A 57,671-nucleotide genomic window follows, 5' to 3' on the forward strand; every position below is an offset into this window, starting at 1 on the left:
GAAAAGTTATGTTCAGGGGCAAGTTTTAGCTGCACTCATCTTAGCAATATTGTTATTTATTGGCTACACCGTTATCGGACTTGAATATGCTCTATTGCTTGCTTTATTAGCATTCTTATTAAATATGATTCCATTCCTTGGTCCTTGGTTAGCTTTTTTACCAGCCCTAACCATCGCTTTAATCCAAAGCCCCATCCTGATGATTTGGGTATCCGTTATCACGCTAGCCGTACAACAAGCAGAAAGTAATCTTATCACACCAAATATTATGGGTAAAAAGCTTAGTGTTCACCCATTAACGGTTATTACCCTTGTCTTGGCAGCAGGTAATCTGGCTGGATTTATCGGGATGATTATCGCCATTCCTGGTTATGCCGTACTAAAAGTCATTGTCATTAACATTTACCAAATGCGTAACCCTATTAAAGACGGGCTCTTTAAAAACGTCTAGTTACTAACTAAAAAAGACCGAATAAGTGATACATTCACTTATTCCGGTCTTTTTGTATTTTAACGCTTATTCATTTCCTCTAATAAAAGTTTATTGACCATTGGTGGATTTGCTTTCCCTCTAGAAGCCTTCATAATTTGACCGACTAAAAATCCTAAAGCACGATCTTTTCCGTTCTTAAAGTCTTCAATGGATTGTTGGTTCTGATCGAGAACATCTGTCACCATTTTCAAAAGCTCACCCTCATCAGAAATTTGGACAAGTCCTTTTTCCTTCACAATCTCATCTGGGTCTCCGCCTTTTTCAATTAAATCCTTAAAGACCTTTTTCGCTATCTTAGATGAAATCGTCCCTTTCTGGATAAGGTCAATCATTTTCGCTAAGCCTTCAGGTGTTAAAGCGACATCCTTTAACTCTTTTTGCTCAGCATTTAAGTATGCAGAAACTTCACCCATTAACCAGTTAGAAGATAACTTAGCGTCACCGCCTTTAGCAACTGTTTCCTCAAAGAAATCAGACATTTCTTTTGTTAACGTTAAAACCATTGCATCATAAGGTGGTAATCCCAACTCTTCCACATAACGAGCTTTTCTTGCATCTGGTAGCTCAGGAATAGAAGCACGAACACGCTCTTTCCATTCATCGTCAATATGCAGAGCTACTAAGTCTGGCTCTGGGAAGTAACGGTAATCATCAGAACCTTCTTTAACTCGCATTAAGATCGTTTTACCTGTTGATTCATCAAAACGACGTGTTTCTTGCTCAATAATTCCACCAGATAAAAGCACTTGCTCTTGACGCTTCTCCTCATACTCTAAGCCTTTTCGAACAAAGTTAAAGGAGTTTAGGTTTTTGAGCTCAGCTTTTGTACCAAATTTCTCTTGCCCAACCGGACGTAAAGAAATATTTGCATCACAACGTAAGGAACCTTCCTCCATTTTACAATCAGATACTCCAGCAAATTGAATAATCGCTTTTAACTTCTCAAGATACGCGTAGGCTTCTTCAGGTGTACGAATGTCTGGCTCAGAAACGATTTCTACTAGTGGTGTACCTTGACGGTTAAAGTCCACTAATGAGTAACCATTTCCAGAGTGGGTTAATTTACCGGCATCTTCTTCTAAATGAAGGCGAGTAATTCCTATTTTTTTCTTTTTACCACCAACTTCAATTTCAATCCAACCGTTCTCACCAATCGGTTTATCAAATTGAGAAATTTGGTAGGCTTTCGGGTTATCCGGATAAAAATAGTTTTTACGGTCAAATTTCGTATCCGTAGCAATTTCACAATTTAATGCCATTGCTGCTTTCATTCCAAATTCAACCGCTGCTTTATTTAGCACAGGTAAAACACCAGGATATCCTAAATCAATCACACTCGTATTCGCATTCGGCTCAGCTCCAAAGTGATTTGGGCTCGCTGAAAATATTTTTGATTCTGTTTTTAATTCGACGTGAACCTCAAGTCCAATAATCGTTTCGAAATTCATAGTTAACTCCCCTCCTTACAGTTCCGGCTTTTGTTTATGGTGATCCGTTGCTTTTTCATAAGCGTTGGCAACACGGTAAATCGTTGCTTCATCAAAGTGTTTGCCGATGATTTGTAGACCTAAAGGAAGACCATCCTTAAAGCCACATGGTACAGATATTCCTGGTACACCAGCAAGGTTAACTGGGATGGTCAAAATATCATTGGCATACATCGTCATCGGATCCTTCGTTTTTTCACCGACTTTAAATGAAGTAGTTGGTGTCGTTGGCCCTAAAATAACATCATAATCTTTGAAGATATTCTCAAAGTCTTGCTTAATTAAGGTACGAACCTTTTGAGCTTTTTTATAATAAGCATCATAGTAACCAGAACTTAAAGCAAACGTTCCTAACATAATACGACGCTTGACCTCATCGCCGAATCCTTCTGCGCGTGTCTTCTTATACATATCAAGCAGGTTCTCTGCATCCTCAGAACGATAGCCGTAACGAACACCATCAAATCGAGATAAGTTCGCAGAAGCCTCAGATGAAGAAATTAGATAATACGTTGCCAGAGCGTATTTAGAATGTGGCAAGGAAACCTCTTCCCATGTTGCCCCTTCACGCTCTAAGATTTTAAGCGCCTCTCGTACTGAGTCAGCCACTTCAGGATCAACACCATCACCTAAATACTCTCTAGGTACAGCCACCTTAAGACCTTTTACTCCTTGCTCCAGCTTTTCCGTAAAGTTTGGCACATCTACATGAGCTGATGTAGAATCCATAGGATCAAGACCTGAAATCGCTTGTAATAGATAAGCATTATCAGCAACATTTGTTGTAATAGGGCCGATTTGATCTAAAGATGAGGCAAAAGCAACTAATCCATAACGAGAAACACGACCGTATGTTGGTTTTAAACCAACAACACCACAATAAGCAGCTGGCTGACGAATTGAGCCTCCTGTATCAGAACCAAGCGAGAATGGGACTTCACCAGCGGCTACAGCTGCAGCTGAACCACCACTTGATCCACCTGGAACATAATCTAAATTCCACGGGTTTTTTGTAATATGTATGGCTGAGTTTTCATTTGAAGAACCCATCGCAAATTCATCCATATTAAGTTTACCAATTGTTACCGCTTCTGCTTCTTGCAGTTTTTGTACAACGGTTGCATCATAAATCGGATTAAAGTTCTCAAGGATTTTACTTGAGCACGTTGTCCGCAAATTTTTCGTGACGATATTATCCTTCACTCCGATTGGCATTCCAAAAAGTGTTCCAAATGAACGATCCGTTCCTAATGCTTCATCTAATTCGGCTGCATAGGTACGAGCCTTCTCTTCATCTAAAGTAACAAAAGCCTTGACTCTATCTTCTACCTCAGCAATTCGTTTATATGATTGGTCAATGAGGTCAGAAACCTTCAGCTCTTTTTTCTGAAGCTTACTGTGAAGCTCTGACATCGGTAAATCAAATAATGACATGTGGGCCTACCCTCCTATTAATCTAAAATTGATGGTACTTTAACTTGTCCATCTTCATGATCTGGTGCATTCTTTAAGACATCTTCAACCGGTAAGCCTTCGTTTGGCTTGTCTTCACGTAACACATTGGTCATATTTAATACATGTGTAGTTGGTTCGATATTCTCTGTGTCAAGCTCATTTAACTGTTCCGCAAAAGAGATAATATTACCCAACTGTTCGGCAAACATTTCTGCTTCATCTTCTGTAATCGCAAGGCGTGCTAAATGGGCTACATGCTTAACTTGATCCTTCGAAATTTGAGACATTTTCTCCACTCACCCCTTCATTTTCGTTCATCTTGACAATATTATTAATGATACCAAATTACCGTTCGATAGGCAACAAAACCCCTGAGTGGAGTAGGATTTCAGTTTCGACCACACGGGCGTTTGTTTTGACTCTTTTAGTGCTGCGTATTTTGTTTTGCTCCGCATTGAAGCCAAACTTTCTTCTCCCATTGCGGTGTATTTTGTTTTGCTTCGCATTGAAGCCAAACTTTCTTCTCTCATTGCTGCGTATTTTGTTTTACTCGGCATTGAAGCCAAACTTTCTTCTCTCATTGCTGCGTATTTTGTTTTACTCGGCATCGGGCTCCGTTTTTCTACCTTGTGTTGTATCCCATTATCTATACACCTAATAACAAAGGTACTAACTTTATCCGACTTAATTTCAGCCTAAGCATTGTTTCCTCTTTCTATTGAAAAAAGCCTGTCACATGCTAAGTTCTTTCCAAACAGCATGTAACAGGCATATTAGACATTTTTATCTTAATTCATCTGATAATTTTTTTACAGCATCGTATTCTTCTTGTATTTCTTGAGAAGGCTCTTTCCCTAATAAACTAACAAGAATAGCCGACAGTCCCGCTAAAATGAAGCCTGGGATAATTTCATAAAGTCCAAAAATTGATATCGAAGCAAAGGTCGCTTCCGTCATCCCGAACCACCCAAGAATTACTTCAAGTTCTGCCCAAATGATTACAGTTAAACCACCAACAATCATACCAGTAAGGGCACCATTTCGCGTCATGCCCTTCCAGAATAACGCTAACAACAATACAGGGCCAAATGCAGAACCAAAACCAGCCCAAGCATAACTTACAAGTTCTAGTACCGAACTATCTGGGTTATAAGCGAGTAACACAGCGATAACGGCAATTAACAAGACACCGATACGACCTACCCACATTAATTCCTTTTGTGAAGCATTTTTTCTTATAAATGGCTTATAAAAGTCTTCTGCCAAAGCACTTGACGAAACAAGGAGCTGAGAGTCAATCGTACTCATAATAGCGGAAAGAATTGCTGCGATCAAGAAGCCTGCTACCCATTCATTCATTAATAACTGAGTAAATAAAATAAACACGGTTTCGTGTTGATTTTCAGGTAATGGCTGGCCTGCAGGTCCAAATTCTGAGAAGTAAGCTAAGCCGGTTAAACCAGTAAACACCGCACCAAATAGTGAAAGAATCATCCAAGTCATTCCGATAGCTTGTGCTTTTGGAATTTCTTTCGTCGATTTAACAGCCATAAAACGTGTGATAATGTGCGGTTGTCCAAAGTAACCTAATCCCCACGCAAGTAAAGATATAATAGCAATAAATCCAACTCCTTGGAACGCATCTAAATAGGCAGTGTCTAATGAACCGATCGCTTGAACCGTTTCATTCCAGCCACCAATTTCCGTAATCGCTACAACAGGTACGATAACAAGCGCTAAAAACATTAATGTTCCTTGGAATAAATCAGACCAGCTAACTGCTAAAAACCCGCCGATAAATGTATAGGAAACAATAACGAGTGCCCCAATCCATAATGCCTGTGTATATGACATGCCGAAAGATGATTGGAATAATAACGCACCACCAACTAGCCCTGATGAAGAATAAAACGTAAAAAAGACTAAGATAATAATCGCTGAAATCACTCGTAACGCCTTTGAGTCATCTCGGAAGCGATTCTCAAAAAAGTCAGGTAAAGTAATTGAGTCATTCGCTTTTTCCGTATAAAGTCTTAATCTTTTTGCAAGAAACTGCCAATTTAAATACGCACCAATGGCTAACCCGACAGCGAGCCAAATTTCATTCATCCCGCCAAGGTATATAGCTCCAGGTAATCCTAGTAGTAACCAGCTACTCATGTCAGAAGCCCCAGCACTTAATGCCGCTGTCCCGCCTCCAAGCTTTCTACCACCTAATACATAATCAGATAAGTCCTTCGTTTTAAAATAAGCATATAAACCAAATGCTAATAGCACTATCATGTAAAAAATAAAAGTTATAAATGTTGCTGTACTAATGGTCCCCATGTTATTCTCCCCTCTTCATAATCCATCTAACAATTGATAAAACAATAATGAGTGGCATTGGAATTAATAATAGTAGCCACGTTGCTGTTGTAAATGTGTACTCCATTCAAGCACCTCCTCATACAATCTTTATACAACGTCTATGCATACCCATTTTCTTAGCTATTGAAACTTTTATTTCAAACAGCTAAAAATACAAGAATTATCATAACACACATATATTATTTGAACATTCTTTTTATTTTAAAAATATAACAAGCATGAATAATTATGCATGAAATAAGCCTTATATCATCTCCTGAGTAATATATCGCATATATATTCATTAAAAAAAATGAAAATAAATTATTAGAATAGTGTGTCTTTAAGGTAGTTTTGAATGAAGGTTGATGATGCTGATTAGAGTGGTGCTCTACTTGTCACCCCAGTTCTTTGCTCGGGCTTTCTTCCTCTTTTTCCGATCGCAACCCCGCGATTCCGCGTTTGCTCGGGCTTTCTCCTCTTTTTTTCGCCTGCAACCCCGCGATTCCGCGTTTGCTCGGGCTTTCTTCCTTTTTTTCCGCCCGCAACCCCGCGATTCCTCGTTTACTCGGGCCTTCTCCTCTTTTTTTCGCATGCAACCCCGCGGTTCCGCGTTTGCTCGGGCTTTCTTCCTCTTTTTCCGATCGCAACCCCGCGATTCCACGTTTACTCGGGCTTTCTCCTCTTTTTTTCGCATGCAACCCCGCGATTCCTCGTTTGCTCGGGCTTTCTTCCTTTTTTTCCCCCCGCAACCCCGCGATTCCGCGTTTGCTCGGGCTTTCTCCTCTTTTTCTGCTTTTTCATCATTTCCCATTCCTTTAAGCATCATTCAATAACAAAAAAGCTCTTGCTTTTAGATTTCCTAAAAACAAGAACTCTTATGTTTATCTTGAGCCTTTTATATATGGTTTTCCGTTTGCTTTTGGAGCTGCATTTTTACCAACAAAACCTGTTAAGGCAATAATGGTTAGTACATAAGGAGCTATCAGAAGAAAAACTGGGTGAATCTCTGAGAAAAACGGTAGTTGAGCACCTGTCGTACTTAATGCTTGCGCTAAACCGAAGAATAACCCAGCACCGAGTACTCCTAATGGATTCCAACGACCAAAGATTAGCACAGCTAACGCCATAAAACCTTGTCCTACAATGGTTGCTCCTGAAAAGTTGCCCGATACGGTCACCGCATAAACGGCGCCACCAAGCGCACCGAATGCTCCACTTAACATCACAGCAACATAACGCATTTTATTTACATTAATCCCCATTGTATCTGCAGCCATAGGATGCTCCCCAACTGAACGGAGACGTAATCCGAATGGCGTATAAAATATAATGTAATAAACGATCAGTACTAATGCAAAAGCCAAAAATGATGTTGTATACACATTTGAGAAGAACAATGGACCAATAATCGGTATTTCACTTAGACCTGGTACATTTGTTCTAAAAATACGATTTTGAATATAATCTGTTTGCCCTCTTCCGTATAGGAGTCTCGTAAAGAAAACAGCTAACCCGAGTGCTAAAAAGTTAATCGCCACACCACTCACAATTTGATCAGCTCTGAAAGAAATCGACGCTACCGCGTGAAACAAAGCAAAAACAGCTCCAATAACAGCGGCTATTAGTAATGAAAGCCAAGGAGAGGCTGCACCTAGTCCAGCACCTTCTAGCATTAATGTTGAAACGATACCAATAAAAGCACCGGAAATCATTAGTCCTTCAAGACCAATATTAACAACACCAGCTCGTTCACTAAATAATCCACCTAATGCCGTTAGAATAAGGGGAACACCCGCATAAATTGCAGCTGGAATGACAAGTGCAAGAATTTGCATCAAATCCATATTAATTTCCCCCTTTCTTTCTATCTTTGATACGATTCATAGCCCAACGAATAATATAGCTTGAAGCAACAAAGAAAATAATTAGAGCAATGACAATATCAACTAGTTCACTAGGAACACCAGCTTGTTGCTGCATTCTTAAAGAGCCTACTTGAAGTCCACCGAATAAGAAGGAAGATAAAAACACACCGATACCCGTATTGGCTCCTAATAATGCAACGGCGATCCCATCAAAACCAACTCCCGTAAAACCACTCATAATTGACATATAGCCATAGGTTCCTAGTCCTTCCATCGCACCAGCTACACCTGCAAATCCACCAGAAATAACCATAGATAATACGATGTTTCCTTTAACGTTCATACCTGCATATTGTGAAGCATGTTGGTTAAATCCAACCGCTCTTAATTCATAACCTTTTTTCGTTTTCCATAAAATGAACCACATAATCAAACAAGCTAATATGGCTACAATAAAACCCCAGTGTAATCTCGAATGGTCTGTCAATGCTTGTAGCATAGGTGACTCCAGAGAAGCAGAAGCTTGAATATTCTCCGTACGCTCACCTGGTACTAATAAATAAGATCTTATGATAGCATTTGCTGTATATAAAGCGATATAGTTCATCATAATCGTGACAATTACTTCATGAACTTCAAACCTTGCTTTCAACAAACCTGGTAGGAAACCCCATATACCACCAGCTATGGCACCTGCAATAATAGCTAAAGGAAGATGAATAATCGTAGGAAGACCTACAAATATGATCCCTACCCAAACAGATGCTAACCAGCCAACAATCAATTGACCTTCCACACCAATATTTAGTAAACCGGTACGATAGGCGAAAGCGACAGCCAAACCAGCAAGAATGAGCGGTGTCATAGACCTAATTGTTTCACCGATATAATACGTATCGCTAAAAATACCATTTAATAATGCTGTATAGGCAGCAATCGGGTTATAACCTGTAATTAACATAATGATGGCCCCGATAAACACCCCTAAAAAGATTGAAATGACAGGGATGAGTAATCCGCTAAATTTGTTCATTTTATTTGCCTGCTTCACGGTTCTCCTCACCCTCCTTTTGCCTTTGACCACCAGCCATCAATAAACCTAGCTCTTTTTCGTTAGTTTTGTCCGCGTCAACAATATCTACAATTTCACCATCATAAATAACGGCAATCCGATCACTCACATTTAAAATCTCATCGAGCTCGAGTGACATTAACAAAATGGCACGTCCTTTATCTCGCTCTTTGATTAGCCTTGAGTGAATCGATTCAATCGCCCCTACGTCAAGCCCACGAGTTGGCTGAGCTGCTATAAGGAAATCGGGAGAACGATCAACTTCTCGTGCAATTATCGCCTTTTGCTGATTACCTCCAGATAAGGCCCTTGCTGCTGTATACTCACTCGGCGTTCGAACATCAAAATCATCGATTAACTCTCGTGCTTTTTCATATATTTTTGGAAACTGTAAGATTCCATTTTTAGAATAAGGCTTTTGATAGTAGGTTTGTAAAACCATATTTTCACCTATATTAAAATCTAAAATAAGTCCATGTTTATGGCGGTCCTCAGGGATATGACCAATACCTGCCTCTGTTACTTTTCGCGGAGTGTGGTTCGTAATCTCTTGGTTGTTTAAGAAGATATGTCCTCCATCTACCTTACGCAAACCAGTAATGGCCTCAATTAACTCCGATTGACCATTTCCTTCCACCCCTGCTAGTCCTAAGATTTCCCCTGAACGAATTTCCAAGGATAGCCCTTTTAAAGCCTCCACCTTGCGTGAATTCTTCATTCGAATATTATCTACTTTTAATACTGTATCCTTAGGTGATGAAGGTGTTTTCTCAACGGTGAAGTTCACCTCTCTACCGACCATCATTTCAGCCAATTTCGCTTCACTTGAGGTTTTTACATCAGCTGTGCCAATACCCTTACCACGACGAATGACTGTGCATCTATCACAAATCGCCATAATCTCTTTTAATTTATGTGTAATTAAAATAATCGATTTGCCTTCTGCGACAAGCTTTTTCATAATTCCTGTAAGCTCTTGAATTTCTTGAGGGGTTAACACGGCTGTAGGTTCATCAAAGATTAAAATGTCAGCTCCGCGATAAAGTGTCTTTAAAATTTCAACCCGCTGTTGCATCCCTACAGAAATGTCTTCGATTTTAGCATTAGGATCTACACGGAGACCGTACTGTTCAGAAATCGCAGCGACTTCCTTTGCAGCCTTCTTAAGATTAAGTCGTCCAGCTTTAGTCGGTTCATTCCCTAGTATAATATTTTCTGTGACGGTAAAATTTTCAACAAGCATAAAGTGCTGATGAACCATTCCAATCCCAAGGCGATTTGCGATATTTGGGTCTGTTATTTTCACATCTTGACCACGCACCTTAATATTACCCTGTTCAGGTTGATATAAGCCAAATAGGACATTCATTAACGTTGACTTTCCAGCGCCATTTTCTCCTAAAAGTGCATGTATTTCGCCCTCTTTTAATTGCAAAGTGATGTTATCATTTGCGACAATTCCAGGGAATTCTTTACGGATATTATTCATTTCAATGACATAACTCACCTGGTTCACTCCTAACCCTAGTATCCAGTATTTAGTATTCTTATAGAGCTCCTGATGAATTGGGATGCGATTCAATTCATCATGAGCCCTAGTATAGTTAATACAAAGTCAAAGGCTAGCACAAACACTAGCCTTTGAATCATAAAATTTATTTAACAAAAATTATTAAAGTCCACTTACAAATTCATCATACTCTTCATCTGTTTGTGGAACTTCAATCTCACCTGAAAGAATTTGCTCACGGTAGTTATCCACTTCATCTTCAGTACCATCAGATAGATTTTGAGTAGATTCAGAAATTCCAACACCATTATCATCTAATCCGTACTCTAATACTTGTCCACCAGGGAAGTTTCCATTCATTGTATCTTCAGAAACAAGGGCAACTGCAACATCAACACGTTTAACCATTGATGTTAAAGTAACAGACTCATCACCATAAACACCTTGCTCATATTGGTCGGCATCTACACCGATAACCCATACGTTTTCACCATTACGTGCTCTGTTAATCGCTTCTGTAAATAAACCATTTCCTGAATCTCCAGCAGCATGATAAATGATATCTGCTCCTTGGCTATACATCGTGTTAGCAATTTGTTGAGCAGTCGTTTGGTCATTAAAACTTTCAACATACTGAACAGCAATTTCAGCATCTGGGTTTACAGCTTTAACTCCTGCTTTAAATCCAACTTCAAACTTCTTGATTAAGCCACTCTCTACTCCACCAATAAAGCCAATTTGGTCTGTTTCAGATTCTAATGCAGCAACTACTCCAGCAAGGAAAGAACCTTCATGCTCTTTAAACGTGATGTTAGCAATATTATCATACGGCTCTTTTGTATCTGGATTTAACACAACTGTATCAACAATCGCTAATTGAGCATCTTCATTTTGCTCAGCAATGGTACGAATAGCATCTTCCATCAAGAAACCAATACCCCAAACTAAATCAGTATCTTCACGAACTAAATTACGTAGATTAGGCTCGAATTCATTCTCGTTTGCAGATTGTACATAGGAATAATTCGTATTTTCTACTAAGTTTAGGTCCTCACCAAAGGCTTGTAACCCTTCCCATGCTGATTGGTTAAATGACTTATCGTCAATTCCACCAACATCAGTAACCATACCAACAGTGAAATCACTTGCATCAGTCGTTCCATCACCAGTTGCATTATCACCGTTGTCATCATTACCTGCTCCACAAGCAGATAAAGCTACGACAGCAGCAAAACCTAATGTTGCATTACGTAACCACTTCTTCATCATTAAATCCCCCTTAAAATAATAACTCTCTTACACATGTGCCTACTAAGCAGTTGTAATAAGTACACATTTTTTAGTGTGCAACGATTACTAGAATTTATTCTAGCCGCTTCACCAAAAAACGACTAGAGCTTATGTCATATTTCATAGCATAAGTTCTATTAAACCGCTATCATTATGAGCGATGTATAAGTCCCACCGAGTTCAAAATCAAGAGATCAGACTTCTGATGTCTAGACTCTGAAACGACATAAATATATCATGTTTGCAGTAAATAATAAACTGTTTTCTCGGTATTCATACATTTTTGTCATACTTTATTCTTAAAACGTACATCTTATCGAATAATCTGATTTTACGGTAAATTCTAATAAAACGCGTAGGTCTTTTTCATATACAAAAAGAACCACGAGTTTTCGTGGTGTTTTGTATGAAAGTTTGATGCTGGTACTCATGTGCGGAGCTTTGCTCGCCGCTACCGAAAATCATGCTCCGCGTCCTGCGGGGTGGCGCTGAACTAACTGGCTTCGCCAGTGGATTTCAGCCCGCCACTATGTCCCGCGGGAGTCTCCGTATGTTTTCGTCCGCTAGGTTACTGTTGATTCATAAGTTCAAAAAAGAAATCCAACACTATCCTTTTAAAATGAAAAAGAACAAAGGCAAAGTGAACGGAAATACACCAGTTAAAGAGTCAAACAGCACTTTTACTCTTTATGTTGTTACTTCCCGGCTTTCCCTACAACACTCGGCACCAATTGAATGAAGTTCCACCAGTCAAAAAGCCAAACACCGCTTTCATCTTTGCTGGTGGAGAAGCAACTATGCTCCGCCATCGTTGTGTGATGCTTGTCCTATTGGTTGATGTGTAGTTCTGGTTCTGAGTTAGGACTTCTAATGATCATTGCTTCTTGTTTTCCACTTGCTGATTCTAGATAAACATTCACTTTTAAAGATTCCGGAAAACGTTGGGTAATACGACTGGCAATGAATTGAGATATCGCAATAATTTCTGTTTTTCCTTGATACTGTAATGACACATCAATCGTCAACTCTTGAAGATTTTCATTATTATAAAAGGCCCTTCCAACTACCCCAACGTAGGTTGAGAAGAAATCTTGAATATCTTCCCTTAATAAGTTAAACGCGTCGGCATCGCCACGGACATCTCGGTTTGCTTCTGTGGAAGGGAATAAGTAATACTGTTCATTAATTGTTTGCCAACCCGATAAGCCTCCATTTGGTTCAGCTTTGGCGTGTGCCACAAAATTTCCCGGAATTGCCGATTGTGGTGGCTGCTCTTGGAACAATGCAAAGACTATAGGAATTTGGTTAAAAGCTCCGTCTTCACGTCCGTCAGAACGTAAACGTTGTAGAACCTTTTCAGCCGCTTCTTTCCCTTGCTCTAGCACTTCCTCATGATTAAGTTCGTGACTGAATACATGAAATCGTCCATCTGGAAAAGTAACTCGATATCTAAAGGTATCTTTTAAAGATAAACCAATGACAATACCACCTACCTCGTATTTCCCCTCAGAACTTTCTACAAGATAGTTATGCTCCAACAAATGAGATAAATAGGAAGGATCTTCTTCTTCACGCCCTCTTGATACTTGGACTATCTCATCCTCAGACATTCCTTCCATCTCATTATTAGATAAACGGTCAATCGAAGGGTTCAATCCGTTTGGATTATTTTCCGTTTCTCTACTAATCCAACTTTCCACTTCGGCTTGTCTTAAAAATTGACCCTCACGAAAAAAGTAGCGTTCACTCGGAAAGAACTCTTGAGCAATTCTTGTTAAACCGAGCTCAAATTGATCAAGATCAATACGATTCGCTAATTGGCCTGTTCCAACCCCTCTTGCCTCACCATGTGGATAAGTACCATCGTATAAAATACTACGATAATAATCCTCAGGTGATGATATCGATGGAATAACACCTACATCAACATCCTCCACAGTCGGGTCGTCTTCAATACTATTATTATCATTAGGCGGTTGTAGGATCGGTAAACAACCACTCAGCACTAATAGGATTGTTAACATAAGTAAACCTAGTTTTTTCAACGCCATTCCTCCTCTCCTAATTAGTTATTAATAATCTCCGCGAATGCAGCGATGAGTTGATTCTCATCCCATATTTGTACGCCTAGCTCTTCTGCTTTTGTTCTCTTCGAACCTGCGTCCTCACCAGCAATGACTAAGTCCGTTTTTTTACTAACGCTGCCTGTCACTTTTCCACCTAATTCCTCAATCCTCACCTTGGCTTCGTTTCTCGTTAGCTGTTCAAGTTTTCCTGTTAATACAACCGTTTTATTAAGAAATGGACTACTCTCTAATGTTGAAAGATCCTGACTGCCTGTAGCTCCCTTATAAGCCAAATTAACACCCAACTCACGCAGCTGTCCTATTAATTCTGTGACCTCTGCTTGCTCAAAATAAGAGAAAATAGAGCTAGCCATCTTTTCCCCGATTTCATCTATCGCTATCAGCTCCTCCTCGCTTGCTTCTTGAAGAGCCTCTATTTTTCCAAAGTGAACAGCCAACGTTTTCGCTGCTTTTGCCCCTACAAATCGAATGCCTAACCCAAAAAGCAGGCGCTCCAATGAGTTTTCTTTGGATGCCTCGATAGCCGCCAATAAATTGTCTACTGATTTCTCTCCCATTCGTTCAAGTTTCAACAACTCATCTCGCTCTAAACGATACAGATCCGCAACCGTTTGAATGAATTGATGAGCAAAAAGCTGAGCAATCACCTTCTCACCAAGCCCATCAATATTCATCGCATTTCTCGAAACAAAATGAATGAGACCTTCACGTATTTGAGCAGGGCATAACGGATTCAAACACCTTAAAGCAACTTCCCCTTCTAAACGAACAAGACCACCATCACATTCAGGGCAATGAGTTGGCATTGCGAAGTCTCGTTCAGAACCATCTCGTTTATCTACAAGAACATTCACAACTTCAGGGATGATATCACCGGCTTTTTTAATAACAACGGTATCTCCTAATTTGATATCTTTCTCACGAATCAGATCTTCATTGTGAAGGGAAGCACGCTTAACGGTTGTTCCAGCGACAACTACCGGATCTAAAATCGCTGTGGGTGTAATTACCCCTGTCCGCCCGATACTAAGTTCGATTTCTCTTAATGTCGTCACCACTTCTTCTGCCGGAAATTTATAAGCAATCGCCCATCGAGGACTTTTTGCTGTAAAACCAAGCTGTTCCTGCTGCTCAATGGAGTCCAGCTTAATGACAATTCCATCAATGTCGTAAGGAAGATCCTGTCTCTTTTCAACCCACTTATTTACATACTCAATGACCTCATCAATATGATTACAACGAGCTGTCTCTTGATTCGTTTTGAAGCCTAGCTTCTTAATAAGCTGTAGTGCTTCATAATGTGAATCGAGATCATCATTTTCTAAATATCCAATCGAATAAGAGAACATCGATAAGTTTCGTTTAGCTGCAATTTGTGGATTTAATTGACGGAGAGATCCCGCAGCTGCATTACGAGGGTTGGCAAATTTCTCCTCCCCCGCTACTTCTCTTTGTTCATTTAGTTTTAAAAAGGATTGCTTTGGCATATAAGCCTCACCACGAACTTCAATGGTCACGTCTTGATTTAATTTTAAGGGAATCGCTTGAATTGTCTTAAGATTTTGGGTGATATCTTCACCTGTCGTTCCATCCCCTCTTGTCGCACCACGAACAAACCGCCCGTTTTCATAAGTTAATGCGACAGCAAGCCCATCTATTTTGAGTTCACATGTATAAGCAAGATCATCACCAATTTGATTACGGATTCGCTTGTCAAAATCACGTAAATCTTGATCCGAAAAAGCATTACCAAGACTAAGCATTGGCGTTCGGTGCTCTACTTTTTCAAAATAAGGCAACGGCTCCCCTCCAACACGAACCGTAGGTGAATCGTCGGTAATTAGCTCCGGAAAAGCTGTTTCAAGCTTTATTAATTCTTGCAATTCAAGATCATATTCAGCATCAGATACAACTGGGTTGTCTAATACATAATACTGATGCCCATACTCATTTAATCGCTCTTTAAGTGCGGCAATTTTTAACTCAGCGTCATGTCTATCCATTCACTTCTTCCTTTCTACTGCTTCGAAATCGGAGCAAATTTGGCAAATAAGCGTTTAATTCCCGTTGGCTGTGGAAAGGCTATATCCAATTCTAAGGAATCATCCTCGCCTCTTGTACTGACAACCGTACCTACGCCCCACTTTTTATGATTAGCTTTATCGCCGACTTTCCAACCAAAGGATTCTCCACCTGTTTCAGTCATCTGTGGACGATTCAAAGTCTGTGTGGATTGTGAAGTTGGTTGTTTTCGTTGCATCGGTCGTGATGTTGACATCCAACTTGGTTGTGTTGGTGCCTCCTTTTGAAGAGGTTCTAGACAATTCTCTGGGACTTCTGCAATAAATCGCGACGGCGGATTCGTATTAGTACGGCCAAACATCGTTCGCATTCTTGCATTCGTCATATATAATCGTTTCTCAGCACGAGTAATCCCTACATAGGCTAAGCGACGCTCTTCCTCCATTTCGTCCTCTTCAAATAAAGAGCGACTATGTGGAAATACACCTTCTTCCATACCAATTAAAAAGACAACAGGAAACTCCAAACCTTTAGCTGAGTGTAAGGTCATTAAGGTGATCGCATCTTTTGGCTTTTCTTCTTCTGCTTCATCATCTAATCGGTCAATATCTGCGACCAACGCTAAATCTGTTAAAAAAGCAACCAGCGATTTATCTTCATTATTTTTTTCGAATTCCTGCGTAACCGTAATGAATTCATCAATATTCTCTAGTCGACTTTGAGCCTCAATGGATTGTTCATTTTTCAGCACATCTCGATAACCTGTTTTTCCCAATAAGTCTTCAACAAGCTCTGTTATCGATAAGTAATCCTGCATTTGAATCCAATGACCTAATTGCTCACTAAATTCCCTTAATTTCGTTACCGCTCGTGCTGACAATCCCGTTTGTTCCACTTCTTGTAAAGCAGAGAAAATCGATAAACCATTTTGAATTGCATAAGTAGCGAGCTTATCAACTGTCGTTGCACCAATACCACGCTTAGGGACATTTATAATTCTTCTTAAACTAATATCATCATCTGGGTTAGAAATTAAACGTAAATAAGCTAATACGTCTTTGATTTCTTTCCGATCATAGAACTTCGTCCCGCCAACAATGTTGTAGTCCAGGTTCGATTTCACAAAAAATTCCTCAATTACACGAGATTGAGCATTCGTTCGATATAAAATAGCTACATCCGAGTAGGAATATCCTTCCTCTCGCGTTGCCTCTTGAATCCTTTCAACGACAAATTGAGCTTCTGCTTGCTCAGTATCTGCCGCAAAATACAAGATTTTTTGTCCTTCATCATTTTCAGTCCATAAATTCTTAGGCTTTCTATTACGGTTGTTGGCAATGACTTCATTTGCCGCTTGAAGAATCGTTTTTGTTGAACGATAATTTTGCTCAAGTAAAATGACTGCTGCATTCGCATAATCCTTTTCAAACGATAGAATATTCGCGATATCAGCACCACGCCAACGATAGATTGATTGGTCGGAATCCCCGACGACACATAAATTTTCATATTTATCACTTATCATTTTGACGAGCATATACTGGGCTCGGTTTGTATCCTGATACTCATCAACAAGGATATATTGAAATTTACGTTGATAAAACTCCAGCACTTCAGGTACAAGCTTAAACAAGTCGATCGTTTTCATGATTAAATCATCAAAGTCCATCGCATTGTTACTCTTTAACCGCTTTTGATACTCAGTATATACATCAGCAGCGACTTGCTCATACATTTGCGTTGCACTTGCTTCAAATTCCTTAGGTTTTGTTAATTCATTTTTGGCACTGCTAATTGTTCCAAGAATACTTCTTGCATCAAACTTCTTAGAATCAATATTTTTTTCTTTTAAAATTTGTTTAATTAATGAAAGCTGATCCGTCGAATCTAGAATCGTAAAGTTTCGACTATAACCGATACGATCTACATCTCTTCGTAAAATCCGTACACACATCGAGTGGAACGTTGAAATCCAAATATCTTCCGCGACAGGTCCTACTAATTGTGCGACTCGATCCTTCATTTCTCTTGCTGCCTTATTTGTAAAGGTAATCGCTAAAACATTCCAAGGTGCAATTCCTTTCTCACGTAAAAGGTAGGCCACTCGGTGAGTAAGCACACGAGTCTTTCCACTACCCGCACCCGCCATTAGAAGTAGGGGACCTTCTGTATGTTTTACCGCTTTTCTTTGCTCTGGATTTAAACCCGACAACATTTTCTCAATGATTTTCTCTTGCATATCCGCCACCACCAAACATATGTTCTTATTTATATCATAATGTGTTTACGTATTTATTGCAATGCACCTTTCACAGCTGCAACCGTACTTAAAGCCTTGTCAAAGTCATCGTAAATTAAATTGCCAACAACGATCGTATCTGCATAGGCAGCCATTTGTTTGGCTTGCTCTTCCGATTGAATACCACCACCATAAAATAGCTTCGTCTGATCAAGGACAGCCGACACTTGCTTAACCGTATCAACGTCACCATACATACCACTGTACTCTAAATAAAAGACTGGAAAATGATACAGGTGCTCTGCCATACGTGCATAAGCTAAAACATCATCTTGATCCATTTCAGTATCTGCTTCGGTTAACTCAGCAACTTTCGAATCAGAATTAAGAACACAATATCCTTCCATAACGACTTCTTCCCAATTCATAATCGCTCCATATTCTTTAATGGCCTGATGATGTTGACCTAATATCCATTCACGCTTTTGACTATTCATCACAGACGGAATAAAAAAGTAATCACATCCTGGAGTAATCGCCTCAACGTTAGATACCTCTAATGCACAGGAAATGGCGTACCTTCTAACCTTCGCCATTAATTGTAACGTATTATCTAGTGTTACACCGTCTGTTCCACCGATAATAATTCCATCTGTCCCTGATTCGCAAATTGCTTCTATTTGTTCATCCGTTAACTCTTTATTAGGATCTAACTTAAACACATGACGCCACTCGTGAAATTCTAGCATCTAATCTCCTACTTCCCCTACAATCTTCTTATCCATTCTCACCAATAAAATAAGACTTATTCTGTTCGTCATTATACCAAAGATAGTAGGAAATGTCGTCGCTCTCCTTCAGTTAAATGTTGACCAAATTGTAGAAAACAATGGGATTTTAGTGCCGAATAATTGGACGATGCACATATTCGGTTTTTATTACGTACGGAAGTTAGCACTGATGCTCAATAAAAGTTGACTTCTTGTTTTTGTTAATGCACGTGCAGAGGTAAACAGCCTTGCGCTTCCGCCGTATTGTATTCCTCATACTTATTGCTTCATCGCTGCGTATTTTCGTTTGCATCGCATTAAAATCCCTTTGCTTCATTGCTGTGTATTTTTCTTTTGCCCGCATTGAATATTCTTTTTTCTGCTTCTTTGCTACGTATTATCATTTGCTCCGCATTGAATATTCTTTTCTCTGCTTCATTGCTGAGTATTTTTTTATCAACTGTCCTTTACTTTTTCCCGTTTCATTGAATTCAATCTTTCACTCTATTTAGACATAAAAAAAGCCCTGCCATTTGAGTAGCAGGGGTATCTTATTCTTTTCTTATACTCAGTACTATTTATTAATAACGACCAATTTATCTTCAACCATTGTTCTTTTTTTGGCTTTTGGAACAATATCATAATAGCCAATATGAAGAGTGGCAACAATCTTCTCCCCTGGTTTGACACCTACAGCTTCTCGAAAACTAGGATCTAGATTATATGCATTGGTTTTCCAACAAACGCCCATTCCTTTTTCCCATGCCAATAGTTGAAAGTTTTGTACCATCGCTGAAGTCGCACACATATCTTCTTCCCACTTTTTTTGTCGAGGGTCCTCAGGCATTACGACTAATAAATGAAGAGGAATATCTTGATAATATTTCATCATATTATCGGCTTTTTTCTCTTTTTGCTCAGTGGTATACGTTTGAATAACAGCATCAGCAAACGTCTTCTTTCCCTCACCTTCAAAGATAATAAACCGCCAAGGCTCACGTTTTCCATGATTAGGAGCATAGACTGCATCATTTAAAAGGCTGATAACCTCTTCAGTAGGAATCGGGTCTGATTTAAAATCACGAATACTTCTACGCTCCCTAATTAATGTCGAAAGCGAACTTACTTTATCATTCACTAATACACTCATCTTAAGCACCACCTGTTAGCTTTTAATCAAATTTATCTCATCAATATTGATAATCATTTTCACTACCTCCAGTATAAAGTGTTCAAGAACGAAGAGCAAGTTATCCAATTTTTAATAGGATCGATGGTTTTACATCCAATCATCTTATATTCACTTACTCATACAACATATTCCCTGTACCCACAAAAAAAGAGAATAGTTATTAACCAAAATTAGCACCTAACCGTAGTTGGTTAGGTGCTGTGTGCTCACATCGAAAATCCTGCTATTGAATTGACATATGTTTAAATTCAACGACATTAAACAAGCCAGTATCGGTTAGTTTTATCGCCGGAATTACAGGCAGTGCTAAAAAAGATAATGTAATAAAAGGATTCCACTTTTCTTTAAATCCTATTTCCACTAACGCTTTGTCAATTTCTTTGAGCTGTTGATAGACTTCCTGATGCGATTTCAAGCTCATAAGTCCAGCTAATTCTAGTGATAAATCTGCTAGAATTCTCTCTCCATCAACGACGGCAATTCCACCGTTGATTTTTTTCATATGCGTAATCGCCGTGTATAGGCTTTGATCGTCTACACCACAAGCAACGATATTATGTGAATCATGTGCAACGGTCGAGACGATCGCACCTCGTTGGAGCGGTATCCCTTTTACAACACCAAGTCCTATATGCCCCGTCGCGTGATGACGTTCAACAACGACTTGTTTTAATTGGCCTCGTTGATTAGAGCTTAGAAAATATCCATTATTTGTATCGACTTCTTCTTGTAAATGTTCCGTTATAATGGAACCTGGTTTTGTAGAAATTACATGAACGGGCTTTCCATTTTCTATTGGTAAAGCGAGGTCATTCATGGAAAAGTCGGCAAAACGAATACTATCTGTTAAAGAAGCTGGTGGCTGGATAGGTGACCTTAGCTGCTCTATCAGCTTTCCGTCGCTTGCGACTTTTCGTCCACCAACATAAACATCATCAATGACTAATTGAGTTAAATCACTTATGATCACAAAATTCGCTTCATAACCCGGTGCAATGGCTCCTTTTTCCTTTAAACCAAAACATTCTGCCGCATTCAAACTTGCCATTTGAATCGCCTGGATAGCGTCGACACCGTGTTTAATCGCTAATCGTATATTGGCGTCAATACTGCCAAATTCAATGATGTCATCCAAATGTTTATCGTCAGTCGAGAATACACATCGTCTTGCATTTGCCGGAGTTAATATCGGTAATAATGCTTCTACATCTTTAGCTGCTGTTCCTTCACGCATGAGCAAATACATACCGCGCTGAAGTCTTGCCTTGCCCTCCTCGGCTGTTACAGCTTCATGGTCATTACGTATGCCAGCTGTCATATACGTATTTAATCCTATTTCATCTAAACCTGCCGCATGACCATCTATTCCTGCTCCTTCTTTTTTAGCGATCATAAGCTTCTTAAGCATCTCGTTATCACCTGAAAAAACGGCTGGATAATCCATGACCTCCCCCAATCCATAAACAGCCTGCTCATCAAATAATTGTTCGATTTCATCTGAGCTTAAAGTCGAGCCGCTGTTTTCAAAAGAGGTTGCTGGAACGCAAGATGGTGCCATCATTTTTACATCTAGGGGAAGATTTTTTGAGGCAGCTACCATATATTGAACAGCCTTTAATCCTCCAACATTTGCGATTTCATGTGGGTCAGCCATCACTGTTGTTATACCTTTTGGCACCACTATTTTTGAGAACTCTTCTGGTGTTACCATCGCCGATTCAATATGTACATGCCCATCGATAAAAGAAGGTGAAATATACTTTCCCTTTAGATCAAGCAACGTATCTCCATCTTCATAGGCACCGATTCCGACAATTTGACCATTCTTTATCGCTACATCTGCTTCATATATTTCTAGATTAAAAACATCGATGATTTTTCCATTTTTTAAAATGAGATCCGCTGGCTCTTTTTTTGCTGAAGCGAAAATTTGTTGTTTATAATTCTCTTCAAAATTCATCCAAACACCTACCCGTTTACCTATATTTTTATTATTGTAGTATGATTTCGCAAAAAAAGCAGTAATCACGTGAGAAAATCAATCTAATTTTATTTGAAAGTTGACTAAAGGCGATATGCAGAGGTTTACTCGCCGCTAGGTTACTGCTAGTTCTTAAGTTCAAAAAGCTCAGGCTTTCTCCTGCTTTTTCAGCCCGCAACCCCGAGATTCCGCTTTTGCTCGGGCTTTCTCCCTCTTTTTCAGCTCGCAACCCCGAGATTCCACGTTTGCTCGGGCTTTCTCCTGCTTTTTCAGCCCGCAACCCCGAGATTCCGCTTTTGCTCGGGGTTTCTCCTACTTTTTTCGCCCGCACCCCCGCGATTCCGCTTTTGCTCGGGCTTTCTCCTACTTTTTCAGCCCGCAACCCCGAGATTCCGCTTTTGCTCGGGCTTTCTCCTACTTTTTCAGCCCGCAACCCCGAGATTCCACGTTTGCTCGGGCTTTCTCTCTCTTTTTTCGCCCGCAACCCCGAGATTCCGCTTTTGCTCGGGCTTTCTCTCTCTTTTTCGGCTCGCAACCCCGAGATTCCGCTTTTGCTCGGGCTTTCTCCTGCTATATTCAGAGAAACGGTATGAGAGGACCCTTTGATTATACTTATTTTTTATTTCGGCATATTCGACACTTTTTATGCACATTTGAATCATTTTAAAGAACTTATTTTTTTGCCGATGTCTTTTGTTCTATTACCTTTCAGCTATTTTACAGTTTAGTAATGTTTACCATGAATTCATTGAATCTACTCGCATTATTCTGTGATAAGATGGGAGAGTCAGAGTTTGTTAGAAACAGCTTAGGGGTTTTGAATGATGAGTTTAAAAATGAAATCATACGTACTATTAAGTTTATTTGGTATTTTAACTTTATTAATTGCTATCCATCAATTTTCTCCATCTATAGGTGTCGCAACCAATAGTGTACAAACAGATATTAATTATGAAAGTAGATACGCTGGGTTGGATATAGAATTTGTATCCAAACACAGTGAAGATTACACAACCTCTATAAGTAAACCAGTTACGAGTAGCCAGAAGGTAAATGAAAAGATTGAAGCGTGGTTAACAGAGCAAGAAGAGCAGTTTTTAGAAGACGTACATAAGCTTAAATCGAGTGGTACACTTGATGTTCAAGCCAATCTAAATATCCAATTGGAGACGAATCCATTAGCCGAACAACAGTATCATTTATTATTTCATGTTTATCAATTTATGGGCGGTGCCAATGGACAGGAGTCACTACATAGTTTGACAGTTGATGTTGCTTCTGGGAAATTGATTACAATTGAGCAAATTTTGGACACAAACCATGTACAATTTACCGACATACATACTTTGCTAGTTAATGCTCTCATTGAAGAAGGTATTGACGACATCTACCAAGAGGAGTTGTCTACGACTATGAACAACCCTTCCTTATGGACATGGACAACAAACGAAGAAGGGCTCACTCTTCATTTTGACGAATACGAGATCGCCGCTGGTTCAAATGGACCCATTCACGTAACGCTTCCTTTTGATGAAATCAGTGATTATATTAAAGACGACTGGAAAAGAGTCTGGGAGCTTGTAGAAGAAACTCCGACTGAGAGTGAGGAACAAGCTGAAGACGAACATCATTCAACCGATGTTCATGAGCCTGATCAAATAATTAAAGAAAAGGAAGAACAAGATCCACCTCAAGAAGATATCTTGTTTGAGCCTAACCAACTAGAAAAAGACGGTAAGTATATTGCTCTAACTTTTGATGATGGACCTCACCCTAGAATTACGCCTCAGATACTCGAAACGTTAGAAAGCTTTGATGCAAGAGCGACTTTCTATATGTTAGGCACACAAGTTGATTTCTATCCTGAGCTCGCTATAGAGGTTGCTTTATCAGGGCATGAAATTGGTAATCATACGATGAATCATATGAATATGACCACACTCAATCGGGAGCAATTAGTTAGAGAACTAGCTGATACGACGAGTATGATTGAGGAGGTTATTGGCATCACACCAACGACAATGAGGCCTCCTTATGGCATCTATAATCAACAAGTCGTTGATGTTTCAACCGAATTAAATTTAGCGATAGTGAATTGGTCTGTCGACTCTGAAGATTGGAGAAGTCGTGAAGTTGGGGCCATTAAAGAGATGGTATTTAAAGACGCTGCCAATGGGCGTATTGTCCTTTTTCATGATATTCACCAAGCAACAGCCGATGCATTACCTGCTGTTATGGAGCAATTACAAGCAGAAGGTTATCAATTTGTGACAGTCTCTGAGCTTTTAGAACTAGAGCAGAGTAACCTCGATATCGGACCACACAGCAGAAGAGTAATTGAATAAAAGTGAGATGATTGGTAAAATATTTCCTTAAATTATATTTTTGGCAAGCCATCTAGTTTGATAGGAAACTAGATGGCTTGCCTTTTTCGGTTTCCATTTCTATTCCTCATTCTTGACCGTTTTGAAAATAACTCACTTTTTTCAGTGAATCTCCAGCGAGATGTTGCTTGTTTTTCTCTTAATACCCACTACTTTTTAACACGATCAAAAAAGTCTACTGATTAACCTTTTGAAAGGTGTTCAGTAGACTTACCTATTATTCTTCGATCGTTTGTTGTTCCTTCACACGATCCAACGTCATTTTATAACCGTCATTGCCATAATTTAAACAACGCTTTACTCTTGAAATTGTTGCTGTACTTGCACCTGTTTCTGTTTCAATTTTATGGTATGTATAGCCTTCTTGAAGCATGCGGGCAACCTCTAAGCGCTGAGCTAATGATTGAATCTCATTAATTGTACATAAATCATCAAAAAATTCATAACACTCCTCTAGGTCTTTTAGAGAGAGAATTGCATGAAACAATTGGTCAAGCTCTTTTCCTCTTAATTTATTTATTTGCACTAAAAAGCACCCTTTCTCTTTTTAATCTTTAAAGCAGCCTACACTAATCCCTTAATACGCGACACTCCCTGAAATTCCAGGAGAATGGGGAATGATATTAATCCAAGTTTGACCTTTAGCAAATGGGATGATTTCACCATTTTTAATTGGAAGGATACGCCCACCTTCATTTACCCACTCAAGCTCTTGCATTTTACCTCGATGAATGAGTAAAGCCTTACCACCTGATTCGAGATCAACTGCTCTTCTTCCTGCCTGATCTAAAATTTCGTGCTCTGCTTCAATAATAAATAGATTCGATACCTCTATGGCTTCACCTGTTTCATAATCAACCGTTTGTTGGTTATTATGCCTTGTATAGGAAGCCTGAGATTCATCGTAGCGATAGTGGACATCATATAAATTTAAATAGTTAATCGTTATATCTTGTGCTTCTATGCCCTCTACCGTTTCATTATCCTCTAAAAACGTCAGAGGTTCAACCTCTGCTTCTAAAGAGAGCTGCTCTAACTCCACTCCCTCTAAAAACTGTTGCCAGTTTAAATACGAATTATGAGGGGCTTTCCGTCCGGCATAACGTTCAAATAACGTACCGTCATAAGAGATCCCGTTGAGATATTCAGTCGTACCAGTGGTTAATACCGTCTCAGCTGCTGGGCTCCAACCGTGGATGACCATTAGTGCCTCATAGCCATCAGCCAAATCTACAAAATACGGTCTCGCACTACGAATAGGCCCTATCCTCTCTGGCTGCTGACTTTGATATAAAGCAACAAATCGAGTTACTTCAAATTCAGCTAATACTTCATAAACCATATCCGCTTCTAATAACCCCGATTGAGGTCTAGCAGCAGGAGAATTGTTAATAACTGCTGCTATTACTCGTTGATTGACATCACCTTCTGCTTCTAGACCCGTTAACGGATACGTTTTAGCTTCTTCCACTTTGTCTTTCTCACCTGATTGCTCGTTATCATCAGAAGGTGATTCATGTTCGTCTGGCGCTGTTTGCTCGGATGAATGATTACGATCATTACATCCACCTAATAGGATACATACAATAACAAGGAACCCTAACCATTTCTTCATATCAATCTCCACAACCTTTTGTAAGTTCTTAAAGTAACTTAACGCATAATTGCTGGAAAGAGGACGGCTTTCTTTTTCACATCATAAATACCATTTTGCGTTAAGCGAATATACGGTAAATGTGTGGAAGAAAAGAAGAGTAGACTATAAATCGGATCCTCATGTTGATAGCCACGATCCTTTAATAGCTGAACGAGATGTTTTTCTTCTTCCATGATTCTTTCCATGGGTTTATTAGACATCATCCCTAGTAACGGCAGTTCAATATTACCAATAATCTCGCCTTTCTCCGCTAAGACAATGCCGCCACCCTGCTGCTTCATCTGCCTAAACGCACAAACCATATCAGGAATGCTTTTACCAATTAACATAACATCACCAGCGTTATTATAAGAGCTGGCTAATCCTGAAACTTGATTAGCAAATCCTTTAATCATCGTATTTACTTGCCACTTACCGTTACGATCAATCAGAGCACAGAAGCTTTCGTCATGTTCCGTACTTAAATGCTTGGTCGCAGAATCAATTGAGATATGATACGGTTTCAAAATAACCGCATTAGCCATTTCAATACCCATTGGCATCGAGAAATGAAGCTCATCTTCATGTAAATCCCAATTGTATTTGACCTCGCTTACCCCGTAATTTTCCCACGGGAAATCAAGGTCTGCTTGGATAAGTTGCTCGTCCTTCACAATCCACTGTCCTTTGGCTAATACAGAGGTTGGCGTCGGCTGATCCTCCGCCTTTAAAAAGTTGAGGTTTGCCATTCTTCCTGGAGCAATCAGACCATGCTTATTTTCAAAATTATAGTAACGTGCCACATTATAAGAAGCCATATTATAGGCCTCTATCGGTGGAACTCCATGATCAATAGCAATCTGTATCAGATGATTCATCACGCCAGCTTCATAGAAAGAAGGCGGAGAACCATCGGTTGTCATAAAACAACGATCAAAATTCTCTAATCCAAGGCCTTGAAGCTCTTGAATCATTTTCTCCAAATCAGGTCGAATCGATGAATGGCGCAACGATGTGTAATAACCCATATTAATTCTCATAAGTGCATCCTTACCACTCATCGATTCATGATCAGCTGTTACACCAACTAAAGCCATTTGTGTTAGCGTCTTTTCAGAGGCTCCAGGAAAATGCCCTTCAATCGGCTTTCGTAAACGTTGTGTTTCTTGAATCCAATGCAGAATCGAATCATCGCCATTTAATACTTTTGGCCATGAAGTCAGCTCCCCGCCTTGGACAACAAGGTGATGTTCAAGCCATTCCTTCATTTTTGAATTAGATATAACATCTTCACTGGATAATTCCGTTTGAGCGTCATAACGAGACCACCAGTACATCGAGGTTGGTGCCGTATCTAATTCACTTATCAAAGAAAGCGCTTTCTTTTTTTCGAGACTTAATAAAAAGATTAAGTTATCACTTACTAATGTTGTTGTACCTGTTTGTGATGCATACTTTGCAAAGCTCAGGGGATTATATAATTGATACGGATGAACGTGATGCTCGATATATCCAGGGACAATAAATTGATTTGTACAATCAACAATTTCTGTATCATTTAATAAAGTCGGCATCTTTTCACCAACATAAACAATCGTATCTTCCAAAATCCATATATTTGCTTTAAGCCAAGCTTGACGTGCTTGATTCAAATAAGTTGCATTCTTTAAAACAAGTGATGGAGCTTTCTCACCTTTAACAACAGCAAGCTGATGGCGAAGCTTTTTTTTGGTTGATCGGTTAATTCTCTCAGCCATAGGTTTATCACTCATTTCTCCAATCGGTTTTTTCTATAGTACCATAGAATGGGAAAAAAATTAGCAGTTATGTTATATGTTTTTACACAAAATTTAAAAAGTCAAGACTTTGTCACATTAATTAACGAAAGGTTCTACAGTTACTACCATTTCTCTACTCGATCATACCTAATTTTATGAAGGAGGTACAAGAACATGAGACCAAATATCGGGACTGTTGATGCATTAATACGTATTACAATCGGGTTTGTTTTACTAGCATGGACTGCGTCAAAAAGCCAACAAAGAATGTGTCATCGCTTTCCTTTTTTCACAGGGCTAATGGGAGCATTAAAAGTCGCTGAAGGGATAACGAGGTTTTGCCCCGTTTATTATGTATGTAAGAAGAATCAAAAGCAAAGGCACCAACCATTCTCTCACTAATCCTACGAGCACATGAATAAACAGTATGGGTTCATGTATATGTGCTCCCATACTGTACTATTCGCAAGTGCTCTAGGAATTTCCTTTATTATTTTAAAGATGTTGCTGATTGGATTGCTTTTTCGCCAATATCATTTCGATAAAATAAACCATCAGATTGTATCTGGCTTGCTGCTACGTAAGCCTGCTCTTTCGCCTCTGCAATCGTTGGACCTCTTCCAGCTACTAATAAAACTCGTCCACCATTTGTTAACCATTTGTTATGTTTCAATTCTGTTCCTGCATGAAATAGAAGATGTGGCTCTTTCATTTGTTCAATCCCTTTAATCTCTATCCCTTTTTCATACTGCTTAGGATAGCCTTTACTTGCGAGCACAACCCCTAAGACAGCATCTTCAGACCAAACTAATGGAGGAATCTCACCCGCTAATAAAGTTTGTAAAACCTCAAATAGATCAGACTCAAGCCGCGGTAAAACTACTTGAGTTTCCGGATCGCCAAAGCGCACGTTAAACTCAATCACCTTTGGACCTGTTGCCGTCATCATTAACCCCGCATATAAAATGCCTGTAAAGGCACGTCCTTCACTAATCATGGCCTCAGCCATCGGTTGTAAAATCTCAGCCACAGCCCTTTGTACATCTTCATCTGTAAATTGTGGAACTGGTGAATAGGCACCCATGCCACCTGTGTTTGGACCTTGATCATGATCATAGGCACGCTTATGGTCCTGTGCACCTACCATTGGCACGACTAAATCACCATGGACAAAAGCCATTAATGAGAGCTCTTCACCATCTAGGTACTCCTCAATCACTACCGAAGCACCCGCTGCTCCAAATTGATTATCTAATAACATAGACTTCAGTGCTTCAATGGCTTCTTCTTCTGTTAAAGCAACAACCACACCTTTACCTGCCGCTAATCCATCGGCTTTAATGACAATTGGTGCTCCTCGTTCTTTGACATATGCCGCTGCTTGCTCATAATTTGAAAAGCAGCGGTAGGAACCTGTTGGAATTTGATATTTTTCCATGATTTCTTTGGCAAAGCCTTTACTGCCTTCAAGTAAGGCAGCCTCTTTACTTGGACCAAAGGTAGGGATTCCCTCCAATTGAAACCTATCAACTAGTCCTGCTAATAAAGGGGCTTCCGGTCCAACAAAGACAAGCTCCACTTCATTTTTTAATGCAAAATGAACAAGCTCCTCGTGGTTATCTTCACTGATTGGTACTCTCTTCGCTACATCCGTCATCCCTGAATTGCCAGGAGCAACAAACACGTTAGTCACATGTTCACTTTTTGAAAATTTCCAAGCAATCGTATGCTCACGCCCGCCACTACCAATTACGAGTACATTCATCGTTTTGCCCCCTTTGGTCTTACATTTTTCTCATTAATGTTTAAAATGCCTTACACCGGTAAATACCATCGCCATACCATACTCGTTCGCTTTATCAATCGAAACTTGATCTTTGATGGAGCCACCTGGTTGAATGATTGCTGTCACACCTGCCTTGGCTGCTGCTTCAACCGTATCACCCATTGGGAAAAAGGCATCTGAACCAAGAACGGAACCAACAGACCGCTCGCCAGCTTGCTCAATCGCTATTTTGGCAGCACCGACACGATTCATTTGACCAGCACCAATACCGACTGTCATTTCATCATTGGTTAAGACAATTGCATTGGATTTCACATGTTTGACTACATTCCAAGCTAATTGTAATGCCTTCCATTCAAGGTCCGTTGGCTCTCTTTTTGTCACAACTTCTACCTGTGCATCTGCTAAGCCAAAACGGTCTTCATCTTGAATAAGTAAACCACCATGTATAGAAGTAATCACTCGTTCTTTCTTTATTTCTGCTTGTGTATCAATGGTTAAGAGACGGAGATTTTTCTTTTTTGTTAAAATCGTTAGAGCAGCCTCACTAAACGAAGGAGCAATAATAATCTCTAGGAATATCTCATTTAATTGTATCGCGGTCACCTCATCAACTTCACGGTTTAACGCAATGATGCCTCCAAAAATGGAGACAGAATCTGCTTCATAAGCAGAGGAGAACGCCTCGAGAATCGTCGCCCCGGTTCCAACACCACAAGGGTTCATATGCTTTACAGCAACGGCGGCCGGCACATCGAACTCTTTCACGATCGCCAAAACTGCATCTGCATCTTTTATATTATTATAGGAAAGCTCTTTCCCATGAAGTTGGTTCGCTTTAGCAATTGAATGGTGATCAGCTAATGGCTTCTCGTAAAATACAGCTTTTTGGTGAGGATTTTCACCATATCGAAGGTCTTGTTTTTTCGTATATGTAACGGTTAATGATTCGGGTGATTCCTCTCCTACAACATTGGTTAAATATTCGGCAATTAGCGCATCATAACTGGCTGTATGACGGAAAACTTTCGCAGCTAACCGTTGGCGTGTAGAAAAAGTCATTTCTCCAGTAGAAAGCTCTTCAAGCACAGTGCCATAATCTTTTGGGTCGACTACAACCGTGACAAAGCGGTGGTTTTTAGCAGCTGAACGTAACATACTTGGTCCACCAATATCAATATTTTCAATAGCCATATCTAAGGTTGCCTCTGGCTTTTCAATGGTTTGTTGAAAAGGATATAAATTAACACAGACGAGGTCAATAGGAGCAATCTCATGTTGCTGCAGTGCTTCTACATGTTCTTCTTTATCACGAATGGCTAAAAGCCCTCCATGAATATTCGGGTGAAGTGTTTTTACACGACCATCCATAATCTCTGGAAAACCTGTCACTTCCGAAATACCTGTCACTGATATACCCGCGTTTTGAATCGCTGCTTTTGTTCCACCCGTAGAGACGATTTCAAATCCAAGATCAACAAGACCTTGAACGAATTCAAGCACTCCCTCTTTATTGGACACACTTACTAACGCTCGTTTATTAGCCATGATACTCTCCCTCCATACGCTTCTGCTCACATATCATTTGTAATGTTTGTGGATATAGTTGATGTTCTACAGCTTGTATTTTTCTTGTTAACGATTGTCTCGTTTCTCCATTTTCAATCCTTATAGCCTTTTGAGCGATAATAGGACCCGTGTCCATTCCTTCGTCAACATAATGGATGGTTACACCGGTCACTTTAACACCTGCATCCAAAGCTTGACCTATTGCATCAAGACCTGGGAATGATGGTAGAAGTGATGGGTGAATATTGACGATCTTCCCCTCAAATGCCTTCAATAAGGTCGGTCCTACTAAGCGCATATAACCAGCCAAAACGATAAAATCGATTTCAGCCTCTCTTAAGTGCCTGATGATTTGCTCTTCGTACTGTTGCTTGGAATCAAAGTTACGAGGCACACATTCATAAACAGGTATCTCTTTTTTTAACGCCCGTTCATTCACTTTTGCCCCCGGTTTATCACAAATAATAAAGGAGACTTCAGCCTCTAACAGCCCTGCTTTACTCGCCTCAATAATTGCTTCCGCGTTTGAACCGCGTCCTGAGGCAAAGATCGCCATCTTCATCGGTCCAAGCCTCCAATAGTAATACTCGCTTCTTTATTCACTCGTCCAATTACAGTCGCCTTTTCCCCCTGTGCTTCTAGTACTTCCACCGTACGATCCGCTTCTGAAGCCGATACAACAACAGCCATACCTATGCCCATATTAAATGTTGAGAAAAGCTCTTTGTCAGACAGATTACCTTTTTCTTTTATGAGATCAAAAATCGATGGAATCGTCCATGTTATTTCCGGTATATCAATACCTAAGCCACCCGGCAGCATTCTTGGTAAATTTTCATAAAAGCCACCACCTGTAATATGAGCGATACCCTTTACATCTACTTCATCTAATAACGATAAAATCGGTTTCACATAGATTCTCGTTGGTGTTAACAGCTCTTCGCCTAGACTTTTTGTAAAACCCGCTAAGCTTTCGTATAAAGATAAACCAGCATCCTGAAGTAATACTTTACGAACTAAGGAAAAGCCATTACTATGTAGACCACTGGAAGCTAAGCCAATTACCACATCGCCAACTTCTATTTCCTCACCTGTAATGAGTTTCGACTTTTCAACGGCACCTACAGCAAAACCAGCAATATCATACTCATCAGGACTGTACATCCCTGGCATTTCTGCCGTTTCACCGCCAATTAACGCACACCCAGCCTGCTCTGCTCCATCTGCAACCCCCTGTACGATCGCTTCAATTTTATTAGGATCAGCTTTTCCTAAGGCAAGATAGTCTAATAGATAAAGAGGCTCTGCCCCTTGAACCACGATATCATTCACACACATTGCAACGGCATCAATCCCAATCGTATCATGTTTATCCATCATAAAAGCAAGCAAAAGCTTCGTTCCAACTCCGTCTGTTCCTGAAACGAGCACGGGTTCTTTTAGCTGTAGGGCTGATAGATCAAATAAGCCGCCAAACCCACCTAAGCCTCCCATGACTCCTTGTCTTGTTGTCCGTTCTACGTGTTGCTTCATTCGATTTACGGCTTCATAGCCCGCTTCTATATCAACACCAGCCTGTTTATACGCTTCAGACATAACTAATTGCCTCCTAAAAATCCGTTCTTTCAATCTATGACTTCACCGCGAAGAATAACCTTTATACTTTTGCATGTGGATGTAATGTATCTGAGTAAATCTCTGTTGGATATTGCCCTGTAAAACAAGCTAAACATTGCCCGCAATTCGACTCTTGTTCAGAACGACCAATACCTTTCATCAACCCTTCTGTTGATAAAAAGGCGAGCGTGTCAGCCCCCATCATCTCTCTCATTTCTTCGATTGAATACTGGGAGGCAATTAACTCCTCGGTTGTTGACGTATCGATCCCATAAAAGCAAGGATTTTTAATGGGGGGTGAACTAATGCGAACATGAACCTCTAATGCCCCTGCATCTCTTAACATTTTGACAATTCTTCGGCTCGTTGTACCTCGGACAATTGAATCATCGATCATCACAACACGTTTCCCTTCAACAACACCGCGAACAGCAGAAAGTTTCATTTTCACCCCTTGCTCACGTAATTCCTGTGAGGGCTGAATAAAAGTACGACCAACATAACGATTTTTAATCATTCCGAGCTCATAAGGAATCCCTGTTTGTTCCGCATAACCAATCGCAGCTGAAATACTTGAATCTGGCACACCTGTAACAACGTCAGCTTCAACCGGCGCCTCTAAAGCAAGCTGCTTCCCTAAGCTTTTCCTTGCTGTATGCACATTAATCTCATCAACATTGCTGTCAGGTCTCGCAAAATATACATATTCCATCGAACAAATAGCTCGTGCTGATTTATTAACAAAACGTGTGGAACGTAAGCCAAACTCATCGATAATGACAAGCTCGCCTGGTTCAACCTCACGTTCAAAAGTCGCTCCAATCACATCAAACGCACATGTTTCAGAAGCAACAACATAGGCATCCCCCAAGCGACCAAGTGATAAGGGGCGTAATCCATTTGGATCAAGAGCAACCATCATTTGCCTTTCATTCATCACAACAAAGGCATAAGCTCCTTTTAACATGGCTAACGCATTCCTCATTTGGTCCTCTAAATTGTAAAAGCCACTTCTTTTAATTAAATGCGCTAACACTTCTGTATCGGAGGTTGATTGAAAAATGCTTCCTTGAGCCTCGAGCTGACGTTTCATATAATTGGCATTCACTAGATTACCGTTATGAGCAATCGCCAAGCTTCCCGTTTGTGAACGAAAGAGGAGAGGCTGCACATTAGCCAAGCCTCCACCACCTGCTGTTGCATATCGAACATGTCCGACAGCGTGATTGCCTTGAAGTTTCGTGAACGTGTCGGGATTGAATACATCATTCACAAGCCCAAGCCCTTTGTGAATTTTCAAATGCTCACCATCTGAAACAACGATACCTGCTCCTTCTTGACCACGGTGCTGTAAACTGTGAAGCCCATAATAAGTAATCTGTGCAGCATCTTTATGTCCCCATACACCAAAAACGCCACATTCTTCGTTTAAGCCTTTGATTTCAGCAAACATGGAATAGCTCCTCTCCAAGCCTTCACAATTTCCTCTTGTGTCACATCAATAATGGGACTATTTGTTTCATCTTTTATGACTAGTTGAGCCGTATCCGTAACAAGTCCAATCTGTTTAGCCTCTGGAATGACCGCTTCAAAATCTGCACGATTCTCTGGGTTGATTGTCACAATAAAGCGAGATTGAGACTCTGCGAATAAAGCACTTACTGCTTCACCTTTAATTTGTACTTCTGCCCCCACAGATCCTGATGTCATTTTTTCAGCCAAAGCAACACTTAACCCGCCTTCTGCAACATCATGGGCAGAAGCAACAAGTTCTTGTTGAATGGCCGACAATAATTTGGCCTGCCTTTCTTTTTCGACATTCAAGTCGATAGCTGGGGCTTTCCCACTAATTTTTCCATTTAGCATTTTCTGTAGCTCACTACCACCGAATTCACTCTTTGTATCACCTATTAAATAAATAATGTCGCCGCTATTTTTAAATGATTGAGTCGTAATATGCTTCGTATCCTCAATTAAACCGACCATACCAATGACTGGTGTCGGGTAAACCGCTTCTCCATTTGTCTCGTTATATAAAGAAACATTCCCACCGATCACAGGTGTTTCTAACACACGGCAAGCCTCACTCATACCATCTGTCGATTTTTCTAATTGCCAAAAAATTTCAGGCTTATCAGGACTCCCATAATTCAAGCAATCTGTTAATCCAAGTGGAACTCCTCCAGAACAAACAATATTACGGGCTGCTTCCGCGACAGCAATTTGGCCACCTACTTCAGGATCAAGATATAAATAGCGAGAGTTGCAGTCTGTCGTCATTGCTAACGCTTTTTTCGAATCACGAATCCGTACAACAGCAGCATCCGATCCTGGACTAACCACGGTGTTCGTTTGCACCATATAGTCATATTGCTCATAAACCCATTCCTTGCTTGCAATGGTCGGTTGTGCTAGCAGCATAAGTAAGGTTTCTTGTTTATCTGCAATAACAGGTAGCTCTGGTTCTAACTTTTGAAACTCTTGATAATAGGCTGGTACGCTTGAAGGTTTATGATAGACTGGTGCATCCTCGGCTAGTGCATCTACCGGGATCTCACAAACGACTTCACCCTGATGGACTAAACGCAATGTTTTATCGTCTGTCACATGACCGACTTCTGCCCAAAGTAAACCCCAACGCTCAACAATCTCCTTAATCTCATCCTCTTGCCCCTTCTTGACAACGAGTAGCATTCTTTCTTGTGATTCAGACAGCATCATTTCATAAGGTGTCATCCCTTTTTCACGCTGTGGAATGAAATCAAGATTCATCTCAATCCCGGAACCTGCCTTACTTGCCATTTCAGCGGATGAGGATGTAAGACCTGCTGCCCCCATATCCTGAATCCCTACTAATGCCTCACATTTAACAAGCTCTAAACATGCTTCAAGTAAAAGTTTTTCCATAAATGGATCGCCCACTTGAACTGCTGGTCTTTTTGCCTCTGAGCCTTCACTTAACTCTTCTGATGCAAAGGTGGCACCGTGAATCCCATCACGTCCCGTGCTAGCTCCTACGTACATGACGGTATTACCTACACCTTTGGCCTGACCTTTTTGAATATCCTCATGATTAATTAACCCTACACACATCGCATTCACGAGTGGATTTCCGTCATAGCATGGGTCAAATTGAACTTCACCACCAACCGTTGGTACACCTACACAATTTCCATATCCAGCAATACCCGCAACGACTTCTTCAAATAAATAACGAACCTTTGGTGAGGTTAACTCACCAAAACGTAAAGAGTTTAATAACGAAATTGGACGAGCTCCCATTGAAAAAACATCTCGTAAAATACCACCGACACCTGTTGCGGCACCTTGGTATGGCTCAATTGCTGAAGGGTGGTTATGGCTCTCAATTTTGAATACAACGGCTTGTTCATCACCGATATCAATAATCCCCGCTCCTTCTCCAGGCCCTTGTAATACTTTTTCTCCATCAACGGGGAACTTTTTGAGTAATACCTTCGAGTTTTTATAGCTACAATGCTCGGACCACATTACCGAAAAAATACCTGTTTCTGTATAATTCGGGGCACGACCTAAAATACTCTCGACTAAGCCAAATTCCTCATCTGTTAAGCCCATACCTTGATATAATTTCTGCTCTTTCACTTGCGTTGCTGTTGGCTCAAGCTGTTGTAACATGAGATTCCCTCCAATTTCGTAACATCGATTGAAATAATTTTAAGCCATCATCACTTCCTAGTAATGCTTCTACCGCTCTTTCAGGATGCGGCATCATACCAAGGACATTTCCTTTTTCGTTCGTAATTCCTGCAATATGATTACGAGAACCATTAATAGCATCTACATATCGAAAGACGACTTGATTATTTTTTTCGATAGTTGCTAACGTTTCTTCGTCACATTCATAATTGCCCTCTCCATGAGCAACTGGAATGGTAACTACTTCACCTTTAGCGTAACCAGTCGTAAATAAAGTTTCATTGTTCTCCACTTGTAATTGGACCGGGCGGCAAATAAATTTTAAGCCTTCATTCCTTTTCATAGCACCTGGTAATAGACCCGCCTCTAGCAAAATTTGAAATCCATTACATACACCGAGTACAGGTGTACCTGCTTTGGCTGCTTCAATAACCGCGTTCATGACCTTTGAAAATCTTGCAATCGCACCAGAACGTAGATAATCGCCATATGAGAATCCACCAGGTAATAAAATACCATCAAATCCATCTAAGGAAGCTTCATCATGCCAGACGTATTCAACCTCTGCTCCAAGTCCATCCTGAATAGCATGGAACATATCTGAATCACAATTGGATCCAGGAAAAACGATGACGGCAAACCTCATGACGGCACAACCTCCTCAACTTCAAAACGATAGTCTTCTATAACTGTATTAGCGAGGATTTTTTCACACATTTCTTTCACACGCTCTTCAACATTTGCTGTTTTCTCTACTTGCAATTCTAAGTATTTACCAATACGTACATCTTGAACTTCTTGATAGTTCATCGTGTGAAGAGCTCCTTTAACAGCAACCCCTTGTGGATCTAGTACACTCTCTCTTAATGTAACAAACACTTTTACTTTTAACATGAATGAATCCTCCTAATAGGTTTGTATAAAGTTGCTTGGGTGCGATAGTTTGTGCCTTGAAGTTAGCTGGTCATTTATTTTGCGATAGATGACTTTAACAGAATATTGCTACCCTTTTGTTCACTCGTAACCCCGCGATTCAGCGTTTGCTCGGGCTTTCTCTCTTTTTCTGCTCGCAACCCAGCGATTCCACATTTGCCAGGAATTGCACTTTTTTTCTCCCGTACCCCCGCGATCGCTCATGCTTGCACTCTCTTTTTCCTTCAATAAACCGTGCCCTCGGTTTTAACGAGGCTCTTTACACACTCACATCTCCAAGTATCCCCATACTTATGAGTAATTCTCATCCATTACACGCGATAATAATCGTACATCTCCTGCTACCAAAGGGTTTTAACCCTTCTTCTAGACAAGGTCTCCGATTACGAAAACTGTGTTAAGCGAGTCAGGATTTCTGAATAACCTTCTTGTAAGCTACCTAAATTACGTCTAAATAAGTCTTTATCAAAACGTTGATTCGTTTCTTTGTCCCACAGTCTACACGTGTCAGGTGAAATTTCATCTGCTAGTAAAAGTTCACCTGATTGGGTACGACCAAATTCAAGCTTAAAATCTACTAATCTAATTTGAATATGAGAGAATATCTCGATTAAATGTTCATTAACGGCTAATGCCATGTCCTTTAATTTTTGTACTTCAGCATCCGTAGCAGCTTCCAAAAAGTCAATATGTGCCTCTGTGATAAGAGGGTCCCCCAATGCGTCGTCCTTATAGTAGAACTCAACGATTGGTTTTCGTAAAAAGGTCCCTTCTTTTACTCCAAGACGTTTTGACAGACTTCCTGCTACGATATTTCGTACAACAACTTCGAGCGGAACAATTTCCACTTTTTGAACAAGCTGTTCCACTTCCGACAATCGTTCGATAAAATGGCTCGGAATGCCTCTTGTTTTCAACTGAGTAAAAATGAGTGTAGAAATTTCATTATTTAAACGAGCTTTCCCCTCAAGCGTATCTTTCTTTTCCCCATTAAAAGCTGTTGCATCATCTTTATATTGAACCCAAAGGACATTTTCTTGCTCTGTTCGATAGATTTTCTTTGCTTTTCCTTCATATAAAAGCTCTAGCTTATTCATCATGTCCCTCCGCATTTACGTAAAAGTTTAAGTTATTACGAGCATTCTTTCGACACTGTCAATTCCGAAAATTCAGTATATATTTTTATGATTTGATATCGATTTTAATCGAGCGGGCTGACGATCATTCCGTCTCATCATACCCGCTCTTAACAGCTCTTCTATTTATTTATCCAGGTCTAATCGTGTAAAAATCGTGTCGACATGTTTTAAATGATGCTCATAATTAAAGCAGTCTTCAATTTCTTCAGCTGATAATACGGAAGTGATCTGTTCTTCTGCCTCAATTAATTCGCGGAATTGAACACCACGCTCCCACGCTTCCATCGCCTTCGGTTGAACAAGGTCATATGCTTCTTCACGAGCAAAGCCTTTATCGATTAAAGATAGGAGAACACGTTGTGAATAAATTAAACCATACGTTCTTGTCATGTTTCGCTTCATGTTATCTGGGAATACCGTTAAGTTTTTAACGATGTTACCAAATCGATTCAACATATAATTTAAAGCAATCGTTGCATCGGGTAAGATAATTCTTTCTGCAGATGAGTGTGAAATATCACGCTCATGCCATAACGGTACATTCTCATAAGCAGTAAGCATATGACCACGAATGACGCGGGCTAAACCTGTCATATTCTCTGATCCAATAGGGTTTCGCTTGTGAGGCATAGCGGATGAACCCTTTTGACCTTTGGCAAATGCTTCTTCAACCTCGCGTGTTTCACTTTTTTGTAATCCGCGAATTTCTACTGCAAATTTTTCAATAGATGTCGCAATTAATGCTAAAGTTCCCATGTAGTCAGCGTGACGATCACGCTGTAAAGTTTGTGTTGAGATCGGGGCAGCCTGTAGTCCTAATTTTTCACAAACGATTTGCTCTACGGCTGGATTAATGTTGGCATATGTACCAACTGCCCCAGACAATTTTCCAAAGCGAACACCTTCTGCTGCCGCTTTAAAACGCTCAATATTGCGCTTCATTTCCTCATACCATAAGCCTAACTTCAAACCAAATGTTGTTGGTTCAGCATGGACACCGTGGGTACGCCCCATCATAACCGTGTACTTATGCTCGATAGCTTTATTTTTAATAACGTCGAGGAATTTCTCTAGGTCCTGTAATAAAATTTCATTGGCTTGCTTTAATAAATAAGAAAGAGCTGTATCGACAACATCTGTTGACGTCAATCCGTAATGAACCCACTTTTTCTCTTCGCCTAATGTTTCCGATACTGCACGTGTGAAGGCAACGACATCATGGCGAGTTTCTTGCTCGATTTCTAAAATTCTATTTACATCGAAGCTGGCATTTTCACGGATTTTTTGAACATCCTCTTTAGGAATTTCGCCTAGCTCGGCCCAAGCCTCACATGCTACAATTTCTACTTCTAACCATGCTTGATAACGGTTTTGCTCCGTCCAAATTTTGCCCATTTCTGGTCGTGTATAACGTTCAATCATCTTAATTCCTCCCATTAACTATGTACGTACTTCATCTATTATGAGCGTTCATCCATTTTTTGCAACGCTTCTTCGATCGTTTTACCCATTACGGTTAAATGTCCCATCTTTCTTTTCTCTTTTACTTCCACTTTCCCGTATAAATGAAGTTTGATGTCTTTTAATTTCCAACGTTCTTCTAATAATGGTGCTAGATCCTCACCTAATAGATTCTCCATCACAACAGGCTTGTGTAAAGTTGTTTCACCTAATGGCCAACCACACACTGCTCGAATATGCTGCTCGAATTGCGAAGTTTCGCATGCTTCGATTGTATAATGTCCCGAATTATGAGGTCTTGGCGCTAACTCATTCACATATAATGTGCCATCTTTTCCAACAAAAAATTCGACCGCTAACGTTCCAACAAGTTGAAGCCCCTCTGCTATAGTCAAAGCAATCTCTCTTGCTTGAGTTTGTATTTCTTCTGAAACACGTGCAGGGACAATGGAGCGATATAAAATATTGTGGCGATGGATATTCTCGGCAACCGGGAACGTTTTTACTTCTCCTCGAGTCGAACGCGTGACAATCACCGAAACCTCACATCGAAAATCAATCCATGCTTCTAATACGAGTTCCTGATTTTGCACCCAATCCGATGCTACTTCTCTTAATTGCTCTTCATGCCGAACAATGACTTGGCCCTTTCCATCATAACCACCTGTGCATGTTTTGAGCACAGCCGGAAAGCCGATTTTTTGAGCAGCAGCTTCCATATCTTCATTTGATAAAATAGCTGCATGTGGAACGACAGGCATACCAAGGGCTGCAACTGTTTGCTTTTCCTTTAAGCGATGCTGGGTCACTTTTAACAATTGGTCACCTTGAGGAAAATCACATTTCCGTGCAATCCACGCTGCCGTCTCTTGGTCAATATTTTCAAATTCATATGTCACAAGATCTGACACATCTGCAAGCAATTTTGCTCCTTCTAGATCATCATACGCTTTTTCTATTTGAACATCTGCTACCTGCCCACATGGTGAATCAGGGTTGGGCTCTAACACCGCAATACGATAGCCCATTTGTCTAGCAGATAGTGCCATCATTCTCCCTAGTTGTCCGCCACCAATAATTCCGATTGTTGCTCCTGGCTGTAATGGTTGCTTCATAATGTGTCACTACTTTCTAAAACTTGTTGCTTCGTTTTTTGACGACGTTCTGTTAGTCGTTCAGCTACTCCATCATCAAAAGCACCTAAAATTTCAGCCGCTAATAGTCCTGCGTTTGTCGCACCAGCGTTTCCAATTGCAACGGTCGCTACAGGTACCCCTCCTGGCATTTGCACGATTGAAAATAAAGAATCTAAGCCTTGAAGTGCTTTCGATTGTACAGGAACACCGATAACAGGTAATGTTGTTTTCGCTGCAACCATACCAGGCAAATGCGCTGCACCACCTGCACCAGCGATTATGACTTTAAGACCGTTACCCCTTGCTTCTTCCGCATATTGAAACATGAAATCAGGTGTTCGATGTGCAGATACCACCTTCTTTTCATAAGGAATCTCTAATTCTTCTAAGACATGACACGTGAGCTTCATCGTTTCCCAATCTGACGTACTTCCCATAATGACACCGACAAGTGGCTTCATGAACATCTCTCCCAAAGGTTTATTTCATTCTATAAAGATAGTAGTTTATTAGGCTATTGCTACTTTACTTGGTAGCTTTTTAATTTCATCTATTTTGATTGAAAGTGATACTAATGATTGGGTGCGGATTTCTACTTACCGCTACAGAAAATCATACTCCGAGACAATCACGTGGCGCTGAGCTAATCGGCGAAGCCAGCGGATCTCAGCTCTACCACTACGTCCCACGGGAGTCCCGCATGACTCGCCCGCTGGGGGCTGCTCATTCTCAAGTACAAATTGCCTTCATTAAAAAGAAATAACAACAAAAACAAAGTGAATGAAAAGCCACCAAGCTAAAGTCAATATCCAACTTTCGTGTTTGTTGGTGACAAGTTGCTCAGCAAGTCATCATAGAAGTTTTGTATGAGAAGTGTACGAACCAAGAAGCTTGCTCCAACCCAAGAAATGAATGACCAATTAACCTCAAGGCACAACCCATCTCCCCTAAGTAATACAAAAAAAGCATAGAATTAGACCCTTTATCATCGATAATTTCGAGAGAAAGTAAGCTAATTCTACGCTTTTAGGCAGACGGAAATCATCTAAATGCTTCGTTAAGATGATAGTGTCAAACTTCCCCTCATAGTCTAACGATTTACGGTCATTAGGTAGAAACTTTTGGGCCTTATCCCCAGGATTATATGAGGTAATTTCGTATTTATCTTGTTTTCACCTTCATCTTACAAGTAACACATTAAAATGTCAACGAAAAATCGAACGTTTTGATCAAAACAAATTTTATCGTTCGCCTTCTACTAATATTCCTTCAAACATAATTTGTTGTTTAAATGGTTCGTAGTGGACATTTTGTCCTTGTTTCTCCTCAGAGAATACAGGTTTTTCAATTCGTCTCACTGGTTGATAGCCTTCTTTTGCCATTCTATCGAGACAATCTGAAATGGTTTCCCCATCTTGTACTTCAAATCGCATTTTTTTCTTTTTACTCATGTTATTATCTCTGCCTCACCTTCATGAAATGCCTATTGCTTATCTATCTATTGTAGTTCCCATACTTAGAGCTGACAACACCTACTCGGTCTCAGATGGGCGAGGTATAAAACGATTTCGTTTTTCAAACACATCTTGATAATTGGTATCTGCCTTTAATGCCCTCTCTTCAGACTTGATTCGAATCGAAAGAATGAGCAGATTTAAGCTAGAAAAAATGAGTGCCGTCCAATACGCCTGGAAAATGAGTGGCAAACATAATAGCTCAATGACGACAACAACATAATTGGGGTGCCGCATAAATTGATAAGGACCTTTCGTAATGACTTTAGCTCCTGGTAAAACAATAATACGCGTATTCCAATAACGACCGAGTGACGTAAGTGCCCAAATCCGAATCATTTGAGCAATAATGAATAAACAAAAAGGTACTGCCGCCCAACTAGTAAGCTGGGGTTGCTTCCAGACCATTTCTGCTATTAACGCAAAAAAGAAACCTATATGCATAAGAACCATGAAGGGGTAATGCTCTTTACCAACTTCAAAGGCCCCTTGTGCCTCCATCCACTTCTTATTTCGGTTAGCAATGACTACTTCAAATAATCGTTGCACCATAATACTACCTATAAATAAATAGACCCATACACTCAATGAATTCCACCCCAATTCAACAAGACAAGCTCAGAACAAAAGCCTGGACCAAGTGCCGCCATTAAGCCAACCTCTCCATGGTGTCTTTGTTTTTTCATACATTCCTCTAATACATACAGGACCGTTGGCGATGACATATTTCCGTTATAACGGAGTATTTCTCTTGCTTCTAGAGTTAGTTCTTGGGAAATGCCTAGAGCGGCTTCATACGCATCCAAAACCTTCTTTCCACCAGGATGAGCGACAAAGACATCAACTTGTTCAACCTCTAATCCCTTTTGGTGCAAAAACTCCTCCACATTTGGTTTAAACCAGTTCTGAACAACATGGGGAATATCTCGAGAAAAAACAACATGTAAACCTGAATCCTTCACATCCCACCCCATAATTTCCTCCGAATCTGGCATAAGTGTTGAATAGGAAGCAAGCATTCGTGGCCAGACCGGTATGTTTACTCGTTGCACAAGTGGCGAATGTTCACCGCAAACTAACGCACAAGCAACTCCGTCTGCAAAAAGAGAGGTTCCAATCAAGTTACTTTTTGTCCGATCATTACGCTGAAAGGTTAAGCTACATAATTCCACACAGCATACGAGAACGTTTTGCTCTGGATACGCCAAACAATATTCCATCGCTCTACTCATCCCAATGGCTCCACCAGCACAGCCTAACCCCCATAACGGCATTCTTTTCGTATGTGCTGAAAAAGGTAATTGATTCATGATTCTTGCATCCAGACTTGGTGTTGACATGCCTGAGCTCGATACTAAAATGAGTGCATCAATCTCACTAACCTCTACTTTTTCTTTTAAAAATTCATTACTTTCTAAGCAAGCTAGAATAGCCTTAACACTATAATCGACACCTAACTTAATGTATAAGTTATTTTTTTCTTCAAGACTATGGTCTTTTTCGAACCAATCCATCGGCATTGAGAAATAACGATTCTCAATTTGTCCATTTTGAAAAACAGGTAAAAGCCTCTGAATATCTGTGAAGCTTTCGCTAAAAAGCTCCTCAGCAAATTCCATCGTTAATTTTTGTGTCATCTTATGCGGTGGCTGATATGTGCCAACAGATAATATATGAACCATAACTAGCATCCCCCAAACTTCATTCAAGATAGTTTAGGTTTTCCATTTTTATGTAATTTATTCTTAATTTCTTCATCTATCTCTCATCTTATTATTAATAAAGTCTCTTTGTATAACTTTCTTTTAATCGGTCCCCTACATTCCTTTCGCTTAATCCCTCCATATTGGCATGGTCCTTCACGATTTTTGCTGCTGGTGCTACGTCAATGTCTTTAGACCAACTTTCTGGTTGCCATAAGTGAGAACGAATGATTGACTTTGCACAATGAATATAACACTCCTCAACGTCAACGACGATACCAACTGTCGGTACCTTTTCATTGACACTTGTATTCTTTAGGAGATCGTCATCGGCAATGATTGTTGCAACGCCATTGACTCGTAATGTTTCACCTAATCCAGGAATCAGAAATAAAAGACCAACATGTGGGTTAGCCATTATATTTAACATAGAATCCATTCTTTTGTTGCCTGGTCTGTCTGGAATTAAAAGTTGCTTCTCATTTAAAATGTGGACAAAACCTGGTCCATCTCCTCTTGGCGAAGCATCACACTTCCCCTCTGAATTTGCCGTAGATAATACGAGAAAAGGGGATTCTTGAATAAAATCAGTTACATGCTTATCTACGTAGGAAATTACTTTTCTTTTTACCATTTCACTAGGTTCACCGTTTAATTTGCGTAATTGCGCTTCCGTTGAAATAACACTCTTCCATTCCTCTTTCATTTTTCCTCTCTCCTTCACTTAGTTCTTTCAATTCTTACTATTTTAATAGTATGGATAATCACTCATTTATACAACCGATACGTATGTCTTTCTAAGCATGTCGTTTATATGAAAATCGAATGCAATGAACATTTTTTCGCATATTCCTTCTTTTCCCCCTATATATGTAAGCATTCTTTCCTTTAAGGGGTGAGGTATGATGAAAAAATTTATTTTGAAAGCGTTCACCTTATTTGTTTTACTTCTTTTCCTTTTGCCTAGTATACGTGTAGATGCTGGCTTTTTAGGCATTGGCAAACCCGGTCCAGGTGCTCCTCCCGGCTCTTGGACAGCCGGTGAACATCCTTCTAGTGGGGTGAAGTCACCGATCGTATTTATTCATGGTTTAAATGGCTCCTCTGATACTTGGCTAGAAGACAATGATATGCCTGAAATAGCTTTTCAAAATGGACATCCAACCGCTTATGTAAATTTACACCCTAGCGAATCGATTTGGACAAATGGTGAACTACTTGCAGGCATACTACCTGAAATCTATGATTATTTTGGTGAGAAAGTAACGATTGTCGCTCATAGTAAAGGTGGGGTAGACAGTCAAACTGCTATCGTCTATTTTGGGGCGGACCAGTATGTAAAAAATGTCATCACTCTTGGTTCTCCTCATCACGGTAGCGAACTAGCTAATTTGGCGAATAGCTCATGGGCTTGGTGGCTTGCTGAGATTGTCGGAATGCGTTCGGCAGGAACAGACTCCTTAATGACAGGGACGATGGCACATTTCCGGAGTGAAACCGATCCGTTGTTTAGCCATAGTTCCGTTCCATTTTCGACGATTTCAGGGACATCTTGGGGCTCTTTCGGTTCGGTTCTCTTTTTTGGGGGGCTTTATCTATCAAGCTTCGGAACCAATGACGGTGCGGTCACTCTAAATAGCTCACGTTTACCAGGAGCCAACGAAATTGCTTCATTACGATTAGACCATTTTGAAATCAATCAAGGGCACCACGTTTTTCCTCATTTGCAAAATCGTTTAACAACTAATAGCAAACCCTCCTCCTCACACTCCTATGAAGGAAATCATATCAATACAGGGCATATTGTACGTGGTGGCGAGTTGATTCAACAAGGGCGTCAGGATTTCGTTATTGAAAAGGATGTACAGTCCGTTGAAGTCCACCTGTTAGCAAATAACAAACTCCGTCATGCTCAGTTACAATCTCCAGAAGGTGTCACTTACGATGTTAAACAGATTCAAGCAGAGCCAAGTGACAGTGTTTTTGCTGGAACCTATTTGCATACTTTTTCTGTACCAACCCCAGCAGCTGGTACATGGAAATTAGAGATGCAGCATGATGAGCCCACCGCTTACTTAGCTGTTGCGACCATTGATGGAGGGATAAGTGATAACCTTCAATTGAATACATCACCTTCATTAACTGAACTTCAAGGTAGTGCAATTAATGAAAAGAAAACAACATATACGGTTCATGTGAATGATCAAAAAGTGTCTGATACCTCTCTATCACTTAAGTCAATTCCATTGAAGCAAAGTGAAACATATACCATGACAATTGATGTTCAAGGAGAGACCAAAGATGGTCAGCCATTCGAAAGAACCATCATTACAAATCGGTATGTCGATCAGAAGGGTAAAATTTTCGAGTAGTTTAAATGTAAATAAGAAGTCCGAAAGTAGTTATCATGCTACATTTCGGGCTTTTTAAATTGATTGGATAAACTCTCTTGCCTTTTGTGGGGATTTGATGATGACAATATGTTTATTTGAAGCAAGGTTGTCCAGCTTTGTTATTAAATCTGGTCGCTTGTCTTTTGGAAATCGCCATATCCATTTTAAAAAGGTTGGATCGAATCGCTCATGACAGCCTTCCCTCATATCTGGTCGTGTTTTATTTTTATATTGGAATGTTCGTTTAATTGCACGGTACAGGCAGAGTGTTCTTGGGTAGTCTAAGAAAAGGATGGTATCTGCTGCTTGAAAGCGAATATCCATGGTTCCTCCATAGTTTCCATCGATAATCCATGCTTCGTTTTTGACAAGTTCGTTCTGTATTTGAATTTGTTCCTCTCTAGTGACGAGCTCCCAATTGGGCTTCCACATAAGTTTATCTAGATGGAATACTTTTAGTTGTAATTTCTTACCTAACTCTCTAGCTAAGGTAGATTTCCCTGCTCCGCCAGACCCTATCAAGATGATTTTTTTCATTAGGTTACTCCTTTGTATGAAAGTTAGTGCTGATGCTCATATGCGGCACTCTACTTACCACTACCGAAAATCTCGCGTGGCACTGAACTAACTAGCTTCGTTAATGGATTTCAGCCTACCACTAGGTTCCGCAGGAGTCTCCGCATAACTCGCCCGCTTGGATTATTAAAAATTCTCAAGAAAAAAACATTCTTACAACATTCATTTAAAATGAAAAAGAACAAAATTAAATTGAATGAAGTACCAAGTTAAAGACAAAAGCTACTTTCACCGTTTATGTTGTTACTTCTCGGCTTTTCCTACATACGTTTGAACTCCTATTATTTTCATGAAAATTACGTTTGTTTAGTATACTGCGTTTCAACTCCTAATTAAAGGGAATAAAACATCAAATAACACCCACAACAGAAGTCCTGTCAATTTATTATGAAAAAAGGAGAATTCATCGTGTTTCGTACTCTGTATTATTTCATCCCCCTTTCGCTCCTTATTTTAATCGGTTGTTCAAATGAACAGAATCAGGTACTGAAATTAGCTGAGAAATATCAAATGAATGTGGAATTCCTTGATGACTGGCAAGAAGAGAAGAGCCGTATTTATTCTTTAGATGAACTAGAAATCATTCTCGCCCAAGTCTCTGAATCTATTTATTCTGTGCAATCAAATTTTGCTGATATATCGGCTGTATTAAATGATGAGCAACAAATAAATGCAACCTTGCACTCTTACATTCAAGGAACCCCTTCTATCGAAAGAAATGTCACCCTGTCCTATGAAAATGAGGAAATGAATCAAGTTGAATCATATTCCATTGGTGGAGGTGAATTAGTTTGGGTACAAACGTCTTACCATCAGCGACCTAATTATGTAATTATTGCTGGTTATTGGGTTGGCAACTTCCAAACAGATAAAGGAATGGTCGCCTTTCGTGAAAATGACACTTGGTTCATTGAGAAACCCCAAACAATGATGTCGATGAATGACTAACATGGTGCAGCGTAGCTCTGTTCTATGTTCAATCATGAGCATGTTTTCTAATAAAATTTAACAGAACTGGCCACGAATCTTTAGCTGCACATGCATTTGCTTTTTTGGTTCCCCCACTATCCATAACCATACCTCCACCAACATGTTCATATATATTAGCTGGTAAATGAGGTAAGGCATAAGGAAATGCTATGAAATGACCGCCATGTTCATATTGTAAATGCTCAACCCGGGGTAGCTTCCTCTTTATGATATCTGCAAACATAGAAGCTGGCCAAATTTGATCTTTGTCTCCCGATACGAGTAAGACAGGAGCTTTAATATTTTCTACTTTAATTCGCATCTCCTCTAACTCATCGATTTTCTTGAGACTATCATCCCAAATCCCCAAGAACGAAGCTGGCTTCCTTAAGAACCAGTTTTTCATAAGACCAAACATTTGAGTAGGGCGATGTTGGAATTTCAAATATGGCTTTGCTTGATTTTTAAAAGTCCATGAGGGGATAGGTGCAAAAATGGAATTTCTCAAACCAGATGTGATGTACGCTCCGGGAGCACCCGCAATCACAGCTGAAAACTGATTAAATTCAGAAGCAAGTAACAACGCTAACTCAGCCCCTCTCGAATAGCCGATCAGTGCCACTTTATCTTGATTGTTAGTTTGAGTTTGTAATAATTGAATGGCTTGCTCAAAATACTCTAAAGGTATGCTTTCAAGATTTTTCGGTACACCCTCTTGGTTAAAATACGCAAGATCGAACACACAATAGCCCTGTGATGCTAATAATGAAGCCGCTGATGCAAGCGAACCCCCGTCAGATCCCGCTAATAAAATCACATTCGGGAAATTGCCCTTTTTCTTCGGTTGAAATATTGTGCCAACGATACCTTTTTCATTCACTTTCGTTACCCTAACATCTTCCTGATAAAAGGAACGAACGATTTCAACTTCATCGACGAGCTTGTTTTCTATAAGTAATTGTACAGATATTTTTACATCATTGGTATTTGATTTCATATAATAGTCATCATGCTTTTTCTTTTGATGAACCGCAGACCAAAAGAGGCCATTTTGATCAACACCGGTATACGTCCCTTCAATCGGTGCATTCCTTCCTAAATCTAATTTGCCTTGTTCATCGGCTAAAAATGTTGCTTCTGATATAAATGGCTCATGCCGGTCATCGAATAAAAAAGCTTTTATTGTTACCTTTTCTCGCGACTGACAACCACTTATCTTAATGTCTACGTCCTCATCAATATTCGATTTGAATGGTGTTGCTGTGATATTTGGTTTTAACACCTAATCCCTCCTTTTTTATTTATCTTTTACCTCTACGTATACGACTAACCAAGCGTTTCAAACAAAACACATAAAAAAACTGATCCCCATTGTTTATTAGTATCCAACAAGAGGGGGGCAGTTCAATCATTAAGCGTATTTCTCACAGAAAGATCCTAAGATTGTCGAGCTTTATCGAGTCTTTTTTGAAAATGTTCTCTCCATTCTTGCGAGAGCTGACGAACCTTTACTAATTTAGCCCAATCAGATTCTGTCGCCTCTTTCCAGTAACGAGCCTTATTCACTTCTAAGATAGTAGGGTTGCCGTCCATACGTTCAACGAGTTCAAGCTTGTCACCAACGGTCATATTCCCAGCTTCAAGCACGCGTGCATAATAGCCACTCCAGCCTTTTTCATTGACCCATAAAGCCATTTTCGGCTCCTTGTGCTTGAGTCCAATTTTATAACATGGTGAACGTGGTTGACTAATTTCTATTCGAACATCTCCTACTTTATACACATCGCCAATACGGACGTCTTCCTCTGTAAGCGAAGATACGGTTAAATTTTCACCAAAAGCCGATTCTCCGATGTTACGACCAAGCTTCTCCTCCCAATATGGATAGTGCTCTTGCGCATACAGACATAAGGCCATGTCAATGCCGCCGTGGTGCACTTGGTCAGATTGTGTATCACCAATTACTCCTAATTCATTGACTTGAACGGTTGAAAAGAGCGGTTCCTTAAAGATACTCGTTCTTACTTGCTTGCCGTTCATCATGATTTCTTTTGGTTTACCTAAATAGATTCCCTCAATTTTACCCGCCACGTAAATCCCTCATTTCCTTCAATTGATTACATTTGTTCAGGAGCTTTGATACCTAATAAACGTAGGCCCTCATTTAAAACAATCGTAACAGCTTTGACTAGTGCAATACGTGATTTAAGCTCTTGATCGTCGACTAAAATTTTGACGTGACTGTAATACTTATTAAATTCTTGGGCTAATTCTAACACATACTTAGCGATTTTAGAGGGCTCCCTCCATTCAAAGCTTCTTTGGACGATTATTGGAAATTGTTCAATTTGTTTCACTACCTTCCAACTATAGTCATCAGTTAAATCTTGTCCGACCGTTCCAAACTCCTCTAGGGAGGCTTTTCTTAGAATCGAACACGCCCTTGCATGAGTATATTGGACATAAGGACCTGTAGTTCCTTCAAACCGAAGCATATCTTCTAATGAGAATTCTACATTATTCTGCTTTTCGTTTTTAAGATCATGGAAAATAATCGAGCCGACCCCCACTTCCCGGGCTACTTGCTGCTTATTCGCCAACTCTGGGTTTTTCTCATTAATATTCTTTTCTGCTAATTGAATTGCCTCTTCAATGACTTGTTCGAGAAGAATGACCCGACCTTTTCTAGTCGACATTTTTCTGCCTTTTTGTAAAATAAAACCGAATGGAATATGTTCCATTTGTTCGGACCATGTGTGACCCATTTTGTTCAAGACGAGCTTTAGCTGTTGAAAATGCAGGCTTTGTTCGTGCCCAACAACATACAACGAATGTGAAAAGTTATACGTAGATTTTCTATACAAAGCTGCAGCTAAATCTCTCGTTGCATATAGGGTTGCACCATCTGATTTACGAATGAGGCATGGAGGAAGTTCTGCCTCATGGAGCGAAACGACATCGGCTCCCTCAGATCTTTCTAATAATCCTTTTTTTTCAAGCTCCCTGATAACTGCGTCCATTTTATTATTATAAAAGGCTTCACCGTGATACGAATCAAAGGGCACATCTAAGAGCTTATAAATCTTTTCAAACTCTTTCAGTGATTCATCCTTAAACCAAGTCCATAGCTGAGTAGCCTCTGTATCTTGGTCCTCAAGCTTTTTAAACCAAGCTCTTGCTTCTTCTTCTAACTCCTTGGCCTGTTCCGCTTCCTCGTGGAATTTCACATATAAGGCAAGCAGCTCTCTAATCGGACTTTGCTTAACTTTCTCTTCCTCTCCCCAATTTTTATAAGCAACCATCAATTTCCCAAATTGTGTACCCCAGTCACCTAAGTGATTAATTCTAACCGCTTTAAAACCATTTTTTTCTGACATATTTGCTAAGGCATTGCCAATGACGGTTGAGCGAAGATGCCCCATCGAAAAAGGTTTCGCAATATTGGGTGAGGAATAGTCGATCGTAATCGTTTGATTAACCCCTTGCTGATTAGACCCATATTGGCAACCTTGTTCGAGCACAGATTGGATGACGGATTGACTAACTTTCCCTTTTTGAAGAAATACATTTAAATAAGGTCCAGCCGCTTCAACACGCTCAAACCACTCCGACTCTATCACTTTTGACATTTCAGTCGCTATTAATTGAGGCGACTTTTTCCATTCTTTCGCTAAGGTAAAACACGGAAATGCGAGATCTCCTTGCTCCTCAAATTTTGGTTTTTCAAGTAAGACCTCTATTTCTTCTTTCGACTTTAGTCCTTTTAATGCTTGCTCTAACTGTTCAATAAACACTAATTTTCCACTCATGTCATATCCTCCTAGCTATTTTGCTCAATAAAAAAATCCCGCCTCTAAAAATAGAGACGAGATTTCCCCGCGGTACCACTCTGATTGCTTTCTTTTCTGAAAGCCTACTTCATGCTCATTATCGGTGAGCGACCGGCATTCCCTACTTTTCGATTCAGGATGCGTCTCAGAAGTGCGCTTCATCATGGTTTCGTTATTAGGCTCACACCAACCCTAACTCGCTTTAACCCCACCACCATTACTCTCTTCATCACGGACATTGATATTTCTAGTTATTATACTCAACTTCTTCAACCGTGGCAACTGCAATCTGAAAGTTTGGAGTATAACAATAACTACCCGCTAGGAGTCTATTCGATCAGTTTCTTAACCTAAACACGCGAGTAACTTCACATAACTCTCTAATCGAACAAATCAAATAACGGACAGGTAGCTGTATAACTCGTGGTTTGTATGAGTCGATTACTCTTCTAATTCGATAAAATTCACATAGGGTACATAGTCATTGAGTATATCATCGGTATATTCAATGCCAAAGTAATAAAGGATATTACCTTGAATCTTAAGACCTGTAACTTGAATATTATTTTCATATTCAGTTAATGCTTCTTTAGTTCCTGTCTCCGTATCAACTTTGTAAATGTTGCCGCCTGCCGCTACTGTACCGTAAGCTAATCCGTATGTCATATAAAAATGATCGGTGGTTTTGGGATCCCAAGCTACATATTTTGGTATATCTTGTTCCTCTTGATTTCCGCTAACTACAATCTCTTGTTCCCCCGTTATTAAGTCGACCACATACACATCACCTAGTACTTCAAATTGTAAAGGAGCAATATAAAGTGCCTTTGTCTGGTCACCAGATATTGTAGGTTCTGTTGGCCATTCATCTGCTAGAACCGCAACCTCTCCATTTGGTTGGATTAATTCAATCATTTCCTCGTTCTTGTTTAAGCGAATATCAAAAAGGGAAATTGCCTCCCCCTCTGATTTTGAATTCTCGACCTCCAACATAGGTGGTGCATACTTCGTGACAGTCTCTTCACCTTCGTCCTCATCGCTCGCGGTCGTATTCATACAGCCTGTTACTAACCAGATACTTAAGCCTAAACAAACTAATAATGCTCCTTTTTTTCTTTTCATCATATCCTTTGCCCTTCTCGCGATTATACACTTAACTATTCTTCTTTTTCCCAATTAACCCTCCTTTTTCTATACGTTGTTTCATTTCTTTTCAGTTAGGGAAAAATAATGAAAATGCATTTTAAAAGACGAGGAGATAAACGATGACCACTCAAAAAATATATGACTTAATCGGTGTAGGAATAGGCCCCTTTAATTTAAGTTTAGCTGCACTTATTGAACCACTTGACGAAGTTGATGCTCTCTTTTTCGATCAAACGGATACATTTGAATGGCATCCAGGTATGCTTATTGAAGGCATGGATTTGCAGACACCTTTTATTGCCGATCTTGTCACATTTGCTGACCCGACAAGCCCTTATACGTTTCTTAATTATTTACACCACCACGATCGCATGTACCAGTTTTACTTTTTTAATCGCTTTGATATTCCAAGAAAAGAATATAATAAATATTGCCAATGGGTTGCCAACCAGTTAAAAGATTGTCATTTCGGTCATAAAGTCATTGACGTTAAAGATGCCAACACGACTAAGCCGTGTTATGAAGTAACCGTTCAACATACAGCTACTGAACAAACAGAAACGTATTTCTGTAAGCATCTTGTCCTTGGCACAGGGTCTGTCCCTAACCTTCCTCCTGGTTTTGAGGACTACAAAAATGAAGATGTGATTCATACGAGCCAATATGTCCACTCTGCCCAAAGTATCAAACAAGGGAAAGCCATTACCGTAATGGGCTCAGGTCAAAGTGCTGCTGAAGTTTTTTACGACTTATTACTTGAGCAGAAATATTATGAATATGAACTTACATGGTTCACACGCTCTGGAGGTTTTTTTCAAAAAGAGGATGCAAAACTCGGGAAAGAGGTGTTCTCACCAGAATATGTTCACTACTTCCATGAACTTCCTTTCCAGGAACGATTAGATGCTTTAGAAACCTTAGATCCCCTACGAAATGGTGTAGATCCTAAAACCTTACAGGCGATCTATCATTTATTATATAATCGTTCCATTGATCGTGACTTAGCAGTCACCATTCAGCCAACAACGGAAGCCAATGGGATTAAGGCTAGAGATGGAGGGTATGAGCTTTCTTGTAAGCAATGGCAAGAAGGACATAAGTTTACATATCCTACAGATAAATTAATTCTTGCCACTGGTTATAAACCAAAGCTGCCACAGTGGTTAGAGCATTATCAAGATGAGATTTTTTGGGAAGATGAAAAACGTTTTAAAGTTTCAAAGGATTACCGGCTCGTATTTAAAAATGAACGTCCTAACCACCTCTTCACCTTAACCAACATTGAGCATTCACATGGAGCTAGTGCAACAAACCTTGGGTTATCAGTGTTACGGAATCAGACGATTATTAATACAGTTGTTGGAAAGGACATCTACCCTGAGCCTAGTAAAGCTGTATTTCAACAGTTTTCACAACAGTTTCCCCGTTAAGGCAAAGATGTTTAGTCAAAATAGGACATGGGAATAAGATCCTTAAGATGACGAGGAGGAGATTCTTTTATGAGCAAGCCTTTAAAGACCAACAAGAAAGAATCAGCTAAGTTTAAAAAGAACCTTGAACAACAGAAAAAAGTTGATCAAACGACGATGCCGATTGATGAGTTACCGTTAGAAGAACTAAAAGAAGAAATGAAAGATGAAAAGAATAAAGAAAAAACAAAAAATCGCTCTTCTAGTGAAGAATAACGGTAACCCAATTATTTATGTGAATAAAATCGTCAAATTACATTTGGACCACACGTACTTAGACATGACGTTCTAATCAGTGTGGTTCTTTTAATGTTTAACACGAAAAAATTCTTTATCTATAGAGTGACTTTGCTACCTTTTTTTGAGGACGACTTCATACTTTGTATGCTATGATTTTAACAGCATCTAACCGTTGTGAGGTTTTACTATGAATAACATCGAAAAGTTTCAAACATGTGTCATCCTAATAGCTGTTGTCATTGGTCTTTTATTAGGACAAGTCACTCTTATTTCCGACCTTGCAGCTTCATTGATATTGCCATGTTTACTCCTAATGTTATATGGCTTATTTTTAGCTGTTCCTTTTCCGCACATTAGACAAGCGGTTGAACATAAACGATTTATCGGCGCTAATATTTTGATTAACTTTGTTTGGACACCAATGATTGCATTTGCCATTGGAAGTCTCTTCTTAAGTGATCATCCTGCTTTATGGCTAGGGTTTATCTTATTACTCATTACACCGTGTACGGATTGGTATCTTATATTTACATCGATGGCGAAGGGTAATATCAAGCTCTCAACAGCCGTGCTACCGATTAATCTGCTCTTACAAATGGTTTTACTTCCTATCTACTTGTTATTACTTGGTGGGGTGTTTAAATTAGGCTCATTATATACGATGCTTGAAAGTACAATACTTGTTTTATTAGTACCATTTCTACTCGCCTGGCTAACAAGACGAATCTTTCGGCACAACTCCCTTGTTATAAAATCTATGATTCCATTATTTTCTCAAGCACAAATCCTTTTTTTAGCGTTAGCCATTATGGCAATGTTCGCTTCACAAGGTCATCATCTTCTCGAAAACTTAGAGGTTATTTACTTATTATTACTACCTTTGCTTCTATTTTTTATTATTAATTTTGCGACTGCCCATGTGGTAAGTAAGCTAGCGAATTTTTCAACATCTACAAATGTTAGTTTAAGTTTATTAAGTATTGCTAGAAACTCACCCATTGTTTTAGCAATCGTGATTACCGCATTTCCAGAGCAGCCGCTTATCGCTCTTGCCTTAATCATTGGCCCATTAATCGAATTGCCTATCCTCGCATTGGCAACCCAAATATTAATAAAGACGGAAAAACGGAGGGCACATTAAGTGTCACTCCGCTTTATTGTCTTGGCATCCAATTCACTAACCATATTCCATCTTCATTTTTAGTTAATCCAAAATGGGCACTACGATCCTCATTCGTAATATACGCCGTTTTTTCATCGTATCTTACACTTAGAAGCATGGCATGTTTAAAAGGTTCCCATGTCGACTTATCGGAAAGAGATGCTGCGTCTATATAATCCTCTAATGTTTCAAATATACGAATATATTCAGGGTCATCGATAAACATATGATATTGCCTTTCATAATGTTGGTGTTCACCCGCCCACACATAGAGGGAGAATACTTCCTCTGGCTTTAGATAGCGCAAGTACTCTTTTTCAAAACTGGCTGAAAACGATTCATAGACATTTTGTAAATCAGCTGATAATATCACTTCTTGATCCTCATTAACTAGTAATTCAAACTCTCTTACCTCTTCCTCCTCCACTGTCATTGCATTCATCTTGTTATCTTCCTCTAAGCTCTTAGCATCTAAACCATCACCTGAATAATGGTACGGCTCTACACCATTTGGCTGCTGATTGATGATAACCGATCCCATCCATACAACCATGATCAAAGAAAAACAAACGGTCATGCTAGAAATCAACCAGCTATTATTTCTAGTGCTTTTCTTTTCAATTTTTCTCCACGTATTTCTTTGACTTCGGTTAGAGAAGACAGATGACGGCTGTTCCATATAACTCTCCAAAGTTTCCTTTAATTTTTTTTCATCCAAAGCGATCACCTTTTTCTTTGTTTGACATATGCTCCCTTAATTTCTGCTTCGCTCTAGCTAATCTAGTTTTCACAGTCGCTTGTGGTACGCAAAGAATATCCTTTACTTCCCTTAATGTGAAATCATGATAATAGAAGAGTATAATGACTTCCCTGTACTTAATTGGAAGCTGCAACACCGCTTCTAATAGCTCCGAATATCCCTCACGTGAAAATAACACATCCTCTAGTGAATCTGAAGAGAGGCTTTTTTTATGTGAGACGCTGTCCGTAAAAATAAGCTTCCTATACGCCCAACTTCGTAAATAGTCCCTCGCTTTATTGGTAGCAATTTGAAATAACCAACTTTTGATTAATTCTTTTTCTTTTAACTGATGATATTTCATATAGACAGTTATAAATACATCTTGAGTCAAATCATCGGCCACTGTCCAATTATGCACGTACAAATAAATATGCCTTTTTAATATTGTCCCATAGTTGGTCATTAGGTCATTCAATAGCACTTCTAGCTCTTCTTCTTGACCCCACTTTGTTGAGCACGTCTGTTCATTCAAATCTTCTTCTCCTTCCAACAGCTTCTTTACTAATATGACGAGTAAGACGATAATAACGGATTCACATTTCAAAAATATTTTTCTTGACTAATCTTTAGTCTACGATCCAAGCAATGTTCATGTATATGCATATATAGACACTATGAAAGAAATGAGGTGGTGATCAATTATTTGCTTTAAATTCTGAATACTTGCCTACCAATTAACCAAGTTCAGATTATTTCTGAAGTTGACTTCGCCATTGCTCAGATTAGGTATGCGATGCTCCCGATCCCACCCATCACAAGGTCTGAGAAATATTCGTTTAACCAAATGTGATGTACGAAAACTACGAAAAAAACGACGAGTTCTTCCTTTCTAACCGTAAAGAAAAACCTAGAATAGCGGAGCCCATGCTCACTATGCTAGGTTTTTATCTACCCTTTATTTTTTTCCTGTAGAACCATGACCACCACGGTCTTGA

The 57,671-nt window shown here is 39.7% G+C and carries 51 protein-coding genes, 1 riboswitch and 1 other annotated feature (2 of these 53 running past the window's edge); of the genes, 10 read left to right on the forward strand and 41 right to left on the reverse strand.

Going from position 1 to position 57,671, the window contains the following annotated elements:
- Positions 1–451, forward strand: partial view of an AI-2E family transporter gene (locus PQ479_RS09805; protein ID WP_047990007.1) — the end only. It extends 626 nt beyond the left edge of the window; 451 of the gene's 1,077 nt are visible here — the last part of the coding sequence; its start codon lies off the left edge, out of view; it ends in the stop codon at positions 449–451.
- A 59-nt stretch (positions 452–510) separates the two neighbouring features.
- Here the strand turns inward: PQ479_RS09805 and gatB are convergent, their stop codons facing one another.
- The 4 genes from gatB to putP form a co-directional block, all read right to left on the reverse strand.
- A complete protein-coding gene (gene gatB / locus PQ479_RS09810; RefSeq protein ID WP_047990008.1) occupies positions 511–1,941 on the reverse strand; it encodes an Asp-tRNA(Asn)/Glu-tRNA(Gln) amidotransferase subunit GatB in 1,431 nt (476 codons plus the stop codon).
- A gap of 15 nt (positions 1,942–1,956) precedes the next feature.
- A complete protein-coding gene (gene gatA / locus PQ479_RS09815; RefSeq protein ID WP_047990009.1) occupies positions 1,957–3,414 on the reverse strand; it encodes an Asp-tRNA(Asn)/Glu-tRNA(Gln) amidotransferase subunit GatA in 1,458 nt (485 codons plus the stop codon).
- Positions 3,415–3,431: 17 nt separating this feature from the next.
- Positions 3,432–3,722, reverse strand: coding sequence for an Asp-tRNA(Asn)/Glu-tRNA(Gln) amidotransferase subunit GatC (gatC, locus tag PQ479_RS09820; protein WP_047990010.1), 291 nt, complete (start codon positions 3,720–3,722; stop codon positions 3,432–3,434).
- A gap of 496 nt (positions 3,723–4,218) precedes the next feature.
- Positions 4,219–5,763: a sodium/proline symporter PutP gene (gene putP, locus PQ479_RS09825; RefSeq protein ID WP_047990012.1), complete on the reverse strand. Its 1,545-nt coding sequence runs from the start codon at positions 5,761–5,763 to the stop codon at positions 4,219–4,221.
- A 432-nt stretch (positions 5,764–6,195) separates the two neighbouring features.
- On the opposite strand from putP, the gene PQ479_RS09830 reads away from it, so the two are divergent.
- Positions 6,196–6,606: a hypothetical protein gene (locus tag PQ479_RS09830; protein WP_273716959.1), complete on the forward strand. Its 411-nt coding sequence runs from the start codon at positions 6,196–6,198 to the stop codon at positions 6,604–6,606.
- A 62-nt stretch (positions 6,607–6,668) separates the two neighbouring features.
- Here the strand turns inward: PQ479_RS09830 and PQ479_RS09835 are convergent, their stop codons facing one another.
- From PQ479_RS09835 to ade, 10 genes are all read right to left on the reverse strand, one after another.
- Positions 6,669–7,631 carry an ABC transporter permease gene (locus PQ479_RS09835; RefSeq protein ID WP_047990014.1) on the reverse strand — a complete coding sequence of 321 codons (963 nt, stop codon included), beginning with the start codon at positions 7,629–7,631 and terminating at the stop codon, positions 6,669–6,671.
- Position 7,632: 1 nt separating this feature from the next.
- Positions 7,633–8,685, reverse strand: coding sequence for an ABC transporter permease (locus tag PQ479_RS09840; RefSeq protein WP_047990130.1), 1,053 nt, complete (start codon positions 8,683–8,685; stop codon positions 7,633–7,635).
- A gap of 1 nt (position 8,686) precedes the next feature.
- Complete coding sequence (locus PQ479_RS09845; protein ID WP_047990015.1) at positions 8,687–10,231, reverse strand: ABC transporter ATP-binding protein; 1,545 nt, start codon at positions 10,229–10,231, stop codon at positions 8,687–8,689.
- A gap of 165 nt (positions 10,232–10,396) precedes the next feature.
- Complete coding sequence (locus tag PQ479_RS09850) at positions 10,397–11,500, reverse strand: BMP family lipoprotein (RefSeq protein ID WP_047990016.1); 1,104 nt, start codon at positions 11,498–11,500, stop codon at positions 10,397–10,399.
- An 851-nt stretch (positions 11,501–12,351) separates the two neighbouring features.
- A complete protein-coding gene (locus tag PQ479_RS09855) occupies positions 12,352–13,575 on the reverse strand; it encodes a CamS family sex pheromone protein (RefSeq protein ID WP_047990018.1) in 1,224 nt (407 codons plus the stop codon).
- Between the two features lie 14 nt (positions 13,576–13,589).
- Entirely contained in the window at positions 13,590–15,614 is a 2,025-nt protein-coding gene (gene ligA / locus PQ479_RS09860; RefSeq protein ID WP_047990019.1) for an NAD-dependent DNA ligase LigA, read from the reverse strand.
- Between the two features lie 14 nt (positions 15,615–15,628).
- A complete protein-coding gene (gene pcrA / locus PQ479_RS09865; RefSeq protein ID WP_047990020.1) occupies positions 15,629–17,872 on the reverse strand; it encodes a DNA helicase PcrA in 2,244 nt (747 codons plus the stop codon).
- A 53-nt stretch (positions 17,873–17,925) separates the two neighbouring features.
- The gene (gene pcrB / locus PQ479_RS09870; RefSeq protein ID WP_047990021.1) at positions 17,926–18,621 is read right to left on the reverse strand and encodes a heptaprenylglyceryl phosphate synthase; all 696 of its coding nucleotides are present in this window, start codon (positions 18,619–18,621) and stop codon (positions 17,926–17,928) included.
- A 595-nt stretch (positions 18,622–19,216) separates the two neighbouring features.
- Positions 19,217–19,792, reverse strand: a complete 576-nt coding sequence (locus tag PQ479_RS09875; protein ID WP_047990022.1) for a nitroreductase family protein — start codon at positions 19,790–19,792, stop codon at positions 19,217–19,219.
- A gap of 265 nt (positions 19,793–20,057) precedes the next feature.
- Positions 20,058–21,794, reverse strand: a complete 1,737-nt coding sequence (gene ade / locus PQ479_RS09880; protein WP_047990023.1) for an adenine deaminase — start codon at positions 21,792–21,794, stop codon at positions 20,058–20,060.
- Positions 21,795–22,009: 215 nt separating this feature from the next.
- Here ade and PQ479_RS09885 point away from each other — a divergent pair, with 215 nt between their 5' ends.
- Both PQ479_RS09885 and PQ479_RS09890 read left to right on the forward strand, forming a co-directional pair.
- Complete coding sequence (locus PQ479_RS09885) at positions 22,010–22,408, forward strand: hypothetical protein (protein WP_273716960.1); 399 nt, start codon at positions 22,010–22,012, stop codon at positions 22,406–22,408.
- Between the two features lie 231 nt (positions 22,409–22,639).
- Positions 22,640–24,160, forward strand: coding sequence for a polysaccharide deacetylase family protein (locus PQ479_RS09890; protein WP_053070500.1), 1,521 nt, complete (start codon positions 22,640–22,642; stop codon positions 24,158–24,160).
- Positions 24,161–24,416: 256 nt separating this feature from the next.
- Here the strand turns inward: PQ479_RS09890 and PQ479_RS09895 are convergent, their stop codons facing one another.
- The 3 genes from PQ479_RS09895 to PQ479_RS09905 are packed head-to-tail and all read right to left on the reverse strand — an operon-like array spanning position 24,417 to position 27,592.
- Complete coding sequence (locus PQ479_RS09895; RefSeq protein WP_047990025.1) at positions 24,417–24,725, reverse strand: YerC/YecD family TrpR-related protein; 309 nt, start codon at positions 24,723–24,725, stop codon at positions 24,417–24,419.
- 51 nt (positions 24,726–24,776) lie between these two features.
- Entirely contained in the window at positions 24,777–25,814 is a 1,038-nt protein-coding gene (locus PQ479_RS09900; RefSeq protein WP_047990026.1) for a DUF3048 domain-containing protein, read from the reverse strand.
- A gap of 38 nt (positions 25,815–25,852) precedes the next feature.
- Positions 25,853–27,592, reverse strand: coding sequence for an adenine deaminase C-terminal domain-containing protein (locus tag PQ479_RS09905; protein ID WP_047990132.1), 1,740 nt, complete (start codon positions 27,590–27,592; stop codon positions 25,853–25,855).
- A 195-nt stretch (positions 27,593–27,787) separates the two neighbouring features.
- On the opposite strand from PQ479_RS09905, the gene PQ479_RS09910 reads away from it, so the two are divergent.
- Positions 27,788–28,015: a YgaP family membrane protein gene (locus tag PQ479_RS09910; RefSeq protein WP_047990027.1), complete on the forward strand. Its 228-nt coding sequence runs from the start codon at positions 27,788–27,790 to the stop codon at positions 28,013–28,015.
- Positions 28,016–28,103: 88 nt separating this feature from the next.
- On the opposite strand, the gene purD is transcribed toward PQ479_RS09910, so the two are convergent.
- The 16 genes from purD to PQ479_RS09990 all read right to left on the reverse strand — a co-directional run bounded on the left by purD (position 28,104) and on the right by PQ479_RS09990 (position 44,855).
- A complete protein-coding gene (gene purD / locus PQ479_RS09915; RefSeq protein WP_047990028.1) occupies positions 28,104–29,378 on the reverse strand; it encodes a phosphoribosylamine--glycine ligase in 1,275 nt (424 codons plus the stop codon).
- A 33-nt stretch (positions 29,379–29,411) separates the two neighbouring features.
- Positions 29,412–30,947: a bifunctional phosphoribosylaminoimidazolecarboxamide formyltransferase/IMP cyclohydrolase gene (gene purH, locus PQ479_RS09920; RefSeq protein ID WP_047990029.1), complete on the reverse strand. Its 1,536-nt coding sequence runs from the start codon at positions 30,945–30,947 to the stop codon at positions 29,412–29,414.
- Entirely contained in the window at positions 30,940–31,530 is a 591-nt protein-coding gene (purN, locus tag PQ479_RS09925; protein WP_047990030.1) for a phosphoribosylglycinamide formyltransferase, read from the reverse strand. Before purN ends, purH begins: the two co-directional genes overlap by 8 nt.
- Positions 31,527–32,564 carry a phosphoribosylformylglycinamidine cyclo-ligase gene (gene purM, locus PQ479_RS09930; protein WP_047990031.1) on the reverse strand — a complete coding sequence of 346 codons (1,038 nt, stop codon included), beginning with the start codon at positions 32,562–32,564 and terminating at the stop codon, positions 31,527–31,529. Before purM ends, purN begins: the two co-directional genes overlap by 4 nt.
- Before the next feature lie 61 nt (positions 32,565–32,625).
- Positions 32,626–34,038 (reverse strand): amidophosphoribosyltransferase, encoded by a 1,413-nt coding sequence (gene purF, locus PQ479_RS09935; RefSeq protein ID WP_047990032.1) that lies wholly within the window; start codon positions 34,036–34,038, stop codon positions 32,626–32,628.
- Complete coding sequence (gene purL, locus PQ479_RS09940; RefSeq protein ID WP_047990033.1) at positions 34,014–36,242, reverse strand: phosphoribosylformylglycinamidine synthase subunit PurL; 2,229 nt, start codon at positions 36,240–36,242, stop codon at positions 34,014–34,016. The genes purF and purL overlap by 25 nt, the downstream gene beginning before the upstream one ends.
- A complete protein-coding gene (gene purQ / locus PQ479_RS09945; RefSeq protein WP_047990034.1) occupies positions 36,226–36,909 on the reverse strand; it encodes a phosphoribosylformylglycinamidine synthase subunit PurQ in 684 nt (227 codons plus the stop codon). Before purQ ends, purL begins: the two co-directional genes overlap by 17 nt.
- Positions 36,906–37,157: a phosphoribosylformylglycinamidine synthase subunit PurS gene (gene purS / locus PQ479_RS09950; protein WP_047990035.1), complete on the reverse strand. Its 252-nt coding sequence runs from the start codon at positions 37,155–37,157 to the stop codon at positions 36,906–36,908. Before purS ends, purQ begins: the two co-directional genes overlap by 4 nt.
- Before the next feature lie 422 nt (positions 37,158–37,579).
- The gene (purC, locus tag PQ479_RS09955; protein ID WP_047990036.1) at positions 37,580–38,293 is read right to left on the reverse strand and encodes a phosphoribosylaminoimidazolesuccinocarboxamide synthase; all 714 of its coding nucleotides are present in this window, start codon (positions 38,291–38,293) and stop codon (positions 37,580–37,582) included.
- Between the two features lie 165 nt (positions 38,294–38,458).
- Positions 38,459–39,757 (reverse strand): adenylosuccinate lyase, encoded by a 1,299-nt coding sequence (gene purB, locus PQ479_RS09960; protein WP_047990037.1) that lies wholly within the window; start codon positions 39,755–39,757, stop codon positions 38,459–38,461.
- A 38-nt stretch (positions 39,758–39,795) separates the two neighbouring features.
- Positions 39,796–40,911, reverse strand: a complete 1,116-nt coding sequence (purK, locus tag PQ479_RS09965) for a 5-(carboxyamino)imidazole ribonucleotide synthase (protein ID WP_047990038.1) — start codon at positions 40,909–40,911, stop codon at positions 39,796–39,798.
- Positions 40,908–41,393: a 5-(carboxyamino)imidazole ribonucleotide mutase gene (gene purE, locus PQ479_RS09970; RefSeq protein ID WP_047990039.1), complete on the reverse strand. Its 486-nt coding sequence runs from the start codon at positions 41,391–41,393 to the stop codon at positions 40,908–40,910. The genes purK and purE overlap by 4 nt, the downstream gene beginning before the upstream one ends.
- 605 nt (positions 41,394–41,998) lie before the next feature.
- Positions 41,999–42,100, reverse strand: a riboswitch (purine riboswitch).
- 73 nt (positions 42,101–42,173) lie between these two features.
- Complete coding sequence (locus PQ479_RS09975) at positions 42,174–42,383, reverse strand: NETI motif-containing protein (protein ID WP_047990040.1); 210 nt, start codon at positions 42,381–42,383, stop codon at positions 42,174–42,176.
- A gap of 81 nt (positions 42,384–42,464) precedes the next feature.
- Positions 42,465–43,034 carry an isoprenylcysteine carboxyl methyltransferase family protein gene (locus tag PQ479_RS09980; RefSeq protein ID WP_273716961.1) on the reverse strand — a complete coding sequence of 190 codons (570 nt, stop codon included), beginning with the start codon at positions 43,032–43,034 and terminating at the stop codon, positions 42,465–42,467.
- Positions 43,031–44,128 (reverse strand): type III polyketide synthase, encoded by a 1,098-nt coding sequence (locus PQ479_RS09985; RefSeq protein WP_047990041.1) that lies wholly within the window; start codon positions 44,126–44,128, stop codon positions 43,031–43,033. Before PQ479_RS09985 ends, PQ479_RS09980 begins: the two co-directional genes overlap by 4 nt.
- 94 nt (positions 44,129–44,222) lie before the next feature.
- Positions 44,223–44,855 carry a pyridoxamine 5'-phosphate oxidase family protein gene (locus PQ479_RS09990; protein WP_047990042.1) on the reverse strand — a complete coding sequence of 211 codons (633 nt, stop codon included), beginning with the start codon at positions 44,853–44,855 and terminating at the stop codon, positions 44,223–44,225.
- 199 nt (positions 44,856–45,054) lie between these two features.
- Here PQ479_RS09990 and PQ479_RS09995 point away from each other — a divergent pair, with 199 nt between their 5' ends.
- Positions 45,055–46,521: an esterase/lipase family protein gene (locus PQ479_RS09995; protein WP_047990043.1), complete on the forward strand. Its 1,467-nt coding sequence runs from the start codon at positions 45,055–45,057 to the stop codon at positions 46,519–46,521.
- Between the two features lie 54 nt (positions 46,522–46,575).
- On the opposite strand, the gene PQ479_RS10000 is transcribed toward PQ479_RS09995, so the two are convergent.
- Positions 46,576–47,079, reverse strand: coding sequence for a DNA topology modulation protein (locus PQ479_RS10000; RefSeq protein WP_047990044.1), 504 nt, complete (start codon positions 47,077–47,079; stop codon positions 46,576–46,578).
- Between the two features lie 447 nt (positions 47,080–47,526).
- Here PQ479_RS10000 and PQ479_RS10005 point away from each other — a divergent pair, with 447 nt between their 5' ends.
- Positions 47,527–48,066: a hypothetical protein gene (locus PQ479_RS10005; protein WP_047990045.1), complete on the forward strand. Its 540-nt coding sequence runs from the start codon at positions 47,527–47,529 to the stop codon at positions 48,064–48,066.
- A 28-nt stretch (positions 48,067–48,094) separates the two neighbouring features.
- On the opposite strand, the gene PQ479_RS10010 is transcribed toward PQ479_RS10005, so the two are convergent.
- The 4 genes from PQ479_RS10010 to PQ479_RS10025 all read right to left on the reverse strand — a co-directional run bounded on the left by PQ479_RS10010 (position 48,095) and on the right by PQ479_RS10025 (position 53,042).
- Complete coding sequence (locus PQ479_RS10010; RefSeq protein ID WP_047990046.1) at positions 48,095–49,369, reverse strand: acyl-CoA thioesterase/bile acid-CoA:amino acid N-acyltransferase family protein; 1,275 nt, start codon at positions 49,367–49,369, stop codon at positions 48,095–48,097.
- 155 nt (positions 49,370–49,524) lie between these two features.
- Positions 49,525–50,178 carry an MOSC domain-containing protein gene (locus PQ479_RS10015; RefSeq protein ID WP_053070501.1) on the reverse strand — a complete coding sequence of 218 codons (654 nt, stop codon included), beginning with the start codon at positions 50,176–50,178 and terminating at the stop codon, positions 49,525–49,527.
- Positions 50,179–50,204: 26 nt separating this feature from the next.
- Positions 50,205–51,896, reverse strand: a complete 1,692-nt coding sequence (gene argS, locus PQ479_RS10020) for an arginine--tRNA ligase (RefSeq protein WP_047990047.1) — start codon at positions 51,894–51,896, stop codon at positions 50,205–50,207.
- A 49-nt stretch (positions 51,897–51,945) separates the two neighbouring features.
- Positions 51,946–52,159 (reverse strand) — a binding site (T-box leader).
- Positions 52,160–52,358: 199 nt separating this feature from the next.
- The gene (locus tag PQ479_RS10025) at positions 52,359–53,042 is read right to left on the reverse strand and encodes a DUF4652 domain-containing protein (protein WP_273716962.1); all 684 of its coding nucleotides are present in this window, start codon (positions 53,040–53,042) and stop codon (positions 52,359–52,361) included.
- 140 nt (positions 53,043–53,182) lie between these two features.
- Here PQ479_RS10025 and PQ479_RS10030 point away from each other — a divergent pair, with 140 nt between their 5' ends.
- The 3 genes from PQ479_RS10030 to PQ479_RS10040 all read left to right on the forward strand — a co-directional run bounded on the left by PQ479_RS10030 (position 53,183) and on the right by PQ479_RS10040 (position 55,913).
- Positions 53,183–54,493: a lysine N(6)-hydroxylase/L-ornithine N(5)-oxygenase family protein gene (locus PQ479_RS10030; RefSeq protein WP_047990049.1), complete on the forward strand. Its 1,311-nt coding sequence runs from the start codon at positions 53,183–53,185 to the stop codon at positions 54,491–54,493.
- A gap of 69 nt (positions 54,494–54,562) precedes the next feature.
- Positions 54,563–54,748 (forward strand): hypothetical protein, encoded by a 186-nt coding sequence (locus PQ479_RS10035; protein WP_047990050.1) that lies wholly within the window; start codon positions 54,563–54,565, stop codon positions 54,746–54,748.
- Positions 54,749–54,959: 211 nt separating this feature from the next.
- Positions 54,960–55,913, forward strand: a complete 954-nt coding sequence (locus tag PQ479_RS10040) for an arsenic resistance protein (protein ID WP_047990051.1) — start codon at positions 54,960–54,962, stop codon at positions 55,911–55,913.
- Between the two features lie 13 nt (positions 55,914–55,926).
- Here PQ479_RS10040 and PQ479_RS10045 read toward each other — a convergent pair whose 3' ends face one another.
- The 3 genes from PQ479_RS10045 to PQ479_RS10055 all read right to left on the reverse strand — a co-directional run.
- On the reverse strand, positions 55,927–56,652 hold the full coding sequence (locus PQ479_RS10045; protein WP_047990052.1) for a hypothetical protein: 726 nt from the start codon (positions 56,650–56,652) through the stop codon (positions 55,927–55,929).
- A complete protein-coding gene (locus PQ479_RS10050) occupies positions 56,645–57,208 on the reverse strand; it encodes a sigma-70 family RNA polymerase sigma factor (RefSeq protein ID WP_047990053.1) in 564 nt (187 codons plus the stop codon). Before PQ479_RS10050 ends, PQ479_RS10045 begins: the two co-directional genes overlap by 8 nt.
- A gap of 423 nt (positions 57,209–57,631) precedes the next feature.
- Positions 57,632–57,671, reverse strand: partial view of a dUTP diphosphatase gene (locus PQ479_RS10055; RefSeq protein ID WP_047990054.1) — the 3' end only. The gene runs 395 nt beyond the window's last position; the window shows 40 of its 435 coding nt (coding positions 396–435); its start codon lies beyond the right edge, outside the window; the stop codon is at positions 57,632–57,634.

The organism is Alkalihalobacillus pseudalcaliphilus (assembly GCF_028610675.1).
Classification (GTDB): Bacteria; Bacillota; Bacilli; order Bacillales; family Bacillaceae_D; genus Alkalihalobacillus; species Alkalihalobacillus pseudalcaliphilus.

Excerpts from the sequence above, each read along its gene's own strand:
- gatB (WP_047990008.1), bottom strand. The coding sequence starts at position 1,941 with ATGAATTTCGAAACGATTATTGGACTTGAGGTTCACGTCGAATTAAAA.
- gatA (WP_047990009.1), bottom strand. The coding sequence starts at position 3,414 with ATGTCATTATTTGATTTACCGATGTCAGAGCTTCACAGTAAGCTTCAG.
- gatC (WP_047990010.1), bottom strand. The coding sequence starts at position 3,722 with ATGTCTCAAATTTCGAAGGATCAAGTTAAGCATGTAGCCCATTTAGCA.
- putP (WP_047990012.1), bottom strand. The coding sequence starts at position 5,763 with ATGGGGACCATTAGTACAGCAACATTTATAACTTTTATTTTTTACATG.
- PQ479_RS09835 (WP_047990014.1), bottom strand. The coding sequence starts at position 7,631 with ATGGATTTGATGCAAATTCTTGCACTTGTCATTCCAGCTGCAATTTAT.
- PQ479_RS09840 (WP_047990130.1), bottom strand. The coding sequence starts at position 8,685 with ATGAACAAATTTAGCGGATTACTCATCCCTGTCATTTCAATCTTTTTA.
- PQ479_RS09850 (WP_047990016.1), bottom strand. The coding sequence starts at position 11,500 with ATGAAGAAGTGGTTACGTAATGCAACATTAGGTTTTGCTGCTGTCGTA.
- PQ479_RS09855 (WP_047990018.1), bottom strand. The coding sequence starts at position 13,575 with ATGGCGTTGAAAAAACTAGGTTTACTTATGTTAACAATCCTATTAGTG.
- ligA (WP_047990019.1), bottom strand. The coding sequence starts at position 15,614 with ATGGATAGACATGACGCTGAGTTAAAAATTGCCGCACTTAAAGAGCGA.
- pcrA (WP_047990020.1), bottom strand. The coding sequence starts at position 17,872 with ATGCAAGAGAAAATCATTGAGAAAATGTTGTCGGGTTTAAATCCAGAG.
- pcrB (WP_047990021.1), bottom strand. The coding sequence starts at position 18,621 with ATGCTAGAATTTCACGAGTGGCGTCATGTGTTTAAGTTAGATCCTAAT.
- PQ479_RS09875 (WP_047990022.1), bottom strand. The coding sequence starts at position 19,792 with ATGAGTGTATTAGTGAATGATAAAGTAAGTTCGCTTTCGACATTAATT.
- ade (WP_047990023.1), bottom strand. The coding sequence starts at position 21,794 with ATGAATTTTGAAGAGAATTATAAACAACAAATTTTCGCTTCAGCAAAA.
- PQ479_RS09890 (WP_053070500.1), top strand. The coding sequence starts at position 22,640 with ATGAGTTTAAAAATGAAATCATACGTACTATTAAGTTTATTTGGTATT.
- PQ479_RS09900 (WP_047990026.1), bottom strand. The coding sequence starts at position 25,814 with ATGAAGAAATGGTTAGGGTTCCTTGTTATTGTATGTATCCTATTAGGT.
- PQ479_RS09905 (WP_047990132.1), bottom strand. The coding sequence starts at position 27,592 with ATGGCTGAGAGAATTAACCGATCAACCAAAAAAAAGCTTCGCCATCAG.
- PQ479_RS09910 (WP_047990027.1), top strand. The coding sequence starts at position 27,788 with ATGAGACCAAATATCGGGACTGTTGATGCATTAATACGTATTACAATC.
- purD (WP_047990028.1), bottom strand. The coding sequence starts at position 29,378 with ATGAATGTACTCGTAATTGGTAGTGGCGGGCGTGAGCATACGATTGCT.
- purH (WP_047990029.1), bottom strand. The coding sequence starts at position 30,947 with ATGGCTAATAAACGAGCGTTAGTAAGTGTGTCCAATAAAGAGGGAGTG.
- purN (WP_047990030.1), bottom strand. The coding sequence starts at position 31,530 with ATGAAGATGGCGATCTTTGCCTCAGGACGCGGTTCAAACGCGGAAGCA.
- purM (WP_047990031.1), bottom strand. The coding sequence starts at position 32,564 with ATGTCTGAAGCGTATAAACAGGCTGGTGTTGATATAGAAGCGGGCTAT.
- purF (WP_047990032.1), bottom strand. The coding sequence starts at position 34,038 with ATGTTTGCTGAAATCAAAGGCTTAAACGAAGAATGTGGCGTTTTTGGT.
- purL (WP_047990033.1), bottom strand. The coding sequence starts at position 36,242 with ATGTTACAACAGCTTGAGCCAACAGCAACGCAAGTGAAAGAGCAGAAA.
- purQ (WP_047990034.1), bottom strand. The coding sequence starts at position 36,909 with ATGAGGTTTGCCGTCATCGTTTTTCCTGGATCCAATTGTGATTCAGAT.
- purS (WP_047990035.1), bottom strand. The coding sequence starts at position 37,157 with ATGTTAAAAGTAAAAGTGTTTGTTACATTAAGAGAGAGTGTACTAGAT.
- purC (WP_047990036.1), bottom strand. The coding sequence starts at position 38,293 with ATGAATAAGCTAGAGCTTTTATATGAAGGAAAAGCAAAGAAAATCTAT.
- purB (WP_047990037.1), bottom strand. The coding sequence starts at position 39,757 with ATGATTGAACGTTATACACGACCAGAAATGGGCAAAATTTGGACGGAG.
- purK (WP_047990038.1), bottom strand. The coding sequence starts at position 40,911 with ATGAAGCAACCATTACAGCCAGGAGCAACAATCGGAATTATTGGTGGC.
- purE (WP_047990039.1), bottom strand. The coding sequence starts at position 41,393 with ATGAAGCCACTTGTCGGTGTCATTATGGGAAGTACGTCAGATTGGGAA.
- PQ479_RS09975 (WP_047990040.1), bottom strand. The coding sequence starts at position 42,383 with ATGAGTAAAAAGAAAAAAATGCGATTTGAAGTACAAGATGGGGAAACC.
- PQ479_RS09985 (WP_047990041.1), bottom strand. The coding sequence starts at position 44,128 with ATGGTTCATATATTATCTGTTGGCACATATCAGCCACCGCATAAGATG.
- PQ479_RS09990 (WP_047990042.1), bottom strand. The coding sequence starts at position 44,855 with ATGAAAGAGGAATGGAAGAGTGTTATTTCAACGGAAGCGCAATTACGC.
- PQ479_RS09995 (WP_047990043.1), top strand. The coding sequence starts at position 45,055 with ATGAAAAAATTTATTTTGAAAGCGTTCACCTTATTTGTTTTACTTCTT.
- PQ479_RS10000 (WP_047990044.1), bottom strand. The coding sequence starts at position 47,079 with ATGAAAAAAATCATCTTGATAGGGTCTGGCGGAGCAGGGAAATCTACC.
- argS (WP_047990047.1), bottom strand. The coding sequence starts at position 51,896 with ATGAGTGGAAAATTAGTGTTTATTGAACAGTTAGAGCAAGCATTAAAA.
- PQ479_RS10025 (WP_273716962.1), bottom strand. The coding sequence starts at position 53,042 with ATGATGAAAAGAAAAAAAGGAGCATTATTAGTTTGTTTAGGCTTAAGT.
- PQ479_RS10030 (WP_047990049.1), top strand. The coding sequence starts at position 53,183 with ATGACCACTCAAAAAATATATGACTTAATCGGTGTAGGAATAGGCCCC.
- PQ479_RS10035 (WP_047990050.1), top strand. The coding sequence starts at position 54,563 with ATGAGCAAGCCTTTAAAGACCAACAAGAAAGAATCAGCTAAGTTTAAA.
- PQ479_RS10040 (WP_047990051.1), top strand. The coding sequence starts at position 54,960 with ATGAATAACATCGAAAAGTTTCAAACATGTGTCATCCTAATAGCTGTT.